The organism is Halobacteriovoraceae bacterium (assembly GCA_020635115.1).
Classification (GTDB): Bacteria; Bdellovibrionota; Bacteriovoracia; order Bacteriovoracales; family Bacteriovoracaceae; genus JACKAK01.
In genome coordinates, this window is sequence record JACKAK010000002.1 from 403,701 (window position 1) to 461,371 (window position 57,671).

General features: G+C 34.2%; 54 protein-coding genes, 1 tRNA gene and 1 pseudogene (2 of these 56 cut by a window edge). 49 read left to right on the top strand and 7 right to left on the bottom strand.

All coding sequences use genetic code 11. The annotated features are described in order from the left end of the window. From rplF to H6622_04355, 23 genes are all read left to right on the top strand, one after another. Nucleotides 1-365 carry the 3' portion of a 50S ribosomal protein L6 gene (rplF, locus tag H6622_04245; GenBank protein ID MCB9060712.1) on the top strand. The gene continues 175 nt to the left of window position 1, outside the view, so only the last 365 of its 540 coding nucleotides appear in the window; the start codon falls outside the window, past its left edge; it ends in the stop codon at nucleotides 363-365. Nucleotides 366-384: 19 nt separating this feature from the next. Further along, nucleotides 385-762 (top strand): 50S ribosomal protein L18, encoded by a 378-nt coding sequence (locus tag H6622_04250; GenBank protein ID MCB9060713.1) that lies wholly within the window; start codon nucleotides 385-387, stop codon nucleotides 760-762. A gap of 119 nt (nucleotides 763-881) precedes the next feature. After that, the gene (gene rpsE / locus H6622_04255; protein ID MCB9060714.1) at nucleotides 882-1,379 is read left to right on the top strand and encodes a 30S ribosomal protein S5; all 498 of its coding nucleotides are present in this window, start codon (nucleotides 882-884) and stop codon (nucleotides 1,377-1,379) included. A 12-nt stretch (nucleotides 1,380-1,391) separates the two neighbouring features. Beyond that, nucleotides 1,392-1,574, top strand: coding sequence for a 50S ribosomal protein L30 (rpmD, locus tag H6622_04260; protein ID MCB9060715.1), 183 nt, complete (start codon nucleotides 1,392-1,394; stop codon nucleotides 1,572-1,574). Nucleotides 1,575-1,595: 21 nt separating this feature from the next. Continuing rightward, nucleotides 1,596-2,042, top strand: coding sequence for a 50S ribosomal protein L15 (gene rplO, locus H6622_04265; GenBank protein ID MCB9060716.1), 447 nt, complete (start codon nucleotides 1,596-1,598; stop codon nucleotides 2,040-2,042). Nucleotides 2,043-2,052: 10 nt separating this feature from the next. Then, complete coding sequence (secY, locus tag H6622_04270) at nucleotides 2,053-3,363, top strand: preprotein translocase subunit SecY (protein MCB9060717.1); 1,311 nt, start codon at nucleotides 2,053-2,055, stop codon at nucleotides 3,361-3,363. 2 nt (nucleotides 3,364-3,365) lie between these two features. After that, nucleotides 3,366-4,004: a nucleoside monophosphate kinase gene (locus H6622_04275; GenBank protein ID MCB9060718.1), complete on the top strand. Its 639-nt coding sequence runs from the start codon at nucleotides 3,366-3,368 to the stop codon at nucleotides 4,002-4,004. A gap of 99 nt (nucleotides 4,005-4,103) precedes the next feature. Next, nucleotides 4,104-4,328 (top strand): translation initiation factor IF-1, encoded by a 225-nt coding sequence (infA, locus tag H6622_04280; protein ID MCB9060719.1) that lies wholly within the window; start codon nucleotides 4,104-4,106, stop codon nucleotides 4,326-4,328. Between the two features lie 8 nt (nucleotides 4,329-4,336). Continuing rightward, a complete protein-coding gene (gene rpmJ / locus H6622_04285) occupies nucleotides 4,337-4,453 on the top strand; it encodes a 50S ribosomal protein L36 (GenBank protein ID MCB9060720.1) in 117 nt (38 codons plus the stop codon). A gap of 12 nt (nucleotides 4,454-4,465) precedes the next feature. Beyond that, nucleotides 4,466-4,849 carry a 30S ribosomal protein S13 gene (gene rpsM, locus H6622_04290; protein MCB9060721.1) on the top strand — a complete coding sequence of 128 codons (384 nt, stop codon included), beginning with the start codon at nucleotides 4,466-4,468 and terminating at the stop codon, nucleotides 4,847-4,849. An 11-nt stretch (nucleotides 4,850-4,860) separates the two neighbouring features. Beyond that, the gene (gene rpsK / locus H6622_04295) at nucleotides 4,861-5,247 is read left to right on the top strand and encodes a 30S ribosomal protein S11 (protein MCB9060722.1); all 387 of its coding nucleotides are present in this window, start codon (nucleotides 4,861-4,863) and stop codon (nucleotides 5,245-5,247) included. Nucleotides 5,248-5,267: 20 nt separating this feature from the next. Next, nucleotides 5,268-5,894: a 30S ribosomal protein S4 gene (rpsD, locus tag H6622_04300; GenBank protein MCB9060723.1), complete on the top strand. Its 627-nt coding sequence runs from the start codon at nucleotides 5,268-5,270 to the stop codon at nucleotides 5,892-5,894. Nucleotides 5,895-5,915: 21 nt separating this feature from the next. Further along, the gene (locus H6622_04305; protein ID MCB9060724.1) at nucleotides 5,916-6,947 is read left to right on the top strand and encodes a DNA-directed RNA polymerase subunit alpha; all 1,032 of its coding nucleotides are present in this window, start codon (nucleotides 5,916-5,918) and stop codon (nucleotides 6,945-6,947) included. Between the two features lie 24 nt (nucleotides 6,948-6,971). Continuing rightward, nucleotides 6,972-7,325 (top strand): 50S ribosomal protein L17, encoded by a 354-nt coding sequence (gene rplQ, locus H6622_04310; protein MCB9060725.1) that lies wholly within the window; start codon nucleotides 6,972-6,974, stop codon nucleotides 7,323-7,325. Between the two features lie 73 nt (nucleotides 7,326-7,398). Next, nucleotides 7,399-7,977, top strand: coding sequence for a TlpA family protein disulfide reductase (locus H6622_04315; protein ID MCB9060726.1), 579 nt, complete (start codon nucleotides 7,399-7,401; stop codon nucleotides 7,975-7,977). 140 nt (nucleotides 7,978-8,117) lie between these two features. Further along, nucleotides 8,118-9,692 carry a sigma 54-interacting transcriptional regulator gene (locus H6622_04320; protein MCB9060727.1) on the top strand — a complete coding sequence of 525 codons (1,575 nt, stop codon included), beginning with the start codon at nucleotides 8,118-8,120 and terminating at the stop codon, nucleotides 9,690-9,692. Nucleotides 9,693-9,856: 164 nt separating this feature from the next. Further along, a complete protein-coding gene (locus tag H6622_04325; protein MCB9060728.1) occupies nucleotides 9,857-13,150 on the top strand; it encodes a hypothetical protein in 3,294 nt (1,097 codons plus the stop codon). 103 nt (nucleotides 13,151-13,253) lie between these two features. Further along, nucleotides 13,254-14,819: an acyl-CoA carboxylase subunit beta gene (locus H6622_04330; protein MCB9060729.1), complete on the top strand. Its 1,566-nt coding sequence runs from the start codon at nucleotides 13,254-13,256 to the stop codon at nucleotides 14,817-14,819. Next, a complete protein-coding gene (locus H6622_04335) occupies nucleotides 14,816-16,243 on the top strand; it encodes an ATP-grasp domain-containing protein (protein MCB9060730.1) in 1,428 nt (475 codons plus the stop codon). The genes H6622_04330 and H6622_04335 overlap by 4 nt, the downstream gene beginning before the upstream one ends. Continuing rightward, a complete protein-coding gene (locus H6622_04340; protein MCB9060731.1) occupies nucleotides 16,244-16,747 on the top strand; it encodes an acetyl-CoA carboxylase biotin carboxyl carrier protein subunit in 504 nt (167 codons plus the stop codon). Between the two features lie 2 nt (nucleotides 16,748-16,749). Further along, nucleotides 16,750-17,754, top strand: coding sequence for an FtsH protease activity modulator HflK (gene hflK, locus H6622_04345; protein ID MCB9060732.1), 1,005 nt, complete (start codon nucleotides 16,750-16,752; stop codon nucleotides 17,752-17,754). Continuing rightward, nucleotides 17,754-18,725 (top strand): protease modulator HflC, encoded by a 972-nt coding sequence (hflC, locus tag H6622_04350; protein ID MCB9060733.1) that lies wholly within the window; start codon nucleotides 17,754-17,756, stop codon nucleotides 18,723-18,725. Before hflK ends, hflC begins: the two co-directional genes overlap by 1 nt. A gap of 130 nt (nucleotides 18,726-18,855) precedes the next feature. Further along, on the top strand, nucleotides 18,856-19,404 hold the full coding sequence (locus H6622_04355) for a hypothetical protein (protein MCB9060734.1): 549 nt from the start codon (nucleotides 18,856-18,858) through the stop codon (nucleotides 19,402-19,404). On the opposite strand, the gene H6622_04360 is transcribed toward H6622_04355, so the two are convergent. Then, the gene (locus H6622_04360) at nucleotides 19,401-21,968 is read right to left on the bottom strand and encodes an insulinase family protein (protein ID MCB9060735.1); all 2,568 of its coding nucleotides are present in this window, start codon (nucleotides 21,966-21,968) and stop codon (nucleotides 19,401-19,403) included. The two genes, H6622_04355 and H6622_04360, sit on opposite strands and share 4 nt — an antisense overlap. Before the next feature lie 68 nt (nucleotides 21,969-22,036). On the opposite strand from H6622_04360, the gene H6622_04365 reads away from it, so the two are divergent. From H6622_04365 to dnaJ, 6 genes are all read left to right on the top strand, one after another. Beyond that, on the top strand, nucleotides 22,037-23,149 hold the full coding sequence (locus H6622_04365) for a coproporphyrinogen III oxidase family protein (GenBank protein ID MCB9060736.1): 1,113 nt from the start codon (nucleotides 22,037-22,039) through the stop codon (nucleotides 23,147-23,149). Between the two features lie 186 nt (nucleotides 23,150-23,335). Further along, entirely contained in the window at nucleotides 23,336-25,021 is a 1,686-nt protein-coding gene (locus H6622_04370) for a carbohydrate ABC transporter substrate-binding protein (GenBank protein ID MCB9060737.1), read from the top strand. Then, complete coding sequence (locus H6622_04375) at nucleotides 25,008-25,700, top strand: ABC transporter substrate-binding protein (protein MCB9060738.1); 693 nt, start codon at nucleotides 25,008-25,010, stop codon at nucleotides 25,698-25,700. The genes H6622_04370 and H6622_04375 overlap by 14 nt, the downstream gene beginning before the upstream one ends. A 131-nt stretch (nucleotides 25,701-25,831) precedes the next feature. Continuing rightward, nucleotides 25,832-26,392 carry a nucleotide exchange factor GrpE gene (locus H6622_04380; protein MCB9060739.1) on the top strand — a complete coding sequence of 187 codons (561 nt, stop codon included), beginning with the start codon at nucleotides 25,832-25,834 and terminating at the stop codon, nucleotides 26,390-26,392. Between the two features lie 21 nt (nucleotides 26,393-26,413). Beyond that, on the top strand, nucleotides 26,414-28,339 hold the full coding sequence (dnaK, locus tag H6622_04385; protein MCB9060740.1) for a molecular chaperone DnaK: 1,926 nt from the start codon (nucleotides 26,414-26,416) through the stop codon (nucleotides 28,337-28,339). A gap of 72 nt (nucleotides 28,340-28,411) precedes the next feature. Then, nucleotides 28,412-29,536 (top strand): molecular chaperone DnaJ, encoded by a 1,125-nt coding sequence (dnaJ, locus tag H6622_04390; protein ID MCB9060741.1) that lies wholly within the window; start codon nucleotides 28,412-28,414, stop codon nucleotides 29,534-29,536. A 3-nt stretch (nucleotides 29,537-29,539) separates the two neighbouring features. On the opposite strand, the gene H6622_04395 is transcribed toward dnaJ, so the two are convergent. Then, the gene (locus H6622_04395; GenBank protein ID MCB9060742.1) at nucleotides 29,540-30,385 is read right to left on the bottom strand and encodes a TIGR02147 family protein; all 846 of its coding nucleotides are present in this window, start codon (nucleotides 30,383-30,385) and stop codon (nucleotides 29,540-29,542) included. 155 nt (nucleotides 30,386-30,540) lie between these two features. On the opposite strand from H6622_04395, the gene H6622_04400 reads away from it, so the two are divergent. The 14 genes from H6622_04400 (at nucleotide 30,541) to H6622_04465 (ending at nucleotide 47,650) form a co-directional block, all read left to right on the top strand. Then, nucleotides 30,541-31,704 carry a hypothetical protein gene (locus H6622_04400; GenBank protein ID MCB9060743.1) on the top strand — a complete coding sequence of 388 codons (1,164 nt, stop codon included), beginning with the start codon at nucleotides 30,541-30,543 and terminating at the stop codon, nucleotides 31,702-31,704. Nucleotides 31,705-31,760: 56 nt separating this feature from the next. Continuing rightward, on the top strand, nucleotides 31,761-33,746 hold the full coding sequence (locus H6622_04405; GenBank protein MCB9060744.1) for an ABC transporter substrate-binding protein: 1,986 nt from the start codon (nucleotides 31,761-31,763) through the stop codon (nucleotides 33,744-33,746). Between the two features lie 352 nt (nucleotides 33,747-34,098). Then, the gene (locus H6622_04410; protein ID MCB9060745.1) at nucleotides 34,099-35,040 is read left to right on the top strand and encodes an AMP nucleosidase; all 942 of its coding nucleotides are present in this window, start codon (nucleotides 34,099-34,101) and stop codon (nucleotides 35,038-35,040) included. A gap of 12 nt (nucleotides 35,041-35,052) precedes the next feature. Further along, entirely contained in the window at nucleotides 35,053-36,090 is a 1,038-nt protein-coding gene (locus H6622_04415) for a rod shape-determining protein (GenBank protein MCB9060746.1), read from the top strand. 26 nt (nucleotides 36,091-36,116) lie between these two features. After that, nucleotides 36,117-36,914: a hypothetical protein gene (locus H6622_04420; GenBank protein MCB9060747.1), complete on the top strand. Its 798-nt coding sequence runs from the start codon at nucleotides 36,117-36,119 to the stop codon at nucleotides 36,912-36,914. A gap of 26 nt (nucleotides 36,915-36,940) precedes the next feature. Then, entirely contained in the window at nucleotides 36,941-37,717 is a 777-nt protein-coding gene (locus H6622_04425) for a hypothetical protein (protein MCB9060748.1), read from the top strand. A gap of 57 nt (nucleotides 37,718-37,774) precedes the next feature. Beyond that, nucleotides 37,775-38,839, top strand: coding sequence for a beta-N-acetylhexosaminidase (gene nagZ, locus H6622_04430; protein MCB9060749.1), 1,065 nt, complete (start codon nucleotides 37,775-37,777; stop codon nucleotides 38,837-38,839). Between the two features lie 75 nt (nucleotides 38,840-38,914). After that, nucleotides 38,915-39,925, top strand: coding sequence for a type II secretion system F family protein (locus H6622_04435; GenBank protein MCB9060750.1), 1,011 nt, complete (start codon nucleotides 38,915-38,917; stop codon nucleotides 39,923-39,925). Further along, the gene (locus H6622_04440; protein ID MCB9060751.1) at nucleotides 39,925-40,272 is read left to right on the top strand and encodes a DUF192 domain-containing protein; all 348 of its coding nucleotides are present in this window, start codon (nucleotides 39,925-39,927) and stop codon (nucleotides 40,270-40,272) included. The genes H6622_04435 and H6622_04440 overlap by 1 nt, the downstream gene beginning before the upstream one ends. Beyond that, nucleotides 40,260-41,822 (top strand): FHA domain-containing protein, encoded by a 1,563-nt coding sequence (locus H6622_04445; protein MCB9060752.1) that lies wholly within the window; start codon nucleotides 40,260-40,262, stop codon nucleotides 41,820-41,822. Before H6622_04440 ends, H6622_04445 begins: the two co-directional genes overlap by 13 nt. After that, complete coding sequence (locus tag H6622_04450) at nucleotides 41,812-42,888, top strand: FHA domain-containing protein (GenBank protein MCB9060753.1); 1,077 nt, start codon at nucleotides 41,812-41,814, stop codon at nucleotides 42,886-42,888. Before H6622_04445 ends, H6622_04450 begins: the two co-directional genes overlap by 11 nt. A gap of 30 nt (nucleotides 42,889-42,918) precedes the next feature. Beyond that, nucleotides 42,919-45,183 (top strand): FHA domain-containing protein, encoded by a 2,265-nt coding sequence (locus H6622_04455; GenBank protein MCB9060754.1) that lies wholly within the window; start codon nucleotides 42,919-42,921, stop codon nucleotides 45,181-45,183. A 2-nt stretch (nucleotides 45,184-45,185) separates the two neighbouring features. Further along, complete coding sequence (locus H6622_04460; GenBank protein ID MCB9060755.1) at nucleotides 45,186-45,923, top strand: protein phosphatase 2C domain-containing protein; 738 nt, start codon at nucleotides 45,186-45,188, stop codon at nucleotides 45,921-45,923. Between the two features lie 77 nt (nucleotides 45,924-46,000). Then, on the top strand, nucleotides 46,001-47,650 hold the full coding sequence (locus H6622_04465; protein ID MCB9060756.1) for a response regulator: 1,650 nt from the start codon (nucleotides 46,001-46,003) through the stop codon (nucleotides 47,648-47,650). Here H6622_04465 and H6622_04470 read toward each other — a convergent pair. Further along, nucleotides 47,636-48,331 carry a biotin--[acetyl-CoA-carboxylase] ligase gene (locus H6622_04470; protein ID MCB9060757.1) on the bottom strand — a complete coding sequence of 232 codons (696 nt, stop codon included), beginning with the start codon at nucleotides 48,329-48,331 and terminating at the stop codon, nucleotides 47,636-47,638. The genes H6622_04465 and H6622_04470 overlap by 15 nt on opposite strands. Nucleotides 48,332-48,399: 68 nt before the next feature. On the opposite strand from H6622_04470, the gene rph reads away from it, so the two are divergent. The 3 genes from rph (at nucleotide 48,400) to H6622_04485 (ending at nucleotide 49,901) form a co-directional block, all read left to right on the top strand. Further along, nucleotides 48,400-49,104 (top strand): ribonuclease PH, encoded by a 705-nt coding sequence (rph, locus tag H6622_04475; protein MCB9060758.1) that lies wholly within the window; start codon nucleotides 48,400-48,402, stop codon nucleotides 49,102-49,104. Next, entirely contained in the window at nucleotides 49,101-49,685 is a 585-nt protein-coding gene (gene rdgB / locus H6622_04480) for an RdgB/HAM1 family non-canonical purine NTP pyrophosphatase (GenBank protein MCB9060759.1), read from the top strand. Before rph ends, rdgB begins: the two co-directional genes overlap by 4 nt. 93 nt (nucleotides 49,686-49,778) lie before the next feature. Beyond that, nucleotides 49,779-49,901, top strand: a complete 123-nt coding sequence (locus H6622_04485; GenBank protein MCB9060760.1) for a transposase — start codon at nucleotides 49,779-49,781, stop codon at nucleotides 49,899-49,901. Between the two features lie 72 nt (nucleotides 49,902-49,973). Here H6622_04485 and H6622_04490 read toward each other — a convergent pair. Then, nucleotides 49,974-50,050 (bottom strand) — tRNA-Pro (locus H6622_04490). 379 nt (nucleotides 50,051-50,429) lie between these two features. On the opposite strand from H6622_04490, the gene H6622_04495 reads away from it, so the two are divergent. Both H6622_04495 and H6622_04500 read left to right on the top strand, forming a co-directional pair. Continuing rightward, a complete protein-coding gene (locus H6622_04495; protein MCB9060761.1) occupies nucleotides 50,430-50,897 on the top strand; it encodes a hypothetical protein in 468 nt (155 codons plus the stop codon). Nucleotides 50,898-50,906: 9 nt separating this feature from the next. Continuing rightward, a complete protein-coding gene (locus H6622_04500) occupies nucleotides 50,907-51,629 on the top strand; it encodes a hypothetical protein (GenBank protein ID MCB9060762.1) in 723 nt (240 codons plus the stop codon). Between the two features lie 153 nt (nucleotides 51,630-51,782). On the opposite strand, the pseudogene H6622_04505 reads toward H6622_04500, so the two are convergent. The 3 genes and pseudogenes from H6622_04505 to H6622_04515 all read right to left on the bottom strand — a co-directional run bounded on the left by H6622_04505 (nucleotide 51,783) and on the right by H6622_04515 (nucleotide 56,165). Next, a pseudogene (locus H6622_04505) lies at nucleotides 51,783-52,864 on the bottom strand (IS481 family transposase). A gap of 293 nt (nucleotides 52,865-53,157) precedes the next feature. Further along, nucleotides 53,158-54,993: a hypothetical protein gene (locus tag H6622_04510; protein ID MCB9060763.1), complete on the bottom strand. Its 1,836-nt coding sequence runs from the start codon at nucleotides 54,991-54,993 to the stop codon at nucleotides 53,158-53,160. A gap of 101 nt (nucleotides 54,994-55,094) precedes the next feature. Next, nucleotides 55,095-56,165, bottom strand: coding sequence for a hypothetical protein (locus H6622_04515; GenBank protein ID MCB9060764.1), 1,071 nt, complete (start codon nucleotides 56,163-56,165; stop codon nucleotides 55,095-55,097). Between the two features lie 192 nt (nucleotides 56,166-56,357). On the opposite strand from H6622_04515, the gene H6622_04520 reads away from it, so the two are divergent. Further along, a protein-coding gene (locus H6622_04520; protein MCB9060765.1) for an OPT/YSL family transporter crosses the window boundary here: on the top strand, nucleotides 56,358-57,671 show its 5' portion. Its footprint extends 435 nt past the window's final position; the window shows 1,314 of its 1,749 coding nt (coding positions 1-1,314); it begins with the start codon at nucleotides 56,358-56,360; the stop codon falls past the right edge of the window.

The window sequence follows — 57,671 nt, forward strand, 5'->3', positions numbered from 1 at the left end:
AAGAATCTAGGTCAATGTGGGGTACAGCACGAACAATTATTAATAATATGGTAACGGGCGTAAGTTCTGGATTTACTAAATCACTCGAATTTAATGGTGTCGGTTATAAAGCAAGTGTGAATGGAAAAGAGCTTGTTTTGAATTTAGGATATTCTCATCCAATAAATTATGAACTTCCTGAAGGTATCTCAGCAAAAGTGAATAAGAATATAATAGATATAATCGGTGCAGATAAAGAACTTGTAGGATTTGTTGCGGCAAAAGTTCGATCATTCAGACCTCCAGAGCCTTACAAGGGGAAAGGAATAAAGTACCTTAATGAAAATATTATTAGAAAGGCCGGAAAAACAGGTGCTAAAAAATAGTTAATTAGAGGATATTGTTATGAGAAAGCCTATAGGCAAAATTAAAAATGAGTCACTGGTAAAAAGGGTACGAAGAAAGCTCTCAATTCGTAAAAAAGTTAGTGGGCAAACAGATAGACCAAGAATTTGTATTAATAAAACAAATAAGCATATAATCGCTCAAGTTATTGATGATAATGAAAGCAAAACCCTATTCTCGGTTTCTACATTTGGGAAAAATTCTGTTCCAAGTGCAAAAGGAAACGTAGAGGGAGCAAAACTTCTTGGTAAAAAACTTGCCGAGGATCTAAAAAATGCCAAAATTGAAAAAGCTGTATTTGATAGAAATGGATATAAGTACACCGGGATTATTGCTGCATTGGCAAACAGCGTAAGAGAAAATGGAATTAACATTTAATTGAGGAAATCACCAAAGAGGATGAAATGACTGAGGAAAATACAAAAGCAGAAAATACTGATGTTGAGTCACAAGTGAAAGAGAAGAAAACTGCTAGAAAACCAAAGGCAAGCAAAAAAATGGCTGCGCCAGTGAATCCAGATATGGAGGAAAAGGTTGTTGCCGTTAATAGAGTTGCCAAAGTTGTCAAGGGAGGGCGTAGATTTTCATTCTCAGCTCTCATTATTGTAGGTGATCGAAAAGGTAATGTTGGATATGGACTTGGCAAGGCTAAAGAAGTTCCTGAAGCTATTAGAAAAGCAACACAATCAGCTAGAAAAAATATGATTAAGGTTCCCGTAGACAAAGGCACAATTCCTCATAGTGTTTTAGGTGAGTTTGATGCAGGTAAAATTCTCTTTAAGCCTGCCGCTGAGGGTACAGGAGTTAAAGCTGCTGGTGCTTGTAGGTCTATTTTAGAACTTGCCGGAATTAAAAACGTATTAACAAAATCTTTGCGTGGAAATAATCCACACAATATTGTAAAAGCAACGTTTCAAGGACTAAAGCACTTAAGATCCGTTGAAGATATTGCTAAAATTAGAGGAATTGATCCTGCACGCGCGAGAGTAAAATAAGCGGAGTAAACTATGACCAATAAAACAATCACAGTAAAATTAAAGAAAAGTATAATTGGATGTACAGACAAACAAGTGGCCACAGTAAAGGGTTTAGGTCTACGCAAGACAGGTAGTTCAAAAACTCTAGAAAATACTCCTGCGGTTAGAGGAATGATAAAAAAAATCATTCATATGTTAGAAGTACAAGAGTAAATATTTGAGGATATAATTATGTTGACACTGAATAATTTGAAGAGCCCTAAAGGGTCAGTGAGAAAGAATAAGAGAATTGGTCGTGGACAAGGATCTGGTCAGGGAACTCAGGCCGGTAAAGGACACAAAGGTCAAAAGGCCAGAGGTGGCGGAGGAACAAGAATTGGTTTTGAAGGTGGATCAATGCCTCTGTATATGAGACTCCCTAAAAAAGGTTTCTCAAATGCTCCTTTCAAAGAAGAATTCGCTGAAATCTCGCTTAGCAAAATTGAAAAGAAATTAGATGGAGAAGTTACGCGAGAATTACTAATAAAGTCTGGATTACTAAAAGGACAAGATAAGCATAGATCTATAAAGGTTTTAGCAAATGGAGAACTTACAAAGCCATTAAAATTTAGTGGTTCAATAAAGTTTTCTAAAAGTGCAAAAGAATTAATTGAGAAGGCTGGCGGATCAATCGAGGAATAAAAGGAATACTATGTCTAATGCTCAGGGAAAGTTTGATGAGCTCAAGAAAAAAATTGCTTTCACACTCTTGTTACTTATAGTATACAGAATGACCGCACAGGTGCCTGTCCCTGGAGTAGATCCTACGGCACTTAAAAGCTATTTTGCACAATCGGGTGGGGGATTGTTTGACTTATTCAATACTTTTGTAGGTGGTTCGCTAAAACGTTTTTCAATTCTCGCGCTAGGTATTATGCCCTATATCACGACTTCAATTATATTTAGTCTTCTTGGAGAAGCAGTTCCGCAAATTGCTGAGTTGCAAGAAGATAGTGAGGGACATAAAAAAATTCAAAAGTGGACAAGATATGCAACTGTAGTTTTATGTTGTATCCAGGGATACGGGATGGCCGCAGTGTTTGAAGGTTTTAAAAGCCCTAGCGGAGCGATGGTCGTGCCTGAACCAGGATTTATTTTCAAATTCACAGCTATGATAACACTAGCAGGAGGAACTATGTTTCTCTTATGGCTTGGTGAAAGAATAACTGAGTATGGTTTGGAAAATGGTGTGTCACTTATTATTTTCGCAGGTATTGCTGTTGCACTACCAGCTGAGTTGTATCAAAAGATTACCCTCTATCGAAATGGTGAACTTGCAGGAACTACATTATTAATTACAATTGCAGTAATCGTTGTAGGTTTTTACATCGTATCGTTTATTGAAAGCTCCTATAGGAGTATACCTGTCCAGTATGCTAAAAAAGTTGTAAATAATAGGGTATACGGAGGAACACAAAATCTTCCTGTCCGTGTTGATACAGGTGGTGTTATGCCTCCGATACTAGCTTCATCCTTACTTGCAGCTCCAGCGACATTCGCATCATTTGTTTCGAAAGAAAGTGCTATTCATCCATACTTACAGACTGTTCAGCAGTCTTTGGCGCCAGGAAATATTTTATTTAATGTATTGTTTGGTTTACTAATTGTTTATATGACTTATTTCTATGCACCAATACAATTTAAAACTAAAAAAATATCGGAAATGCTTCAGAAAAATAATGCATTTGTACCTGGTATAAGAGCTGGAGCAAAGACTCAAGAGTTTTTGGATTTTGTATTGAACAGATTATCTTTTTTTGGAGCCATTTTTTTGGTAATTATTTGTATTCTTCCTACAATTTTAACAGGAAATGCAACAAGGTTTAGTGGGACTTCCTTGCTGATTCTTGTTTCTGTCTCAATTAGAGTAATGATGAATATTCAATCATTTTCTTACTCAGACCGTTATGAAACTGCCTATAAATCAAGAGGTAAGTACAACGGCAATAACCGAAGGTTTTGACTATGCGGCCTAACTTAATTCTACTTGGTGCACCAGGCTCTGGTAAAGGAACGCAAGCTTCACTTTTGGTACAAAATGAAGGATATTCTCATGTATCTACAGGCGATCTACTCAGAAAGGAAATAACTGAAGAGTCGGAACTTGGGAAAAGAGTCAAAGACATTATGGAAAAAGGTGATCTTGTTGATGACCACACTGTCTTACAGTTGTTGACCAAAAATTGTAATTTGCAAGAAAACTCATATATCTTCGATGGATTCCCCAGAAATTTTGAACAAGCGAAACTTCTTGAAGAAAATGTATTAAATGGATCCAAAACCTATGCAATTTACTTTCATATAGATCTTGAAGTGTTAATTACCAGACTCATAAACAGAAGAACTTGCAAGGATTGTGGTGCGATTTTTAACCTACTTACTAAACCACCTTTAAAAAATGGTACATGTGATATTTGTGGTGGCGTAAATTTGGATCAGAGAAAAGATGATAACGAGGAAAGTGTTAGGAATCGCTTGGATGTATTCAAGTCGACTATAGGCCCTATGCTAGAACTCTATGAAGGAATGGGAATTTTAAAAAAGGTTGACGCTTCGGCGAATCCTGGAGAAGTAACTAAAGAAATTAATAGTATTTTGGAATAAAAATTCCAAATATACGTAAGTATTTTTGAAAATTGATATTAACTGCTTGCATATTTGAGACATTGTATATATACAAGCAAAACGTTATAGGTAGGATGAATGGCCGAAAACGACACGATTGAAGTAGAAGGTGAGGTTGTCGAATTGTTGCCAAATACGAAGTTTAAAGTAAAACTTCCAAATGGTCATCAAGTAATAGCTCACATTAGTGGGAAGATGCGCATGCATTTTATAAAAATCCTACCAGGTGATAAAGTTTTAGTAGAGATAAGTAAATATGATCTTAAGAAGGGTCGCATAGTTTATCGTAGTAAAGGTAGATAGAGGTTGTTATGAAAGTAAGATCGTCTGTAAAAAAGATGTGTAAAGATTGTAAAGTGGTAAAGAGAAGAGGCGTTTTAAGAGTTGTTTGTAAAACGAATCCAAAACATAAACAAAAGCAAGGGTAGTAGGAGTTAGAGATGGCTAGAATTCTTGGTGTTGATATCCCTAGAAATAAAGTTATGAGAATTGCACTTCAGGCGCTCTACGGTGTAGGCCCTAAAGTTGCAGAAAATGTTTTGAAAGAAACGAATGTTCCTTTAGAATCAAGTTCAAATGATCTTACAGAAGAACAAGTTCAAAGTATTCGTAAATGTCTCGAAGAACAATACACTGTCGAAGGGGATCTAAGACGTGAGGTTGGATTAAATATTAAGAGACTAAAAGATCTTGGTTGCTACAGGGGGATACGTCATAGAAAAGGACTTCCTGTTAGAGGTCAGAGAACACATACAAATGCAAGAACAAGAAAAGGTCCTGCAGTTGCGATAGCTGGTAAGAAATCAATCAAATCGATGAAGTAATGAGGTAAGAGATGGCTAAGAAAGTTGCAGTAAAAAAGAAAGTTAAAAAAAATATATCGCATGGGATTTGTCATATTCAGGCGTCTTTTAATAATACGATCGTAACATTCACTGACCCTCAAGGGAAAGCGTTATCATGGTCTAGTTCAGGGCAGCTTGGTTTCAGAGGTTCAAAAAAATCGACACCATTTGCTGCGCAACAGGCTTCTGTGGAAGCAGCTAAAGGTGCAATGGAGCATGGTTTAACATCTGTAGATGTAAGAGTGAAGGGACCTGGAGCAGGAAGAGAAAATGCAATTAGAGCACTTTTAACGGCTGGATTAAAAATAACATCTGTTGCAGATAGAAGTCCAATTCCACATAATGGATGTCGTGCTCCAAAGAGAAGAAGAGTTTAACATAAGGTAGGGTAGTAGTTATGGCCAGATATGTAGGATCAGTTTGTAAGTTATGTAGAAGAGAAGGGGAGAAACTTTTTTTAAAAGGTTCTCGATGTTATACAGATAAATGTTCTATCGAGAGAAGACCATATCCGCCAGGTCAACACGGTCAAAGAAGAGCGAAGATTTCTGACTTTGGTGTGCAATTAAGAGAAAAGCAAAAGCTTAAGAGATTATATGGTTTACAAGAGAAACCAATGAGAAACCTCTTTGATGTCGCAATTAGAATGAAAGGCGTTACAGGTGAGAATCTACTTTCTCTATTAGAAAGAAGATTTGACAACGTTATTTATAGGCTAGGTTTTGCAGCTTCTAGAAGTGAGGCAAGACAATTGGTTAAGCACTATCATTTTAGCATAAATGGCAAGAAGACTAATGTACCATCAATGAAAATTTCAAAAGGTGATACTATTCAACTTATAGAAAAATCGAAAGAATCAAAAAAGTTAACTGGTTCACTTGAAGCTAATAGCGTAAGAGAAATTCCGGCTTGGCTAGAATTGGATAAGAATTCATTTAAGGCAGTTGTCAAAGATCTTCCAAAAAGAGAAGATGTTACCTCTCAAATTGAGGAAAGACTTGTCGTAGAACTTTATAGTAAATAATTTTTTCAGGAGAAATATCCAATGGTTGATAAATTTGTATCAAAAAACTGGAGCAGCTTAATAAGACCAGTTGCTTTAGAGATTGACAGTGATACTCTAAGTGCAAATTATGGAAAGTTTGTTGCAAAGCCACTCGAAAGGGGTTACGGTCAAACTCTTGGAAACTCCCTGAGAAGAGTTTTGCTTTCTTCTTTGCAAGGTGCAGGTATTATTGCAATACGCATAGATGGTGTTGCACATGAGTTTGGAACTATTAACAATGTTAAAGAAGAAGTTTCAGAGATAATTCTTAATCTCAAAGAAGTTAAATTTAAATTAAATGATAAAGAAGATGTTGTTCTAACACTTGATAAGACAGGTGAAGGGCCAGTAACAGCAGGAGATATTACAGAGGTTTCAGGCATAGAAGTTTTAAATACGGACCATGTCATTGCCAATATTTCTTCTGGTGGTTCACTTAAAATTGAGTTAAAAGTTGCTAGAGGTAAAGGTTACCAAACAGCTGTAGATAATAAAGAGACAAATGAACTTCCAATTGGTTGGATATATCTTGATACACTCTTCTCTCCAGTACAGAGGGTTAACTATACTGTCACTAACTCAAGGGTTGGTAAAAGAACGGACTATGACAAATTAAGTCTCGAGGTTTGGACTAATGCCGGTGTGAATCCCCAAGATGCTGTTGCATATTCTGCAAAAATATTAAGAGATCAATTGTCTGTTTTCTTAAATTTTGAAGACGAGGAAGAAATTGCAAGGCTTGAAAATAAGCCTCAAAAGACTCAATCAGTTGCTAACAGTGCGCTTTTAAAACCAGTTTCAGAACTTGAGCTGTCAGTTAGATCTGCGAATTGTTTACAAAATGCAAATATAAAGTATATTTATGAATTAGTTTCAAAAACAGAAGGCGAAATGCTTAGAACTAAGAACTTTGGGCGTAAGTCTCTTAATGAGATAAAAGAAATACTTACAAATATGGGACTTGGTCTAGGTATGAAAGTTGATTCAGTGATGAAGGAAATTCAGCAGCAAAAAAAAGAAGAACAAAATTAATGTTGTAGTGATGAGGTTGTAGATATGAGACATCAGAAAAGAAAATATAGAATTGGGACGAGTCCTTCACATCGAAAAGCTATTGTTAAAAGCTTAGCAGTTGGAATTATTGAGCATGGAAATATTAAGACTACTCATGCAAAATGTAAGGCAATCCAGCCTATTATAGAAAAACTAATAACAATTGCGAAAGTTGATTCGGTAGCAAATAGACGACTTGTCTATTCAAAATTGAACAATAAAACGGCCGTTAGGAGACTATTTGACGAGGTAGCTCCTTTGTATAAAGAAAGAAATGGTGGATATACAAGAGTTTTAAAGCTGGCCGAAGCTCGAGTTGGTGATAATGCTCCACAAAGCATAATTGCATTAGTTTAATTTAACATAAAGATTTCAAAAGTAGTTTTTTAAAAGGCCTTCAAACTTATTTGAGGGCTTTTTTTTATGCAATATGAAAAAAGAACGACAAGGAATATTTTCTTTTTATAAAATAGCTATAATTGCCTTTGTAATGGCCTCAACTCTCTTGTATTCGATTTTTTCAAAAAAACTTATTACAGACATTTCAAAAGAATCAAAATCTTTTATTTTGAACACAATGCCTAATTTATATGCAGAATATGTTGATAATAATCTTACATTGAATACTACAACTATTTTAGGTGGAAAAAGGGAAGTTTATGTTATTCACTTTTGGGGATCTTGGTGTGGGCCATGTGAAGCTGAATTTCCTGAACTGATTGAATTTGCAAAAAAACTTAAGGACTCAAATGTAGATTTTATATTAATTGCTGTTAACGATGAAATTGTTTCTATTAAAAAATTTTTAAAGCGTTTTGGTGAATTACCTTCAAATATTCAAATTGCAATTGATAATTCAGGTCAAAGTATGAAAAACTTTGGAACGATTAAAGTACCTGAAACGTATTTTTTTGATAAACGTGGAAGTAGCATAAGTAAATACATTGGCCCTCAGGATTGGTCCAACCCATATTTCCTTTCACAAATTACAAAATTTACAAATATTTAAGTTTAACGGTCTTGTATTAAATTGATTAAATTCTATGCATTTTCCATATGAAAATATCACTTTTTAAGTATTTTCAACCTTAAGTTTGTTTCTTTTTTGCCGAAAAGTTAAACAGTTGGTGTCAAATCCAGGAGTAAATGATGATCAATTGGAAAGAAATTAGTGAACTTCATGTAATAGCAAAGCTGGAAGAAATACTTAATGAGTGGTTTGGTGTAGAAGTTTTGTTCGCCGATGAACATTATAAAGTAAAAAGTAAGCACTTGTCTAAAGAATACGAATATAAGAACCATTTTTTTAAAGTAATGATGGATATGAATTATGGACAAGATTTTTTAGAACAAGATGTAGAAAAAACAACAGATTCTTTGTTATCAACAGATGAGTCTACTCTGGTTTTTGAAAGCCATTTTCGAAATATTAGGGGTGTTGCTCGAAAAGTAGACAATGAAGGAGAGTTTTCAGGTACAGTTATAGCATTTCCGTTTATTATGGAATCCGTAAGTGCCGAGGAAATCGATACTATTGTCCAGAAAATGGTTGAGGCCGGTGCAGATGAAGAAGATGCTAAAACCTCTGTGAATGGGTTACAGAAACTTAGTCAAAAAGATAAGCAATATCTTGTTGAGTTAATGGATTTGGTGGGAGATGAAATTAAAACATTTCACCATGAGATATCTAAGAGAGAAGAGAGAATTCATGAACTCAATTCAGAGCTTGGTGAAAAATTTCGATATCACAACATGATAGGTAAATCTAAGAAGATGCAAGCGATTTATCATCTTCTTGAAAAAATATCTACATCTGAATCTTCCGTTTTTATACAAGGAGAAAATGGTACTGGTAAAGAATTAGTCGCTAAGGCCGTCCACTATTCCTCTCCTAGGAAAAACAATACTTTTCTAGCTGTAAACTGTTCAGCATTCAACGATAATCTATTAGATTCAGAACTTTTCGGACACGTTAAAGGCGCTTTCACTGGTGCAATCAAAGACAAAAAAGGTCTTTTTGAACAAGCAAATGGTGGAACACTTTTTTTAGATGAAATAGGGGATACGAGTTTATCCATGCAAGTAAAGCTATTACGAGTTCTTCAAGAAGGTACTTACTTACCAGTGGGTGCAACTTCACCTAAAAAATCAGATGTAAGAATTATTGCTGCAACAAATAGAGACGTAAAGGAGATGATGAAAAGAGGAGATTTTCGGGAAGATTTATTTTATAGAATTAATGTAATAAATCTTAATCTACCTTCTATTAAGGAAAGACCTGAAGACATACCACTACTCATTGAATATTTTCTTGATAAAAGATGTGCGGAATCGGGTGTACCTAAGAAAACTATTTCGAAAAAATGTATGGAATATATGCTTGATTACCATTGGCCAGGAAATGTAAGGGAGCTAGAAAATGAAGTTGAAAGACTTGTTGTTCTTGCTGGTGAAGATAAGATGATTCAAGCTGATAATCTAAGCCCTAGGATTCTTGAGTCATCTCAAGAAACTGGCCCTGCCCAAACCAGGGGAGTTAATACAAATGGCACATTGAAAAATGCTTTAGAAGAGCTTGAAACTATTATGATACGCGAAGGGTTGAAGAGATGTAACTTCAACAAATCGAAGCTTGCAAAGGAGTTAGGAATATCAAGAGCTTCACTTATCATGAAAGTTGATAAATATGGGCTTGATAAAAGAAAAAAGGCCGCAGGAGAATAGGTCATAGTTCTTATGGCCAATAAAATCTAACTTCAATAAATAATATTTATATAAACAAAATTATTATCTACCTAGAATTATAAATATATTGGAAATAAATTTTTTTTAGACATGTCAACTCCATGAAATTATACATGACTAATCACTTTTAATAAAGGTCGTGTATGAGTTTCTTCAAAATCATATTTTTTTCTTCAATATTTATTATTCAAGCTTTGTGTGTAGAAGATCATGACACTGTGTATTATTCAAGTGAAGAGATTGAGATACTACAAAATAGAAAATACGTTTCAGAGATCCGATATGGAGATTCATTTGAAAGTATGGAAAAATTAACTAAGGCGAGTGAATTTCATGAATTATTCAACAAAAGCGTACCAAATCAACAACACATAGGTTTAGCGGTTCGAAATAAACTTTTATATTATCTTGAAACATTTTCAACTAATCAGCTTTCTCCTGTACATCTTTCTCTTTTGGGTTTGCCTGACAACGGAAAAATAGCTGTATCAAGTTTACTTTCTGAATTTTTACCTGTTTACACCTATAATCTTGATAGACTTGTAAACACAAAAGATTTCAATGATTTTTATAATTTTCTAATTTCAAATAACATTATGGATGACGAATTTCCAAAAATTCTTGTACTTGAGGGGTTAGAAAAAATAAGGGAAACCCTCATTAAGGATGGTAAACGTATATCTGTCCAAAATCCATTTTTTAGCATGATAAAGTCTATATTACTTTCAGGAGGACTTCCACACGCAATTGAATTAGGAAATCCGAGTTATCGACTCTCAAATGTTTTTATAATTTCAACGATAGATTTACCAGAAGATGTGATTGTAAAAAACATGCAGGTTCAAATTGAAGATGAATTAATTTCAGATAAGAGTTATTTCGATTTTTTTAAAGATATGATTAATGATTCAAGTCTTAAACGTTCAGTTTTAAGAGATTTGTTTCAACAGGATTCAATTGGAGTTATAGAGAAAGATGTTGTTGTTTTTAATCATTATGAAAAAGAACATTTAATTGAGATGATAACTTTTTGGCTAAAAAATACAATGAAGAACTTTCCTCGTCGATATTTGCATCACTCTGGGAATCATTATGATCAGTATAGAATGACTAATATAAATGATTTTGCGCATTTCTTTTATGAGAAATATAAGACAGAAGGTGATGGATTTTCATCACTTAGAACAAAAATAATTCATTCTTTTGAACAAGTACTATTTTTTGCAGAAAAAGCAACACTTAGTTTAGCGAGAATAGAGAATACAAATTATTTATTTGATTTTTCTGGGGATGTTAAAAGAAAGATCATTTTGTCTCTTGATAACAAGAATCAGGAGATAAATATTAAAATTTCTTCAAAGGTAGATGATCAAAAAATTGAGTCAAAATTTACAATGCCTTTTTTCGAAAATATTAATATGTTTGTAATACCTGGGAATTTTTCAACTCACCCTCCTCTTGAATCGTTTAATTTCGAATCAGATACTATTATTTCTGAAGCAGATATTTTGGCAAAAAGAAAATCTAGAAGTGCGACACCGGCCAGGGGGCTTAAAAAATTTATTTCTTCACAAGTTTTTGGACAAGATGAATATCTTGAAAGTTTGGAAGAAGATTTAAATTTGTTTATGACAGAAAATCAGCATTTAACAGGCAGAGCGAGAAGTCACTTCATCTTAAAATTTCCAGGGCTAGGGATAGGTAAAATTGTAAAATTGGCAGGTCAATATTTGGAATTAAAGAAAATAGAAATAGATCTTAGCGACTATAAAAACTATGACCCAAATGAGGTCTTAGATCAATTTGCACAGGATTTGAACATTAAAATTCAGAATGTAAATCCAGAGAGCGAAAAAATATTAATTTTGTTTAAAGGCTTAGAAAAATTTGATTCTGTAAATCATTTAGGATTTGAAACAGATTGGCCTATTTTAAAGGTATTGAATGATTTGTTAGAAAAAGGATTGTTTGAAATCCATACAAGTGAATCGCAATTCAAAGCAGATTTGAGACATGCATTTATTTTTTCTGTTTTTGAACTAAACTCTTCTGAAACATTTCTTTCAAACGATCCTCGAGAGTCGTCTATTGAAAATGTACTATCTTTGTATGGAAACCTGAGTAGAGATCCAATGATCATTACAAATTTTTTACAGGAAAAATTTCAAGGGCAATTATCGCCAAGCGTTTTGCACACAACTTATTTTTTGAAACCACTTAACAAAAAAGAACATAGAAGTATTATCAAGCAACAATTAAAGAAAGTACTAAAGGATAGATTTTACGATGGTAGTGAAAATATTGCGATGATCAACGTCAAACTACAAGAGTCTTATATCTCATATTTGGAAAAGGAAAGTATAATTCCTGCTGAAAATGGTAGAAATACTAGAATCGATAGTTATAATAAAATTTCAGATCATTTAGAGTTAGCACTTAAACATATTCCAAAAGAATATTCTTTAGAGCCTCTAGAGTTGCTTTTTTCATTTAATAAATCAACAAATACATATATTGCACATGTTAAGGTAAGAAATAAGAAAATTAAAATATTAGAAAAAAAGCTAAAATTAAAATATCCTAAAATTGAATCTAAAGGTAAAATTTCAATTCAGACATTAGAGACAACATTTCATGAACTAGGTCATGCTTGGGCCATGATAAGAACAGGTCAACGCTTTATTGATCTTACTTCTATTCCACAAGGAAATTATCTTGGTGCGGTCTCATATGAATTGAAGCAACAAAGTGGAGTTGATTTAATACTCGGAATTTATTCAAGCCTAGCTTCTAGATCTTTTGAACGAATGTTATTTGGAAAGAGTCCCGGTACATCTCTGTCTCATTTAAAAAAGAAGTTAGGTGTATCTCAAGATACATATGATGCGAGTTCTGATTTGTTCCATTTATTATATACTCTTGGTTCAAATCCTTATGGTGGTTCTTTGTCAAGAAATAGCACACAAACTGGAATTAATTTTCCTCAAATCTCTAAAAGTGAAATCGAGAAAATGGAAAGAATTTTAAGAGAGATGGAAGATTACATAATTGAGGATGCTTTGGCCGCACACCCAATTGAATTTTATGTTGAAAAATCTAAACTTATTGCTAAAAAAGGTACTGTTTCGGAGCAAGAATTATATCAAATTCTTGGATACTGGCCTCCTGGAATTGATAAGGATTTATTAAAACTATCTGCTACAGATAATCAAAGGGCTTCACTGCTTCTTGATGAACAAATATTAAAACATTTCGGAGATGTTTTAGAAGATCCTAGAAGTGAAGATACGATTAAGGCATCTTTATATAAACAAGGAAATACAAAAACGACCGTGAAAGAAAATATTGATAATTATGTTTCACATTTTTTAAAAATTTTAGAAAAACAATTTCTTACTGATCGTTGTGAAAGAAGCATGCTGTCATCAAAAGAATAAAAAATGATAAATCTTTAAAATATTAGCAAATATTCGACACTATGATCGTTTACGTAATGCAATCTCCATGGAAAAATGCCCGAAAATGATTCAGGGGGTTCACATGGCCAGAACTGTAGACGAAAGGCGACAAGAGTTGATGGAAATGCGCTTGCGTGCAGAGCTTGGTGGCGGCGAGAGTCGAATGTCCGCTCAGCATGATCAAGGTAAATTCACAGCTAGAGAAAGAATTGAAAGATTGACAGATCCAGGCTCTTTTATAGAGTTTGATAAATATGTGACTCATAGGTGTCATAATTTTCATATGGATAAAAAAGAAAAATATCTGGGAGATGGTGTAATCACTGGAATAGCAGATATTAATGGGAGGCGAGTAGCAATTTACTCCCAAGATTTTACATGTTGGGGTGGTTCTTTAGGTTCAGCACATGCCAAAAAAATATGTAAAATTATGGACTTTGCACTTGAAAATAGAATTCCTCTCATAGGGATTAATGATTCTGGAGGCGCTAGAATTCAAGAAGGAGTTGAATCCCTTGCTGGTTATGGAGAAATTTTTCAAAGAAATGTTCTTGCCTCTGGGGTAATCCCTCAAATTACCTTGATTATGGGACCCTGTGCAGGTGGTGCTGTATATTCTCCAGGTATCACTGATTTTGTTTTTATGGTTAAGGACAAGTCATATATGTTCGTTACCGGGCCAGATGTTATTAAAACTGTAACTCATGAAGATGTTTCTAAGGAAGAGCTCGGTGGAGCAAAAACTCACAACGAAATTTCCGGAGTTGCACACTTCATGACGGAAGATGAAGATGACTGTTTCGAAAGAGTAAGAGAACTCTTAAATTATCTTCCTCAATCAAATACACATCGACCAGATAAAAAATACACCACGGATACAGTTTTTAGGGATAATTTAAATTTAAAGAATATTATACCTGAAAGTTCAAAAAAACCTTATGATATGAAAGATATTATTGTTGAGGTTGTAGATGATGGTCACTTCCTTGAAGTTAGTAAGGACTATGCAAAGAATATGATCATCGGTTTTGCGTCTATTGGCGGGATCAGAATCGGTATTGTTGCGAATCAACCACTTTGTAATGCAGGTGTTCTCGATATAAATGCATCTACAAAGTCGGCAAGATTTATTCGTTTTTGCGATTCTTTTAATATTCCTATTCTTACTTTAGTAGATGTTCCCGGTTTTTTACCAGGAGTTGGACAAGAACATGGTGGTATCATCAGACATGGGGCCAAACTTATCTATGCCTATGCTGAAGCAACTGTTCCTAAAATTACATTAATTACCAGAAAGTCTTACGGTGGAGCATACATCGTCATGTCCTCAAAACACCTTGGTTCAGATGTTAATTTGTCTTATCCAACTGGGGAAATCGCAGTCATGGGTGCAGAAGGGGCAGTTAATGTCTTATACAAAAGAGAACTTGCAACTCTGGAAGGGAAGAAAAAAGAACAAAGACATGCAGATATTTTAAATGAATATGAAGAACAGTTTTACAATCCTTACCGAGCAGCTGAATTAGGTTTTATCGATGAAATTATATTATCTGAAGAAACCAGAAAGATGATATATCGTTTTTTGAAAGTGTCACAATTTAAGAGTGTTGAAAGACCTGCTAAAAAACATGGAAATATACCCTTATGAAAAAACGAATTTTAATTGCAAATAGAGGTGAAATCGCAAAACGTATCGCTAGGGCCGTAAGGGAACTGGGTCACATTGCAATAGGTGTATGGACAGATGCAGAACCTCACGCTTTACACTTAGAATACTGTCACGAATGGATAAAGTTAGTTGGCAAGTCAAGACAGGAAACATACCTCAATATAGATCAATGGGTTGATATAATAACTAAGTATGAAATTGATTGTGTTCACCCTGGTTATGGCTTTTTATCTGAGAATGCTGATTTTGCGAGGGCCGTAATCAATACTGGCACCATCTACATTGGTCCCAACGCTGATGCAGTTGAACTCATGGGAAATAAAGCTCTTGCTAAAATGAAAGCGAAAGAAGCTGGTGTTCCAACTTTGCCCGGAACGAAAGAGCCCGTTAAAGATCTTGAAGAGGCCGTTGTATCGGCCAAAGAAATCGGTTACCCTGTCATCATGAAGGCCATTGCTGGAGGTGGTGGCCGTGGAATGAGAATATGCTACAACGAACAAGACGTTCGCAATCAATATGATCGGGCAACCACAGAAGCAGAAGCTGCTTTTAAAAATGGTGCTCTCATACTAGAACGATATGTTGTAAATCCAAGACATATAGAAGTTCAGATAATGTCCGATGGCCGAGGGAGACATTTTCATTTTTTTGAGCGCGAATGTACAGTTCAAAGAAGACATCAAAAAGTACTTGAGGAGGCACCCTCTCCCTTTATTGGTTCTGATGAAGAACTCAGAAACCGAATATGTAATACTGCCGTGGATTTAGCTCGATCAGTTAATTACGATTCAGCTGGAACAGTTGAATTTATTGTAGATGAAAATAAAGACTTTTTTTTCTTGGAGATGAATACTCGGATTCAAGTAGAACATCCTATAACAGAGGAAATCACCGGAATTGATTTGATTGTTTGTATGATCCAAATTGCCCTTGGTGAGGATTTAGGGATCAATAATCAATCAGAAATTACACGTTCAGGACATGCTATTGAATGTAGGATTTTTGCTGAAGATCCCCTGACGCTTATGCCTGCACCAGGCAAAGTAACTGGTTTTGACGCCGTTTTTCCTCAAGGGGTACGATTTGATAATTCTCTTTTTAGAGGTCTAAATATCACTCCAGATTTTGATCCCATGGTGGGTAAGTTAATAGCTAAAGGAATAAACCGAAAAGTGGCCATAAGAAAGATGAGGTCTGCTCTACAAGGGTTAATTCTCAATGGGCTGAAAACTAATCTCCCCCTCCATAAGGCCATGTTAGAGAATAATGTCTTTTTGGAAGGAACTTATGCGAATGATTTTTTAGATACTCAAAATGTTCAAGAATCAATTGATACTGATATAAACTTGCATAAAATCTTTAAAGAAATCGCTTCTTTTGAAGCAAGAAAGTTAGGGATCTAAATGAGATACTACATAATTGATAAGAAAGACGAAATTAAAATAGATCTAATTAAAACAATTCGTCACTCGAGCGAACTCGTTGAGTTTGAATTCGAGGCCGTTATTGATAATAAAGTTGTGAAAAATGAAATTCTATTTTTAAGACAACTGGCCGGAAAATATTTTGTTTCTAAGGATCAAAAATATTGGGAGAAAATTGCCAAACAAGATTTAAGTGATCGTATTTTGAATGTTAATAGAGTTTTTGATCTTCATAGAGGATTCAAACCATCAAGCATTGGACAAGAATCTGGCGGAAATTTAGTTACTCAACTTCCTGGTAAAATTGTGAAAATTCTGGTCAAGGAAGGTCAGGAGGTTAAAGTTGGTAATACACTCGTTGTCCTTGAAGCTATGAAAATGGAAAATGAAATCAAAGCTCAAGCTGATGGGAAAATTATAAAAATTCACATAAATGAAGGCGATGTACTAGAGCAGGGGGTTTTACTGCTTGAAATGGAGTAAAGATGAGTTTTAATAGTAACCAACCACCTAATCCTGAACTTGAAAAACTACTGGCCGTAGTTATGGGAAATTTTGGCAAATTCATAACATTTATTATTGGGCTAAGTTTATTTCTGGGTGCTACAACTTGTTATTATACTGTTCAACCTGATGAACAGGCCATTCTAATAAGACTTGGGAAGTATATAGGTACGTATGGGCCAGGTATACATTTTAAGATGCCTTTTTTTATAGATAATATCAATAAAGTTAAAACCAAGAGTATCCATCTTGCAGAATTTGGTTTTAAAACCTCAAATTCTAAAAGTAGAGTTACTCAATATAGTGGTGAAAACTATGATGATGAGGCCCTAATGGTCACGGGCGATTTGAATATTGCTGAAGTTGAGTGGGTTGTTCAATATCAGATTTCAGATCCTTTTAAATTTTTATATCACACCAGTTCTCCTTTAAGAAATATCCGAGATGTTTCAGAATCAGTAATGAGGAGAGTCGTTGGGGACAAACTTGTAAGTGAAGTTTTAACCACAGGAAGAACTGAAATTTCAATAAACGCCAAAACTCTTATGCAAGAAATTCTTGAAGAAAAATATGATATGGGAGTGAGAATTGTTTCAGTAAAACTTCAAGATGTGAATCCTCCAGATGTTGTGAAAGCTTCTTTTAATGAAGTAAATAAGGCCAAACAAGAACAGGAAAAGGTTATTAATATGGCCGAAGAACAATACAATAGCGTAATTCCCGAAGCTCGTGGTAAGGCCGAAAAACTAGTTTCAGAGGCCGAAGGTTATGCAACGGCCATCGTCAATAGGGCACAAGGTGATGCAAATAGATTTTTATCTGTTTTAGAAGAATATAAGAAAGCACCTGAAATTACCCGAAAAAGAATTTACCTTGAAACTATGCAGACCGTTTTTAAGAATATAAAAGATGTGACCGTCGTGGATTCAAATATTAAAGGTCTTATGCCAATTTTTTCTAAAGACGGATTAAAAAGAGAGGACTAATGAAATTAGTAGTGACAATTTTTGTTCTTTTGGTAACACCAATAATTTTAATGTCTTCGCTTTTCATTCTAGATGAGGGAAGACAGGCCATCATTACTGAATTTGGTAAGCCTGTCTCTGGGCCTATCGTAAAAGCAGGAGTACATATCAAAAGGCCTTTTTTGCAAGAAGTTCGTTACGTAGATAAGAGAATTCTTTCTTGGGATGGATATCCTAATCAGATTGTGACAAAAGACAAAAAATATATCTTTGTTGATACAACTGCGAGATGGAAAATTGTAGATGTTTTAAAGTTTATTCAAACCGTAAAAAATGAAAATGGTGCAAAAGGTAAACTCGATGCTATCTTAGATGCTGCGACAAGAGATGTGATCACGGCCCACATTCTTGTTGAAGCTGTTAGAGATAGTAATAAAATTTTAGAAGTCGTCGCAGCTAAGAAAAAAGAAATTCAAAATCAAATTGCAAAAGGAGTGACGGCCAACGAGGAGGAAATCACTGGAGAGATTGAAAAAATAACAGTTGGAAGAGAACAATTATCTGAAATGATTAAAAAAAATGCTGAAAAAGAGCTTGTCGAATTTGGAATAGAGCTTATAGACGTACAACTGAGAAGGATAAGTTATGAGAAGTCAGTTGAGAAAAAAGTTTATGAGAGAATGATTTCAGAAAGAGGCAGAATTGCTGAAAAAATTCGTTCTATAGGTCAAGGCGAAAAGGCAAAAATTGAAGGGCGTCTTGGGAGAGATTTGGAAAAAATTCAGTCCGAAGCTTATAAAAGGGCAGAGGAAATTAAGGGGATAGCAGAGGCCAAGGCAATAGCTATATTTGCAAAAAGTCTTTCAAAGGGCCCCGAATTTTATGAATTTAATAAAACATTAGAATCATATAAAGAAGTCTTAAATGAAAATGTGAAGTTCATTATGTCTTCTGATTCTGATTACTTAAAACTTATCAAAAAAATTAAGTAAAAATGTGAGAAGAAAAGTGGGCATGATTTGATCAAGTGATATCAAGAAATTATGGAAAATTTCGCCTTGCTTCCCTAAAAATCAAACTAATGATATTCTATCCCTTAGAAGGCTCTAATTAGGGATAGCGATGATTAATTCAAAGAAAGACAATAAGATAATTCTTGAAACAAATTTGCAGCCTTTTTTTTATGATAGACTTCAAGAAATCAACCTTACTCTAAATGGGCCAATTCCAAACGAATCAATATATTATACTAGTCGTGTTCTTGAAAGAATGGGACATAGTCATAAATTTTTTGAGATAGTTGAAGGTAAAGTCAAAAACAAAGTCCTAGGAATAAAACTTTTAGAAGCAACTCAGCTATCAAAATCAAAACAAAAACAAACATACCAAGAGGTGGGAGATACAGCATTATTAATTTGTGGTTTATTTTCTGAATCTCTAAGGAAAAAACTAATAGATACTTCGTACTATTTAGATTTAGGAAGAACTGCCTATTTAAAACTTCATCACCATGTTCCTAGTCTTTATGATGTTGATAATTTTTTTAAACAATATTCTTATTCAATGGAAGGAATTGTATCTTTAATTTCGTACGTATTCGCAGATAATTTCATGCAAGAATACGATAATGCTTTTTTATTATTCCAAACCGAAAAGCTAAAGGCATCTTAATTATCAATTCTACCAACGATGTAAAGATTCCATTTACTTGAAAAGATTTTTTTTATTCGCATTTGAAAATCATCATATTTTAGCTTTTTTATATATTCCAAATTTTCATGGTGATAATCGAGACCTAAACCTTGTAATAGAGGTATAGAATATATTGATGCGTAGTCATCATTTGTTTGTAAATTTATTTGAGTTTGACCTTGGAGCATGGTTTTAACTCGTTCAAAATCCTTTTTTGGTATTCCAAAATTTTTAATTTTCGTGACAATTTCCTTAATGGCCATGGTGGCCGGTTCGACTTTATCATATCCACTGGCCATATAAATTCCCCAATAACCTGCTTCAAGTGCCTTGAACTGAATAGGCTGAGCTGTGTAACACAAACCTTTTTTATCTCGCACATCTACAAATAACTCAGAGCTTTGCCCTGAGAGATGGGCCGTGATGATTTTTAAAATCAAGTTGTCATTATTTTTTAAAGCTGGAGCAGGAATTCCATAAAAAATTTGTGTTTGCTCTCTGTCAAAAGGAATTTTGTATGTTTTGTCAGTAACAGGTCTTACTTTTATTGATTTAACACTCTTTTTTTCAGTTCGTTCTTTTAACGTTGTAATTGAGTTTTCAATAATTGGTATGATTTCTTCTTTATCAAGATTTCCACAGTAACAAATGACAATTTTTTTGTTCTTTAGATTTTTGAAATGCAATTTTTTTATATCATCTATTTTAATCTTTTTATTATTTGCCGCATTTCCTAAAATGTTAAGTGAATAAGGATGACCTTGGAAAAGAGTTTCATTCACTTTTCTAAAACAAATACGGGTAGGATCTTTACTTTGATTTAGTAATTGTCTTTCGGTTTGTTTTTTTTCAAAATTGATATGTTTTTGTGGAAAAGTAGGAAATATAAAAGAGTTAAAAAAATCTGCTGTTAATGATTCAAAATCTTCAGATTGGCCATGAAGAGTCATGCCGTAAGCATTTTTACCTGCAAATGAATTTAATGTAGCAGACATATTTTCTAAATCCATTTGTAACTTTTCATATTTTTTAAATTTATGCCCTTTTGAGAGATTTGTACTTATCAAATGATAGATTCCATTTGATTTAGGGGTTTCTTCTGTAAGCCCTCCTTGGGCATAGATTTGTAGAACAAAAGTAGGGGTCATTGTATTTTGTCTGTAAAAAAGAGAGATACCTTTTTTTAGTTCAAGTACTTCGACCTGTGAATCAAATTTGGATTTTTTTACTTGATATTTCTCTTTTTTAGATTTTAAGGACTTCCCAATTTTATTCAATGACTCATGTAATTTTTTAACTTTTAATTCAAGAGTTTTATTGTTTAATCCAATTGGGACTTGTAATGAGAGGTGAATTGGTTTTGAAAAGATGTCTTTTAAAGAGGAATTAACTTTTAAAATAGAGAGTTTTTTTACTCTTTCAATAAATTCATTATCACAATTGATGTCTCCATTTTGTGCAAATCCATGGCCCAGATTGAAAGAGAATGACTCTAAGGATTCCTTATCGTATATTTTTGATGAAATATACTGATTTTTAAGTTTTGATATATCTTCTTTTTTGAGGCCATTGGAAGCAGTGTTTTTTATCAAATTATATAGTTCTTTAAAAATTTTATCCTTATTTTGTGCAGGAAAGACAACTCTTAAAAAGTGAACGCCACCTTTTGACATAAACATAGTAGATGAGGATGCACTGTTAGCGAGGGTATTTTTCAAGACTAGTTCTGTATATAGAGGTGAAGTTTCTCCGTATCCTAGGCAGGCGATGGCCAGATCTTCACTTGGGGCATTATTATCAGAGAAGTCAGGGGCCTGGATTGTAAGAGTTAATTGCATCATTTCAACATCTTTTTCATGAATTGCGTACTGAGCGACTTTTTTTAGATTGAACTCAGGAAAAAATGTAGAAGGCCCTTGAGGCATTTCATAGCACTCAATCGATTCAATGATTTTCGATTTTTCTTTAAGATCTCCAGCTACGATGAGAAGTGCGTTTGAAAGATTATAATTCTTATTTCTATATTCTACTAATTGTCCACGGTTAAAATTTTTAATGGTATCTTCCCTTCCTAAAATTTGGTGGGAATAACCTCCTGTAAAGCTGTTGTTTTGAATTTGTGAAAATGAATATTGATTTGGGTTATCTATGGACCTTCTAAACTCTTCGAAAACGACTCCTCTTTCAGGTATGATGTCTTCGTTCTTAAATTCTGGGTTACTCACCATATCCATCAAAATATTAACTGAGTCATTTAGTCGATCGACAGGAGAGTTAATGTAATAACAAGTATAGTCAAATGAAGTGAATGCATTTATTTCACCACCAAAAGATTCTACATCGTGAGCGATCGCTGCTCCAGGCCTTGAAGGAGTACCTTTGAAAAACATATGTTCTAAGAAATGAGCAATTCCCTGGTTATCGTTGCTTTCAAGAGCAGATCCGGCCCTAAACCAAATTTGAGTACTAGCAAAGGTATTTCCTGGGGCCTCAATGAAAAGTGTTTCAAGTCCATTTTTTAATCTGATTTGTTCATGTTTCATAAAGACCCTAAATTAATTGTTGCATGTAGTAATTTAATAAAGATTATGATACCAATTACAAAAAGAGTATGAAAAGAACTATTGAACATTTGTATATTCATTATCCACACTGCCGTCATTTATGTAATTATTGCGATTTTTATAAGACTAAAAAACTGACAGGTGAAGATAATATTCAATTTGAAAGCTATATGTTGCAAAGTTTAAAAATTCATGAAGAATTTCTAAGTTTGAACGAATTCTCTTGGGGAAAATTAAAAACTTTATATATTGGTGGAGGTACACCTTCTCTTTGGGGTGAGAGCGGTTCGAAATTTATCGAAACATTTTTTAAGAATGTTGTCCAACTTTCAGAAAAAAATAATGAGTTTACATTGGAAGTTAATCCAGGATCTTGGACGGAAAAATCTATTAATGAATGGTCTAAAGTTGGAGTTAATAGATTTTCAATAGGTCTTCAATCTACAGATGACATTTATTTAAAATGCCTTGATAGAGTTCATGACTTTAGTGAGGCAAAGAGAACACTCGAGTTTTTTAAATCTTTAAAAGTTAATTTCTCTGTAGATTTCATGATAGGACTGCCTTTTTCTCAATCTCTAAAGAGAAATATTGTTGAAGAGCTCAAGAGTATATTTCAATACAATCCATCTCACTTTAGTGTTTATATATTAACTGTTGGGAAACATTATCCTCACTACAAAAATTTGCCAGATGAAAATTGGATAGAAAAAGAGTATTTCCAAGTTGTAGATACATTAAAAGAGTTTGGATATAACCAGTATGAAGTGTCAAATTTTTGTTTAGATGGTAAAGAGTCCAAGCATAATATGGCATACTGGAATCAAAAGTCTGTTGCAGCTCTTGGCCCGTCTTCAACGGGTTTACTCATAAATCAAGACAACGCAATCAGATATAAATGGAAAACCAACGAAACAAGCTTTAATGTCGAAGAATTAAATCGAGAAGAATTGTTGATTGAAAAAGTTTTTTTAAATTTGCGCTCAAATATTGGACTTGATTTATCTGTTTTAGGACAACTCAGTTCTAAGCAAGTTCAAAACATAAATGATTGGTTTCGTAGAAGACTTCTTATTAAAAATGGTGAAAAAATTCGTTTAACACCAAGAGGTCTTTTTCAAATGGATACTCTCGTCAATTATCTTATATCAGAAATCTGAATGAAGTATTTAATTCTTTCTGAGTTAAGTGATCTGAAATTAAAATAGATCAGTTAAAAAAATTTATATTGTAGTGAACAACATATTATAATTACTAATGGAGTTTATAGGATATCTCTAAATTTATGTTATGATTATCCGAATAACATAGATGTTTTAATATTTGATTTTTAAAAAAGAGAATTTATGAAGTTAATGATTCCCTTGTTATGTTGCATTTTTTCGATTGATGCTTTTGCAAAAACTATTGAAGAGTGGGTAGATTCAGAGTTCACACCCTCAACTCTGAGTAAAAAGGATCAAATAAAAGAATTAAATTGGTTTCAAACTGCTAGTAAACCATTTCGAGGAATGCATATTATTGTCATTTCTGAAAAAATTGACACACACTTATATGAAGCAAACGTTTTAGCAAAAGCATTTTATGATATAACTGGAATTAAAGTGACCCATGAAATTACTGGCGAAGATAATCTGATTAAAAAAATTCAAGTACAAATGAATATTGGCCAAAATCTTTATGATGGTTTTATTAACGATAGTGATCTAATTGGAACACATTATAGAAGTAATAAAGTGCAAAGTATAACTTCATTAATGAGTGATACCGCTAAAGACGTTACAAATCCTATGATAGATTTAAATGATTTTATTGGACTTAAATTTACAACAGGGCCTGATAAAATAGTGTATCAGTTACCAGATCAACAATTTGCAAATCTTTATTGGTATAGAGCTGATTGGTTTGCGAGGAAAGATCTGCGTGATAAATTTAAAAAAATATATGGATATAATTTAGATGTGCCAGTGAATTGGACTGCATATGAAAATATTGCTGAATTTTTTACTGTCCATGTTAAAGAGATTGATGGACAAAGAGTTTATGGACATATGGATTACGGAGCAAATGATCCATCACTTGGTTGGAGATTTTCAGATGCTTGGTTATCTATGGCCGGAGCAGGTGATAAGGGTTTGCCAAACGGATTACCTGTGGATGATTGGGGAGTGAGAATGGAAGGTTGTCATCCTGTAGGCGCTTCCATAGAAAGGGGAGGTGCAACCAATTCTCCTGCAGCAGTTTATGCCATTGAGAAGTTTTTGAAATGGTTAAAACTTTATGCACCTCCTGCAGCTTATTCAATGACATTTTCTCAAGCAGGGCCTATTCCTTCTCAGGGAAATATTGCGCAACAGATTTTTTGGTATACAGCTTTTACTGCCTCCATGAGTAAAAAAGGTCTTGCCGTTGTTAATGATGATGGGACTCCAAAATGGAAAATGGCCCCTTCTCCACATGGTGCTTACTGGGAAAAGGGAATGAAGCTAGGTTACCAAGATGTCGGAAGTTGGACGTTTCTTAAAAGTACACCTCCTGATAGGTTAAAAGCCGCATGGCTTTATGCCCAATTTGTTACATCAAAATCGGTCTCCTTAAAGAAAACAATCGTTGGTTTAACTCCTATAAGAAAAAGTGATATTTTTTCAGAGGAAATGGGAAAAAGAGCAAAAAAATTAGGTGGTTTTGTTGAATTTTATCGTTCTATGGCCAGAGAAATGTGGACGCCAACAGGTGTAAATATTGCTGATTATCCTTTGATGTCTGAAGGTTGGTGGAAGGTAATTCCACAAGCAGTCGAAGGTAAAATGACTCCAAATGAAGCAATGGATGCTTTAGCAAATTATTTAGATAAGAAGATGGAAAAGTTAAGTAAGAAAAAAATTAAATGTGCACCAATACTCAATAAAAAATCTGATCCAAAGATTTGGTTAGATAAAGTTGGAGCACCTAAAAATAAGCTAAATAATGAAATGCCACCAGGAATAACTCTTCCATGGGGAGAAGTTCTTAAAGTGTATGATGAAAAATAAGATTTTATTGGCTACAGCTATTTTTTTTAGTTTTGAAAATTTATTCGCTGGTGAGTTAATCATCTATACAGAACTTAACCCACCCTATGTTATAAAAGATCTAAAGAGCGGTAAAATAACAGGTGAGGCCGTAAAGCATGTTGAAGAAATCTTAACAGCAGCTAAAATTGATTTCAAAATTATGGCACAACCGCTTAAAAGATCTCTTAGCATTGTTGAAAAGAATGCAGATACTTGTGTTTTTCCAGTTGTAAGAAATCAAGAGCGTGAAACTAAATTTTTTTGGGTAACACCTATTGCTGTTTCCAGTTATGGAATTTATTCTCTTGAACAAATAAAATCAAAACTTCAATATATTGATGACCTAAAACAGTTCAATTCCAGAATTGGCGCCAAATTAGGAACTGCTGTTGAAGAGGATTTAATAAGGGCGGGTGTCAAAGTTTTAACTTTTGAAAATTATTCTCAAGTACAGGATTTATTTCAGGGGAAAAGGATTTCATTGCTGGCCGTTGATACAAAAGTTTCAGAAGATTTAGCAAATAAGTATAATTTAAAATTTTTTGAAGTTATGCTCTTAGGAAGATCCCTAAAGTCTTTGGCCTGTAACAAGAAAATTGGGCCAGATAAAATTGAGCTACTTAACGAAAAGTTGTTCGAGTCATTTAGAAAAAAATAACCTCTAGTATTCATGTAATTTCAATTGCTTACAATCAGTATTTAAAAAAAATAAGCTCTTTGGATTGACAAAATTTAATTCCATCTCATCTTTGTATTCGAGGATAAAAACGACAACTATTGAGAGGAATGATGTCTGAAACAAGTAGCGAAATTGATAAAGAAGTACAAGAAAATGTAGAAAATGAAATTACAGACGAAATTGTCCAAGAGTCCGTTGAAGATGATGGTAAGGAACAAGAAGTTAAAACAGAACAAAATGAAGAAGACTGGAAAGAAAAGTACTACTATCTGGCCGCAGAAATGGAAAATTCACGACGTCGTTATGAACGTGAAATGCAAAATATTAGAAAATATGGAGCTGAAAAAATATTATCATCTCTTATCGAAGTTGTAGATAATCTAGAGAGAACTGTAGATGCTATTAGGGATGATGAAGATGAAAAGATCAACAATGTATATGTTGGCGTTGATATGGTTCGTAACCAATTTGTCAAAGTCTTAAATGATAATGGCCTAGAAACAATTGAGGCCCTTGGCAAAATTTTTGACCCGAACTTTCATGAAGCAATGGCACAACATCCAGCCGAAGGAAAGGAAGATCAAGAGGTCATTAATGTATTTGAAAAGGGATATATTTTAAATGGTCGCTTATTAAGGGCCGCAAAAGTAATAGTTGCAAAAAATAGTTAAATATAGACAGAGGAGAACCAAATGGGAAAGATTATTGGAATCGATTTAGGAACAACAAACTCGTGTGTTGCTGTACTTGAAAATGGCAAGTATAAAATTGTACCAAATGCAGAAGGGCATAACACAACTCCTTCGATTGTAGGGTTTAATAATAATGATGAAAAACTTGTGGGACAAGTTGCAAAGAGACAGGCCGTAACCAATCCTAAGAAAACATTATTTGGGATAAAAAGACTGATTGGAAGAAAAGCAGATTCACCTGAAGCAAAGAAATTTGTTGAAGTTGCGCCTTTTGAAATTTTTGCCAACAAAAATGGAGATGCTTGGGTAAGAGTTGATGGTAAAGAAATGTCTCCACAAGAGATATCGGCAATTGTATTGGGAAAACTAAAAAGTGCAGCGGAAGATTATTTGGGTGAAACGGTTTCTGAGGCCGTTATTACAGTGCCTGCTTACTTTAATGATGCTCAAAGACAGGCCACTAAAGATGCAGGTAGAATTGCAGGTCTTGAAGTAAAAAGAATTATTAATGAGCCAACTGCAGCAGCTCTCGCCTATGGCTTTGAAAGTAAAACAGATAAAAATATAGCTGTTTTTGACCTTGGTGGTGGTACGTTTGATATTTCAATTCTTGAAATTACAAATGAGGGGGTTTTTGAGGTTAAGGCCACAAATGGAGATACATTTTTAGGTGGAGAGAATTTTGACGAAGAAATTATAAATTTTCTTGCAGATGAATTTAAAAAAGACAATGGAATAGATCTCAGAAAAGATGAAATGGCCCTTCAAAGATTAAAAGAAGCTGCCGAGAAAGCTAAACATGAGCTTTCAAATGTGACGACAACAGAGATTAATATTCCATATATTACTGCCGATGCTTCAGGTCCAAAGCACTTGAGATCAGTTCTTTCTCGCGCAAAATTTGAAGATCTCATTTCAAATTATTTGAAAGGTCTTGAAGTACCTTGTAATACATGTATTGAAGATTCTGGTCTTGACCGAAATGAAATTGATGAAGTTATTTTAGTTGGGGGATCAACAAGAATTCCGGCCATTCAAGAGAAAGTAAAGCAAATATTTGGTAAGGATCCTAGTAAAGGAGTTAATCCTGATGAAGTTGTTGCCGCGGGAGCAGCGATTCAGGGTGGTGTATTAGCAGGTGACGTAAAGGATGTCCTTCTTTTGGATGTTACACCACTTTCACTTGGTATTGAAACGCTTGGTAATGCGAGAGATGGAGGAGTAATGACTCCAATCATCGAAAAAAACACTGCGATTCCTACGAAGAGATCTCAGGTATTTTCTACTGCTCAAGATAATCAACCAGCAGTTAGTATTCACGTTCTACAAGGGGAAAGAGAGTTTGCTAAGGACAATAAGACTCTTGGCAGATTTGATTTGACTGGAATTGCCCCGGCCCCAAGAGGTGTTCCACAGATCGAGGTTACTTTCGATATCGATGCAAATGGTATTGTTCATGTTTCAGCAGTTGATAAAGCAACTGGAAAATCTCAAGAGATCAAAATCACAGGTGGTTCAGGTCTATCGGAAGATGAGATCGAACAAATGATTCGAGATGCTGAGCTTAATAAAGAACAGGATAAGAAGCGTCGTGAAGTCGTAGACACTAGAAACTCTTTAGATGGAATGATTGTTGCTTCAGAGAAAATGATTCGAGAGGGTGGGGATAAAATTCCTGCTGATGCAAAAGCTGAGCTAGAAGCAGCTATTTCTGAGGCAAAAAGTAAGCTTGAATCAGAGAGTATCGATGAGCTAAAGGGGGCCACAGATAAACTACAGACTGTTAGCCATAAACTTGCTGAGCAAATGTATGCTGCTGGTGCAGCGCCAGGAGCAGATACAACTGAACAACAACAGTCCAATTCATCAAAAAGTGATAGTAAGAAAGATGAGGATGTTGTAGACGCTGATTTTAAAGAAGTGTAATTTTGTAATATAATTAATTTGAGAGGCCCTAAAAGAGTTAGGGCCTCTTTGTAGATTAAGGGTGTAGATATTATGTCGAAAAGAGATTATTACGAGGTACTTGGTGTTAGTAAAAGTGCCGATAAAAATACCATCAAAAAGGCCTATCGTAAGTTAGCGATGCAGTATCACCCTGATAGAAATCCAGATAATAAAGAGGCCGAGGCAAAATTCAAAGAGGCCTCGGAAGCAGCAGAAATACTTTTAGATGATGATAAAAGAAGAAAGTATGATCAATTCGGTCATGCAGGAGTAAACGGACAGGCCGGTGGTTTCGGTCAAGGTGGATTTTCAGATTTTGGAGATATTTTCTCTGATATTTTTGGAGGTGGATTCGAAGATATTTTTGGCGGAGGTCGACGCAGGGGTGGAAGAAGTCGTGCTAGGGCCGGGTCAGATTTGCAAATGCAATTGAATGTATCGTTTAAGGATGCTGCATTTGGAATTGAGAGAAAAATTGAAATTACAAGAAACATTTCCTGTAAAACGTGTAATGGTAGTGGAGCGAAAGCAGGGAGTAGCCCGGTAAGTTGCGACATGTGCCATGGAACAGGAGAAATTAGAAGGCAACAAGGTTTTTTCACTATGGCCAGCACATGTCCTAAGTGTCATGGTGCGGGAGAGATGATTAAAGATCCTTGTGGTACTTGTCATGGACAGGGTGTAACCAAGAAAAAAGTTGAGTTGGAAGTGTCTATTCCAGCAGGTATTGATCATGGGCAGAGACTTAAGCTCTCTGGTGAAGGTGATGCTGGACAAAATGGTGGCCCTAGTGGTGATTTATATGTTGTTGTGGCCATCGAGGATGATGAATTTTTTCAAAGAGATGGGTTTGATGTTTACTGCAAAGTACCTATTAGTTTTTCACAAGCTGCTCTTGGGGCCGATATTGAGGTTCCAACTTTAGATGGTAAGGTTGAGGTGAAAATTTCAGAGGGCACACAATCTGGGCGGAAAATGCGTTTGAAAGGTAAAGGGATAACAAAGCTAGGTGGTTATGGCAAGGGAGATCAAATAATTGAAGTTCATGTCGAAACTCCTACGAAGCTTAGTTCAGAACAAAGAGAGATTTTCCAAAAACTCTCAGATATGGAACATGTTAAGAGCAATCCAATGTCTAAAGGTTTCTTTGATAAAGTGAGAGATCTTTTCCAATAACAATTATATATTTTTGTTTTTTACAACAGATATAGGAAACAACTGCATATTCAGTTGGAATATACTATCTGGACTGTTGTAAGAATGAACTTTTTCTCTGAAATTATTTTGTATATCTTTAATGTAACTTTTTAATTCACTTATTTTATCAATTGGTATTGGAAGAGTCACACTTGTAATATCTCTTTCGTCCCGGTTGATACGATCAATACTTTCTCGGCCCATATTAATCATATTTTTATGATAGTTTGCAATTGTGTGAGAAGGGACTTCTCCTCTAAAATCTATATGTTGTTGAACGGCACTAACTATTTTTCCGTCTACGCCTCTTTTAATGATACCTAATTTTGTAAGATCAAGAAGTGCCTGTACTGCTTCTGCTACTGAAATGTTTGGTATCAACGTTTTTGCAATCCATTGTGGGTCATCTTGGAAATCGTCTAATAGCGAAAGCTCCCTAATTGCGACATAATACCATTGCGAGTAGTATTTATAAACTTCTTCGACATTTGGATTGTGGAGTCTATACTTTTGATTTTTAATGAGTTTTTTGAGAGCGTTAATTTTTACATCATGTTTTTTGGAATCATTATATTTCATAAGTAAAAGTAGAATTTTAAGTTCAGCTGGATTTAAATTGAATAATTTTGCAATTTCACGAGCACCTCTTGGAGACATGTTTTTTTGGTTTGAAATAATTTTTTGATAGTGATTAGGAGTTGTGTAACCTGTTAGATTTGATAGGCGTCTAAAACTCAGCCTTTTTTCAACAGACATTTTATAGTCAATCAAATCCTTTAGGAAGGCCCTATAGTCTCGATAGTCGTAAATTTGAGGTAATTTTTCCATAAAAACTCCATGAGTGTAGTCTAAATGTATTGTATCATAATTTGATTATTTCGCTATGTATCTTTCTAATATATTGATTTTATTGAGTAAATTCAAATATTGATGTAGTCCAAAAAAATATCAAAAAACACAATTTTATCCAATTTTGACTGAAAATGAGTTTAGAACAAATGTACAGAGAGGACATTATGGATAAACTAATGAACGACAGAATTGAACTATTAAGAAACTTTGAGATTAATAAACAAAAGGTACAAAAAAGGTATTTAAATGTTGAGATTGATTTTGACAAAATTATTGATTTTGCTAGGCTTTGTCCATCTGGGGATAATAGTCAACCATGGAAATTCGAAGTTAGAGAAAATTGCTTGATTGTTACAAATGATAATCAAAGAAGTAACCATGTTTTAAATTACAAGGAAGTAGCAAGTCTATATAGTTTTGGGATGATGTCAGAAATTATTCAAATTGCAGCAAATGATCAGGGATTTTACGCAAACGTTAAATGTACAGATTTTAAAAATCCTACTTTGGAAATAATATTCACAGCAGGGGCATTGAGAGATGAGTTAGTTGATCAAATCAGTAGAAGAGAAGTTGATCGTAGAGAGTATAAGGGTGGAAGTCTGAAAGATAAAGTTTTCCAAGAAATTTTCTTAATGTCATTTCATTATCCCAACGTAGAAGTATCGTATGCAGACAATGAAAATATTGATGTAAAAAAGTATATTGAAAAAAATGACTATAAGTTTGCATATTGGAAAACAGGATTTATGCAGACTTTGAGATGGATGAAATTCTCAAAAGAAGACTTAGAGCAAAGAGATGGACTTCCTTGGAGAAATTTAGGTCTGAAGTTTATAGATATGCTGATTTTAAAAACAATGAGAAAGTTTAATCCTATTTACGATTTTATGTCTGCACTAAAAATGTGGGCCCCTGCAAAGCTTGTGGCACGTAGACAAGTAAATTCAGCTGCTGGATTTATTTTGATTTCACTTAAGGATTATAAAGATGAAACAGTTTTTAATGCAGGTAGATTCTTTATGAGAGCATGGCTTAAATTGACAGAAGTAGATTATAAAGTTCAGCCTCATACAGCAGGATCTTTGCCAATGTACTATTTAAGTAGATTTGAAGAATTCTTTGATTTTATACCTTCAAATATGGCCAAGCATTACTGGAATCAACGCGGAGTTCTAAATAAAATATTTAGAAGTAAAGGTTACCCATTTTTTCTTTTAAGAGTAGGAAAAAATAATCAATTACCACAAAATATGAAGGCCCCAAGATTGAATATTGAAGAGATTAAGGGCTAAGTAAAGTTGAACAACTTGGATATTTTTTGATATTATTCCCAGACGAAGGGGAATAAATGAAAAAAAGAACCATAATAATACTAATGATGTGCAGTGTCTTTTTCTGGCAAGGGTGTGGAAGTATTTCTGTAATCAACCGCCCTAAAGAGGAAATTTATTCGGCCGAGTTTCTAGCAAAAATAAATGAAATTAAAGAGATTTATAAGGGCGGAAATTTAGAATTAGCGAGGCAAAAATTGCTCTCTTTAAAGGAAGAAACTCTCATACCGGTTGAACGTGCAAAAAGAAGGACTCTTTTGGGGGTCATACTTTACTCTCAAAAGAATTATGAGCAAGCAATTTTTAATTTTAACTTAGCTGTACCAGACTCTATACAAGATTTGGAGCTTACAGCATCAATATATCTTAATTTGGCCAGTTCATATTACAAGATTGGCTTTGTCCAGCAAGCGTATGACTCTTTAAGTTTAGCAAACGAACAAAATCTTAAACGGCCAGAGTTAAGTAAATTCTACAAATTAGAAATAAAATTAACAGATGAATTGGGTAAAGAAAGAGAAAAAACGTTAGCGCTCATTAATTATCTTTCAGATAAAAAAAACTCAACAGAGTTAAAGTCGGAACATTTTTTTGATCAATTAATGGGAAGTTTTTTCAAATTAGAAACTTCTCAAAAATTAAATATATTCAATGATTTCGGAGATAAAAACTATTTTGTGGTTGGTTATCTTGCATTTTTGCAAGTTGAAAAATTTTATTATTCTTCCCAAAAACAGGATGCAAGAAATCTTTTAGATTGGATCGAAGATCGCTATGGATCTACTGCAGAACTTAAAAATCTTGTTTCGTCCTTTAAGTTTAAAATTGAAAATTACGCCAAGATGAATCCTTCAGCGATTGGTGTTGTTTTGCCTTTATCAGGTGATAAGCAGTTATTAGGTAAACGATCTTTAATAGGAATTGATAGCAAAATTAAACAACTTGGGGCCAAAGGGCAACGATACAGTCTTTATATCGAAGACAGTCGTGGAGAACCGTCTGTAGGGGCACATATCGTAAAAAAACTTATTGATGCTTATCAGGTTTCAGTTATCGTAGGCGGGTTGTTTTCAGACGAGGCAACAGATGAGTACCTGGAGGCCAAAAAGCATGGAGTATTATTTGTTTCACTTTCACAAATCTATTTGCCCAAAGAGCAGAAGGATCACCTTTTGATTGAAATACCAGGATCTGTTGAGTCACAAATTAAGCGTTTGTTTACAGATGATGTTCTCAATACTTTTGGTAGGAGGGCCGCCATTGTTTATCCAAAGGGAAACAGGGGAAAGGCCTACATTGATGAATTTTGGCGAGTCGCCAAAGAGAAGGGAGTAGCGGTTAATGGTGTATTAGAGTATTCTAAAGAGTTAACTGACTACCGAGAGCCAATAAAAGGTTTACTAGGCCTAAAGTATCCACGGGAAAGACAAGAAGAGGAAGATCTTCTAAAGGAGATTTATGAGCTTGAAGGCCATCGCTCTACAAGAAGACTGCAAATATTGAGACCTGATATTAGTTTTGATTGGGTCTTTGTTCCAGCGTTTCCAAATGAGGCCTTACAAATATTGCCTTCTTTTAATTATCTTGATGCCTTTAACATGAATCTTATTGGAGGCCCTAGTTGGAGATCGCAATCACTAGCGAAAGAAAGTTTCAAACTTGGAAAGCTTTATATGATTGGTGATAGTGTCGAAAAAATTAACTCGGAGTTTTTTGATAGTTTCTATAATTTGTATAAATTAAAACCCAAATTGATTGAAGTGAGAGCGTTTAATTCCTTAGAAATAGTTCACAGTATTTTGAATAAGAATTCATTTGTTTCAAGAGATGATCTAGATATATATCTTAAAAGTAAAAAAGAATTATCAGGTATCACTGGTAAGTGGTTCTTGAGTGATGGTGTATGGATGAAAGAGTTAGTACCCTTAAAACTTAGGGCCGGACGCATCGAAAATGTTGATCTTAGTTTATATTCAGAGGGTGGAATTAAGGAAAAACCGTGATGGACACGGTTTTATTTTTTAGCAGCTTCGATTCTTTTTTTGATTCTAGCTTTTAATTTTGCCTGACTTTTGCGACGTCTCATTTTCAGCTCAGTTTTTTTTCTGCCTCTACCCATTAGATTTCCTTTGTTAGTCAATTTGATTCGTGCATCATATAGGTGAGGATCTTTATTGACAAGTATTTGGTAAAGATGACATTGAAATAATGCTATGTGTTTATTTGCCTAGAATGAGCTCTTTTATTCAGCCAGTTTTTTTAATGCAAATCCTTGTCAAGAAAAGCGGCCAAGTGATAGATTCTATGGGGATAAATTAATTTATAAGCAATCGTATATGTTTAAAGGTGCGGAAATTGCCTGAAATAATGGATAAGACAACTAAAAAAAAGAATGTTTCAACTAAGAAGCTATCTAAGAGTAAAGCTGCGAAGCGTACATCAGCAAAAGAAGATTTATTGTATGAGTTTGGCGACATACACCCCTTGAAAGCAAAACTTAAGGGCCAGAGAATTCATGGCAATGAAGAAAAAAAACGAATAGCGATTGACATGCTTGAGCGGTATACGGGACACGATTTAAAAGACTTCCAAAAGCAGGTTATACTTACAAATTTTCATTATTATGTAGAAAGATTCAACGAACTTTTAAAGGACTCGCATTATACAGAAGGTTCGGCGTTTAAGGCCTCCAGTTCACAAAAGGCCAGAGTTACAATAATTGAGTTTGGAGTTGGTTCTGCGATGGCAGCACTCATTATTGAACTTCTTGCTGTTGTTGAACCCAAAGCGGTTTTATTTCTAGGTCTTTGTGGTTCGGTGCACCACTCTTTAAAAGTTGGTGATTTTATTTTACCAATTGCTTCAATAAGGGCAGAAAGTGTTTCTGAGCATTTTTTACCCAGGCAGGTACCTGCCCTTCCTACTTTTAAAATTCAAAAATTTGTTTCTCAAATACTAGTGGAAAATGGCCACGAGTATCGAACAGGAACGATACACTCTACAGATTACAGATTTTGGGAGTTTGATGAAACTTTTAAAGAAAATCTCATTTTGGAAAGAGTTTTGGCGGTAGAGATGGAAACTGCAGCGTTGTTTACTACAGGTTTTGTTTCCAAAGTGAATGTTGGGGCTTTACTTTTAGTTTCTGATTGTCCTTTTAAAAAGGATGGAATTAAGACAAAGGCCTCTGCAAAAAAAGTTTTTCAACAATACACAGATATACACATTGAGCTAGGTATTGAGGCCATGGCCGACATAGCGGAACGTGGTGAGAGAATAAGACATTACACATGGTAAAAAGGATTAAATATGTTTAAGAAGTTTCTTGATTGGTTTTCAAATGACTTGGCCATAGATTTAGGAACTGCAAATACTTTAGTTTATGCTAAGGACAGAGGAATAGTTGTAAATGAACCATCGGTTGTAGCTGTTCATCAAGGCCCTAAAGGTGTTAATCAAGTTTTGGCCGTAGGATTGGAGGCCAAGCAAATGCTAGGTAGAACTCCTGGTTCAATTAAGGCCATTAGGCCTATGAAAGATGGGGTTATTGCTGATTTTGAAGTTACGCAAAGAATGATTCGATATTTTATAAAAAAATCAATTGGAGAATCAAAATTAGTAAAGCCTAGAATTATCATCTGTATTCCTTTTGGTATAACTCAAGTTGAAAAAAGAGCAGTAAAAGAATCTGCAGAACAGGCAGGAGCAAGAGAAGTTTATCTGATTGAAGAACCCATGGCCGCTGCAATTGGTGCTGGTTTGCCTATAACTGAGCCCTCTGGAAATATGATTGTCGATATCGGTGGAGGGACGACTGAGGTTGCAGTAATTTCACTGGGAGGGATAGTCTTTTCTATGTCTGAGAGAGTTGCTGGGGATAAATTTGATGATGCAATTACTTCATATATTAAGAAAAAATATTCTCTTTTGATTGGAGAAAGAACAGCAGAGGCGATTAAAATCAACATAGGAAATGCATATCCATTTGATGATGAAGTAAAAGTTCACGAAGTCAAAGGAAGAGATTTGATTGCAGGTGCTCCAAAAATTATTGAAGTAACTTCAGATGAAATTAGGGATGCATTGTCTGATCCGGTGAATGAAGTTGTAGAAGCGATTAAAATAGCACTTGAAAAAACACCTCCTGAGTTGGCAGCAGATATAGTAGACAACGGAATAATTTTAGCAGGTGGAGGATCGTTACTTGCAAATTTAGATGTTTTGATTAAAGAAAAAACAGGACTACCGGTTGCTCTTGCTGAAGATCCATTAACATGTGTAGTGAAAGGTTGTGGAAAAGCACTTGAGAACATTTCACTATTAAGACAAGTAACAACTCTTTCTTAATAGGAACTCTTTTTCAAGGAAGTGAATTGGATAGTTCTTGGGCAAAAAAGAATTTTGTAAAACAGAATGAGAATGAAATTCGCAGTAAGTTTAATATTGCCATAAGTCAAAAAATTCAGATTACATTTTGGAGTGATATTTTTAAACCTATAGTAGATACGGTTAAAGTATCTGACTTTAATAAAAAAGATTTAACTTTAGAAATGGACAGTTTTGAAGAAGATGAAGAACTTAAGTTTATTTTCAAAATAAATTCACTTGCTTTTTTTGGAATATTGAAGAGAGTAAAAGACTCGAGGAAGTTCAAAATTGAGAAATTTTTCAAATATGAACAAAGATTAGGACAACGCGCTTTGCTTTACCCTCATCAAAAAATATATATAAGTCTAAAAAAGACAGAAGAAAAGTTAAGTAATGTTATTCCTTTGAAAAAAGGAGATGATCAAGAAACACAGTTTTTATTAAAGTACTTAAAAGAAAATAATCTCAATGAACAACTAGAAAGAGTAGTGGATGCAAATTTTAATGGGATTTCATTTTTTTTGGGAAAAACGAGGTCTGTCAGTTTAGAAGTCGGAGAGAATATTGCTTTTGATCTCATCGAAAATAGGCAAGTAGTAAATACTTTTACTGGTGAGATTATTTATAAAGAAGTTATCGAAAAATTTAGTCCTTCAAATCTTGATATTATAAAAGTTGGTGTGAAATTATCGGGCCAAGATTCCTTAAAAGAGTATATTGAAAAATATATAGATGAAAAACAAGAAGAGTTTGAACTCAAAGATATTTTTCAAAGGCATGTTTTGTCAAACACCTCTTCTTAGAGGACGTAGTCTCATGGAGGTACAGGATGAAATTTAGTATTCTGATTTTTTCAATTTTCTTTACGAGTTGTTCCTTGTTTGCACCTTCCATTGAGGTCGAAATAAAAAAAGAATCAGAAATTTACAAATTAATTGATAATGACGGAGAATTTTATATTAACAGAAACTCTGGGTTTATTAAAAAAGATCAATTTGTTGTAAAACGTTTGGTTAGGGGTTCTTTACAAAAGAGCGAGGATAATATCCTCGAAAAAAGTGTTTCAATCTCTAAAAAATCAAAACTAAATAATAGTGTTCCAATACTTATGCCACTAAAATCGCAGTTTACTGTTTGGTTTGAACAAAAACAGTACACCACCTCAATGAACTTTGATAATGAAAAAAGGGTTTTAGAACTTGAATTACAGAGTCCAGAAAAGCATTGGCAGGGGAAAAGAATAATTGATTTTCCCAAAGACAAGACAGTCTATTGTTTTTTTTCACAGTTGGTTGAGTGTGTAAAATACTCAACATTTATACACCGCTCATTGAAGGAAAAAACAGGGAGCATGAATTTTTATGTTATCTGGGATGGTTTTCCTTATTTTCAAGAACAGTATCTCAATATTCCCGACGAAGTATTTTCAAGGGGGCAATTTATATTTGATGGAACAAATTCTGTAGGACAATACAGATTTACATTGGAAGTCGCTGGCCAATCGATATTTTATCTATTCGATAAGGAACTAAACATCGAAAAAGTATTTTGGATTTCACAGGGATACACTCTTTCAAAGTATCAAATTAAATCTGATATCAATTAAGTTGACTTGATATTCTACAATTTTAGGCCAAAATAGTAAGTTAGAGAGGAAGAAAAGATGAAAGATTTAGGTCAATTATTTATTTCAGGTTTATCAGGACTCCAGTTAAATGAGGAAGAGGCCAGTTTCATTAAGAATGAAAATCTTGGAGGAATAATTCTTTTTTCTCACAATTATGATTCTCCTGCTCAGCTGGCCGAACTTGTTAATAGTATTCAGTCTCTTCGAGGAGAAAATCCGTTATTTATTTGTGTTGACTACGAAGGCGGAAGAGTTCAGCGATTTAAAAATGGCTTTACTCGTATTCCAAGTATGCAAAAAATAGCAGTTTCAGGGTCTCCAAAGTTTTGCTACGAACTACATTCTTTAATGGCAAAAGAACTGAGTGCTTGCGGAATTAACGTCAATTTTGCTCCTTGCTGTGATATTCTTGTTAATCCAAAAAATCAAGTTATTGGAGACCGATCATTTTCAGATCAAGAAGAGGTCGTGACAAAATTTATTTCATCGGCCATCAGAGGGCTTCATACATATAATATACAGTCTTGTGCTAAACATTTCCCTGGACATGGAGCAACTACAAAAGATTCGCATTATGATTTGCCTTACGTGAAAACGCCACTCGAAGTGATAAAAAGCAGAGAACTAAAACCTTTTGTTAAAGCAGTTAAGTCCCGAGTAACTTTTGTCATGATGGCCCATATTGTAGTTGATGCAATTGATGAAAATCTTCCGTGTTCCCTTTCTCCAAATGCTTATGAAATTGTTAGAAAAGACCTTAGGTTTACAAAATTAACTGTTACCGATGATATGAATATGAAAGCTATAACTGATCATTTTGGACAGATAGAAGCAGCGCAAAAGGCACTTAGTGCAGGAGCAGATCTTTTAATCTATAGAGATCTCGCATCTTGTAAAAGTGTCTATTTGAATTTAAAAAAAGCAGTTGAAAATATCCCTGATAAGTCACTTTTTCTAAGTAAATTTAGTCGGATTGCAAGTATAAAGAGAGAAATTTTTAAAGACTACAAACCTTTATATATTCCCAAAATTCCTGAAAACATGAAAAAAGACGAATTTGCAGCATTGATTGAAAAGCTTGATGAAATAAATCGGACATAGTCAATAATATTAGAAGTATTTACCGTCTCTTAACTACATGAGCATTGATTTGTTATTCTATAGTGGGAGAACTGTGTGAATATAATTAAATATCTATGTCCAGCTTTGTTTCTTTTTCAATCGGTCTTTGCTCAGGAAGACAGTGGATTATTTAAAATGGATCTATCCATTTTTGATGGTCGAATTTTATTTTGGGGATCAATTATTTTAACTGGAATTGCGGTTGCAATTATCACAATTACTTTTTTCAATGAAGAGAGTGAATTTCAAGTTGCAGAAAAAATCGAAGAAGTGGGTGAAAAAGCAAAAGGTTCTAAAGAAGAATTTTTGATTAAATACACTCGTCCTTTTTTCAGAAGATACTTTACACCGATTGTTCAATCAATGAAAAAAAAGAAACAAATTCGTGAAAAGTATAAGCGACCTCTGGCCAGTGCAGGGTTAACAAATAGTATTACACCTGAAGACTTTTACGCAATGAAGTTGTTTTTGATCATTGGTTTTCCAATATTATTTCTGGGACTTCGTGCCTTTTTGGAAGAACAATGGCCATTATCTATTATTCCAATATTATCTGTTGTTGGATTTATTTTCCCTGATAAATGGTTAGAAAGTAAGGCCCTGAGAAGAAACCAAGAAATCAATAGGGCCATGCCTTTTTGTGTCGATATGATGGCCCTATCTGTAGAGGCCGGACTAGACTATATTGCAGCGATGACTAAAGTTGCCGAAAAAGCAAATCCTTCACCATTAGTAGATGAATTTGAAATTGTAATTAAAGATTTAAGAGTTGGCGCAAGTCGATCAGAGGCCTTAAGAAATATGGCATGGAGAGTAGATATGATCCAAATATCATCTTTTGTTGCAACGTTGATAGCCGCAGATAGTGTTGGTGCCTCAATTCCTGATATTTTGAAAAAGCTTTCAAAAGAAATAAGAGAAAAAAGATCTGCAGATGCAGAGAAGGCCGGAGCGACGGCAGCAACTAAAATAATTTTCCCAATGATGTTTCTGATCGCTCCTGCAGTTTTTATTGTTATTGCGGCACCAATGGCCGTTGATATGATTAATTCAGGTGCGCAATAATGGAAGAAACTCTAGTATATAATTCGAATACAATTGCAAAAAAAGTAAAAAGGGCCACAAGTGCATTTGATAGAATGATTGGACTTATGTTCTCAAGAAAAATGAACGACTTTGATTGTCTTTATCTCTCTCCTTGTACATCAATACATACTTTTTTCATGAAGTATGAAATTGATGTTATTTTTTGTGATAAAAACAATATTGTTTTGAAAGTTTATAGAAATCTCAAACCTTGGAGGATTACTCCTATTTTTTTTAGATCTAAATTTGTATTGGAGTTAATGGGGGGTACTGTTCCTTATGATCTTAAAAACGGAGAGAAGTTGGAGTTTAAATGTATAAACTAGTCGCAGTTGGTGGGAAAATTCGAGGTGAAGAGTTTATTCTCAAGGAAGGAGAAAACATTGTGGGTCGTGATCCTAGTTGTGATGTTGCAATTCCTGTCACTGGTATATCAAAAAGACATATCTCCATTACAGTAAAAGGAGAGGCCCCAATTTATATAAAAGATCTTGGTAGTTCGAATGGAACATTTGTAAATAAAAAACTAATCAGAGAGACCTCCCTTAAAAATGGAGATCGCTTGACTCTACCAGATGTGATCTTTCAAGTAGTGTTCGTTAAAGAAGAAAAAGTTATTGTTAAAAAATATAAAGAAGTTGAAGAAGATGATCTTCACGATCTTCTTGATGGGGGATTACCTCCAGATAATTTTGTAGCGAAAATAAAATACTATTTCAAATATAAGATTATGAAGCCAATTTATGGTTTTAATGAAGAGTTTGAATATAGTGCTCTCATGGGGATTTTGCTATTTATTTTTATCATTGTTACAATAACACTAACAATATTTCCGGTATTAGAAACAACTAAAAAACTACTTGAATATGAAACTTCACAGAGAGGGAAACAATATGTTCAAGAAATTTCAAGACTTAATACCAACGCCCTCGAAGCAAAAGCTCTAGATCAAGTTAACACAGCTTTCATGAAAAACGCCCCAGGGGTTGAGTCATATGAACTATTTGATTTAGAAGGAAGAATCGTTAGACCAATAGCTCAAAAAAATAAATATATTGGAGATCCCTTTTCTGTAAAATCAATGGAAATTTTTCGAAATTCTAGCAGAAAATTTTATTATGAAAAATTGGGAGATGGAATTCATGGCATTGCTCAGCGAATTGAAGCTCTCAATAGAAAAGTTAATGCCTATGAAACAGTGGGAATAATTGCAATTAAATTTGCACCAAAATCACTTGAAATTCAGGCAAAAACAAATTCGGGAGCATATTTACAAGCATTAGCTACATCAATATTAGTCGCAATGATCTTTTTTGGAATGATTTACTATATGACTGTAAGACATTTCGATGAATTCATGGTGCAACTTGAGGAATGTATGCGAGGCAAGAGGAAAGAGTTACAATCAAGTTTACTTTGGGCAGAATTTCTTCCACTCAGAAATACAATTAATTCTCTTCTTTCTAGAAATCGTGAACTTATGGCCGAACAAGGAGATGATAGTTTTGTTGAAATGGAACCGGAAGGTCCATATCTCGATATATGCTCTGAACTTATGCGAGGTTCAGGTGTTGCTACTATGGTTTTAAATTCAGAAAAATTATTATTTAAAATAAATAACCAAGGAGAGGAATTACTTTCTTTTAGACAAGATGATTCCTCAGGACAACCTATATTAGATATTTGTAGAGATAAAGGAATTGCTGCAACTTTGCTTGGTGTTGCTGAAAAATCTGAAAATGGACAAGGAACTATGGAAGTTGATCTCTATAAAATGAATGGACGAGAATATAATGTTTTTTGTAAGGCCTTTATTGGAAGAGATAGTTTTCCTAAGGCCTACTATTACACAATGATAAAAGATGATGAGTACTAAGGGTGTACAAGTATTTGATAATTTGAAAGCACCTGATGTTCCAGGTGATTATCATCGTATAGTCTGTATGACGGGAAAATTAAAAGGTCATGTCTACATATTGCATGGCAATCGTTTAATACTTGGACGAGATGAGAAATGTGATATTTATGTAGAAGATGAGAGAAGCTCCAGAGAACATGCAGAACTCGTTCTTATGAATGGAAAATATATTTTGACCGATCTAAAAAGTCAAAATGGTATTGTTGTTAACGATCTTAAAATAAATCAACATACATTGGACATTGGGGATAAAATCATTATTGGTAAAACAGTGTACAGGTATGATCATCTGCATATCGAACCTTTACCTGTTTTAGTAGAAGAAATAGATGAAGTCAAAAATCTAGAAATCAAGCAAGAAGAGGAATTAAAACGAGAAAAAAGAAGAAAAAGAAGAGCTAAATCAAAAACAAAACTTACATCATCAGGTGGTGTAGATAAGAAAAAATTAATCATTCGCTTAGGTATGCTACTTGGAATTTTGGCATTAGTTTTTGCACCTTCAGATGATCAAAATTCTCAAAAGAAAAAAATAGAGGAAGTAAAAACTAAAACTTCAAAAGATGAAGAGAAGAAAAAAGATGATACAGATAAAAAATATGAAGAATATGTAAAAAATTATAGGCCAATCGAAGATCCTGAATTAGAAGCAAGATTAGTGGCCATCATTCACAGAGGAAATAGGGATTTTAGGGAGAGGAACTTTTATCGTGCAATGAAAGAATTTTCTTTGGCCCTTATTATTTCACCAGACCACGCATATGCTTCGTTTTACCTGGCCAAGGCACAAGATGAATTACTCAGAGAAGTTGATCAATTTAAACTCAAAGCTTCAAGTGATTCTGAATCTTTACGCTATGAATCTGCAATTATATCTTATTGTGCTATAATTAAGCTGTTAGAGGATAATCCTGAGAATGAGGATTATAAACAGGCCAAAGAAAAAATAAATAAACTTGAAGTTATGCTTGGAAAGAAAAAAAATGAAACTAAATGTATTAAAAAAGAGGAAGTCAATAAGTAGAAGGCCTATTTTGAGATAAGGAAAGAGATTGTGCAATTAAGTGTTTTTAAAAACAATAGATTGATTGATCAAATAGATCTGTCCAATGAAATTAACACAGATATGGATGGAGAAGGTATCTTTTTTATTGGACGATCAAGTCAATGTCATGTGTATTTAGATGATAAAAAAATCTCCAGAGAACATGCTAAACTTATTCACAGTGGAGCTAAATGGGTTTTAGAAAATTTAACAGAGATAAATCTTTTTTCTGTTAATGGTGAAACGAGAAAAAGATACGAGTTAAAAAATGACGATATAATTTTATTAAATGAATATAAAATCAATGTTGATCTACCCCAAACGATAAAAGATGTTGTAGTAAAAGAAGAAATTGAACTAGATAGAAGTGAAGATAAGAATTCAAGCGTGCCGACCGGAACGATGACAATGGCCATCCCACGTGACTTTGATTTTAAAGATGCTTCCCCTATAGAAGAACAGCAAAAAAAGGAGGATCAGCAATCTTTGAATGATGATGGAACTTTCAATTTTGATAATTCTGGTACTCATAATTTAGAGATTGAAAATAATAATTCTAGTGAGAGTTTTGAAAATGATTATGGTGAAAATAATGGTTTTGGAGATGAATTTGCTGGAAATGAAGATTTTGTAGATGGACAGGAAAATGTAGAGTTTTCAGAAGAACAAGATGGGCTTGAAATGATTGAGTCCCCGGATGATGTATTTTCGGATGATCAAAACCAAGAAGGTTTTGATTTAGTAGATGCTGATAAAACAAATGTCATGTCGGGACTGGTGAATTTCGAGCTTGAAATCTATGGAGAGTTTTCACCATACGATAGATATGTAATTGATAAAGAGACTATAATCATTGGTCGAGATTCTTCGAAAGCAGATCTTGTGATACATGATCCAGATATTTCTGCAGTCCATGCGAAAATAATTAAAACGAATGTCATCTGTATGATTGAAGATCTGAATTCTCACAATGGGACAACTCTCAATGGTAAAAAAATAAATAAAGATATCCTGAAAGTTGGTGATGAAATTGTATTAGGTTCAACCACTTTTACGGTAAGAGTTCAATCTGAAATTCTGGATCTACGTGAAGATCAGTTAATGCCAGTTGAAAAAAACCAAGTTGTTCAAGTTGAAGAAATCATTGAAGTCGATGAAGATGATGAAATAGATGACAAATCATCAGGTAAAGCGAAGGGATCATTCATTGAAAGGATGAAAAATAATCCAGAGGAGAGGAAAAAACTACTCTTCGGGGCAGTTATCCTTCTCGCATTGCTCTTATTTTTGCCAGATGAAAAGAAAGAAGAACCTAAAGTTGTAAAAACACCGAAAGTGGAAAGGCCAAAAGAAGAAAGTAAATGGACCCAAGAAGTGAAAGCTGAATTAGATACCTTATATGAACTTGCAAAAAGAGGTATCGAGGCCAATAATTTGCTCGAGGCACAAAGAAATTTAGATGAAATGAAAAAATATGATCCAAAACTGGAATATAAGAACGCTAGAGATTTAGATTCTCAAATAGAAGATGCACTTGCATTGTTAGCAAAGAAAGAAAGAGATCGCGAAAGAGATAAACTAGAAATTGAAAAAAAGGCCAGAATTAAAGAACTTGAAAAAAAAGCTGAAGAGGCAGTTGCTAAAAAACAATCGACTTTATCGAGAGAACTATTTTCAAAAATTTTAGAAGAGGATCCGGAAAATTTACAAGTAGTTATTTTAAGAAAAGAATTGGAAGATTGGGAACGAAAAGAAAATGAGAAAAAAGTTGAAGAAGCAACTAGAATTGCTGAACGCAAAAGAAAAGTTGATCTGTTTATACCCGTAGAAAAAACATATTTAAAAAAGAATTGGTATCAAGCAGCGATCGAACTTGAAAAATTTACTGAAATTAAAGATATGGATGAAGATCTCTTAATTAAAGCTAATAAATATTTAGAACAATCTAAAAAAGAACTTGAAAACATAGTTAATCCAAGACTTGGCAAGGCCCGTTCGCTAATTGAGGGACAAGACTTAAAAGGTGCTTATGAGATTTTTAAAGAAATTCTCAATTATGAACCAACAAACGTACAGGCCATAACTGAAATGAGTGAAATACGGTCTAAGTTGCATAACCGCTCTAAAAAAGTTTATAGGCAAGCATTGATTTCAGAATCTTTAAGTTTATTTAATGATGCGAAAGAAAAGTTTCAAGAAGTGCAGCAGATTTCACCAAGTGATTCAGAATATTATAAGAAAGCAACATTAAAACTAAAAAATTATTTGGAATAATTATGAATATTGATAGCTATGCAGCGATTACAAATCAGGGTCCTTTTCTCAATTTGAACGAAGATGATATTGAAGTTGACTTGGCCAATGAACTTTATTTAATTTTTGATGGGATTGGAGGCGTTGGGATAGGAGACATATCTGTCCAAGAAGTAAAAAAATATATCTCTACTTTTTTCACAAGAGTTTCTGGTGATCCTGATAGTACTCTTCCTTTTTTTTACAATGAAAAGTTTACGATTGAGGGAAATGCCTTACTAAATGCACTTCACTGTGCTCATATAAAACTTAAAGAATCAAATATTCAAAAAACATATTCGCAAAGAGGAGCTGTGTCTTTGGGAGCGGTGGCCTTATCTGAAAATGTGATTAATGTGGCCTCTGTTGGTAATTGCTGCGTTAAGTTGTACAAAAAAGGTAAAGTAGAAACTCTAATTAGGCCAGATACTTTGAATGATATTTCAAAAGATGATCATCACCACGGAAATTTATCTTGTCCTATGAATGCGTTAGGCCTATTTGATAAACTTCATTTTGAGATGAAAGAAATTAAGGCCGACAAAGGTGATCAGTTGATATTAATGACAGATGGTGTATATAACTATATCGAAAATCAAGAGTTGGTCTTTATTTTGCAAAAAGATGGCCTAAATTTGAAAGAGAAAATAAATGAACTGATGTCTCTGGCCAATTCTCGTGGAAATTTAGACAATCAGTCGTGTATCATTCTTAAATTCTAAACTCACGTTTTTTCATCAATTATTCTTTCCCTTGCTAGGTAATTGACTTTAGGCCAAAATAAAGTACAAGGAGTTTTATGAGTACCAAAGTTCTTGTTGCAGATGATAGTTTAACTATACAAAAAGTCATAAGTATTACACTTTCCACTTTGGATTACGATGTATTAGAGTGCTATGACGATAAGGCATTATTTGATGTTCTTAAAAAAGAAAAATTTGATATAATTCTCCTTGATTTTAATCTATCAGATGAAAGGTCTGTGTATGAAATTTGTGCAGAGATTCGGAAACAGGATAATTCAGTAAAAATAATGGCCATGTTAGGTACTTTTGATTCTGTTGATAGTGATCAGGCCAGTAAGGTTTTTCTTAATGACTATATTGTTAAACCATTTGAGAGTGCAAAGTTCATAAATAAACTTCGTACTTTAACAAGTACTGATGGCCCCATTGAGCAGAATGATGATGTAGAAGAAGATTTAATTTGGGAAGAAAGCTCTCACAATTTTGAACAAAATAAGTTTGATAGTCATTTTTCTGAAGATGAAGACGAAGGTCTTGGAGAATGGCAAGTAGAGACTCCAGGGTTTGGTAAAGAAGGCCTTCATGAAAAAACAGAATCATCGATTAATGATTTAACAGCAATGGGAGTAAACCTTCTAAAACAAGAATTATCTGGCTGGGGAGTTGAAGTACCAGGGGTTATCGGTAAAAATCAAACTGAAGGGATGATTCCGCCCATAATAGATGGGATTGATCCCTTGGAGGCCGATCCTAAAGAAGAAGGCACTGGAATTACAAAATTTGTTCCGCGCACTTCGGTTGAAGATTATGAAGAAAGTGCAATAGAGTTGAAAGATAATGTTTCTCTTGAAGATGAGCTTGGTGAAGTTACAGGCAATATAGATATTTCAGAGATGGATTTAGAAAGTGAACCACAAATGGTTCCTGAAGATGATGATCTGGCCTATCCTGAGCAAAGCGATATTGAAGAAGAAATCGAATTTCAAAATGATGCGGATGATGATTTAGAAGATAGATTAACAGATGATTTAACTACAAAACTCATATCTCTAGATGATTTAAATATTGAAGAGGAAGATAAACTTGTTGAAGACCAGCTTGAAGTCACTGAAGATGAAATAAATTTATCAAGTCTTACTAGTGAATCTAGAAGTGATTTGGTTAGGGATATTGAAGATGAAATTGGCCCAGATGAGTTCTGGGCAACGGATGTGATTACTCCATTAGAAATAGAAGAAAATGATCAAATTTTGGAAGAAATGGAAGAAGAAGAGTTTCAAATTCCTAAGAAACACTTAGAAGAGAGTCTTTCCACTAATTTTTCTAAATCCATAGAAGAAGCACAGAAAGCTCTTGCTGAAATTGAGTCTTCACCGGCACAAAAAATAAGTGATTATGTAAATCCTAGTAGTGAAAGAACAAATGATGATGTCAATTTTAATATCGATAAGGAGTCTTTCAAGAAAAGCTTAAGTTCTCAACAAGGTAATGACTCTATAAATGTTCCGGTTATTGATGAAGAAAAAATAATTTCAAGCTTGAAAGGGTCGCTCAAAGCGATGATCGAAGAAACTGTAAAACAATATTGTTCGGAGAGTATTGAAAAAGTTGCTTGGGAAGTTATTCCAGATCTTGCTGAGAATATTATTAAAAAAGAACTCGATGAAATTGCTCAAAGTGTAAAGTCCTCAGCAGATTCTTAATGTAGCAGAATATATCTTTTTTTGTTCTCCTGATTTATCTTCTAGAACAAGGGCCGCACCACTTTCATCAATGCCTATGAAGGTGCCTTTGAAAGTTTTATTATCTTCGATAATCTCAACTTTTTTATTCATATGAAAGCAATTATGACTAAATAGGGGATAAATTTCATCTGGTGTAAATCTATTGGCAATAAAATATAGATACAGAAGCGCGGTTAAATTTTTTGTATCAATAGGTTCAATTTTTGTTTCAAACAGATTTCCATATTCAAAATCTTTTTTTTCTTTTGGACAAAAGAAGTTCAAACCTATTCCAATAATACATATTCCGTCTACAAAGTGGGAGATAATACCTCCAATTTTTTCACCTTTCTTATTTAGTAAATCGTTTGGCCATTTGAAATAAATTTCTATGTCATATTCTGCCTTGATAAAATCTTTGAGAATAATAGCGCACTCTATTGGTGTGAGTTCAATTTTCTCATTGGGTTGAAGAGTAAAAGAGAAGGCCAGAGAGTTTTTCAAATGTTGCCATGAGTTATTTGATCTTCCAATTCCACTCGTTTGCCTTTCCGTACTGACGAGTGTCATAAGGGAGGGCAATTTTTTAGAGTCTACAAGGTTTTTGAGATAGATCTGAGTTGATTCTACTTCGTTTAAATGTATGTGTTCAAGTTTCATGTTGATTCACCTTGAATAATTTTTTATATTGCACTCAATCAGTTAAATCTAAATCATATGGAGTACAGATGTCTCTTATCAAAAGATCAGTTCCTCGTGAAATAAAATTTACTATAGGGATAAATCCTTATGCTGCAGGAAGTGTGATGGCCGAGTTTGGAAATACAAAAGTTCATATAACGGCCACTGTGGAAGAAGAAGTTCCAAGATTTTTAAAGGGAACAGGTAAAGGATGGGTCACAGCAGAATACAATATGTTGCCAACTTCAACACATGAGAGAATTGGAAGAGAGAGATCAAAAGTTAGTGGACGTACACAGGAAATTCAAAGACTTATAGGTAGGAGTTTGCGTGCAATTGTTAATTTTGAAAAGCTAGGGGAAAGGCAAATTATTATTGATTGTGATGTGATGGTCGCTGATGGTGGAACGAGAACAACATCAATTTCTGGGGCATATATTGCTCTGGCCATTGCAATAAAAGGATTGATGAATCAAGGAAAATTGAAAGAATCACCACTTCTTGAGCCAATTGGTGCGTTGAGTGTGGGGATTGATAAGGAAGGAAAAATAATTGCTGATCTCAATTATGAAGAAGATTCAAGTTGTGAGGCCGATGTAAATATTGTGATGACAAAAAGTGGCAAGTTTGTTGAAGTCCAAGGTACTGCTGAGGGTTTGCCTTTTTCAAGAGATCAACTCAATGCGCTTATCGATTGTTCACAGTTAGCACTTCAAGAGGTTTTCAAAAAGCAAGATGAGATTTTGCGATGAAGTTTTTTTTGGCAAGTTCAAATTCTCATAAGGCGAAAGAATTTGATGATTTGTATAGTGATTCTGTTGTAGAAATAGAAAGTATAAGTGAAAAGATACATGTTGAAGAAACTGGAACGACATTTAATCAAAATGCACTTCTTAAGGCCCAAGCTTATTATGATAAATTTAAAAGGCCTATTATGTCAGATGATTCTGGACTTGTTGTTGATGCCTTACCGAATGAATTAGGAATTTATTCAGCTCGATTTGGTGGAGAAGGTTATGATGACGAAGGGAGGGCAAGGTTACTTTTAAAAAAAATGGAGGGAGTGCCAGACAGCAAAAGAAGTGCTTATTTTTTATGTGTTCTTTGCTTCTATATCAATCCACAGGAGATTTTTTTCTTTGAAGGAAGAGTAAATGGTAAAATTGCTCTTGATTATATTGGAGAAGAAGGATTTGGATATGATCCTGTTTTTATTCCAGATTTAGGACCTGAGGATAAAACGCTTGCTCAACTTCCAAATTGGAAGCTGATACACTCGCACAGGGCAGTTGCCGTGTCTAAGTCAATACAATTTTTTCAGTCGATTAGTTAATTGATATGCTTCCCATGTCTAATTGACGGCCAATCCTTGTAAAGGGCCTGTGTTGAATTAAATTGGCCAAATGAAATACTGCATTACTTTTCAATGAAGATCACAAATGCTAGAACAGAGGCCTTTAATAATCGCTGTAAGCTCGTCCAGAGGCGGGCGTACGGATTTAAGTCGTTTGGTAACTATCGATTAAAGGTTCTAAATGCTTGTTCTTAAAGGCTGAGTGCGGCGTGCTCCACCATGAAGGGATGGGAGTCGAGTCGAATCATCAAAGAGTGGGATTTTAGATGGTCGGAGCGATAGGATTTGAACCTACGACCCCTTGCTCCCAAAGCAAGTGCGCTACCAAACTGCGCTACGCTCCGATAATGTACCTTGAAATCAGATCTCCATGTATATGGGATGAAACCTTAATTGGCAAGTAAAGAATGGCGTAATTTGCTATCCTTCTCTCTTTTATCTAAGGAGTGACAATTATAGGTTTCGTTAAATTTTAGGTAATAAGCGAAGGTGCAACGTATATTTGGCGACTATAATTTGTGTCTAAAATACCCTAAGTTATTGAGACTAAAAGGTTCGAGTAATAATACTTGCTTTTATTTCAAAAAATACTCCAAATCCTGATTAAATAGTCTCAGGCAGAGGATTAAAAGATTTGTCCTGGGTCTTCTATTTGGACGTCCGCACTCTTTGTACGTATTGAAAAGGGATTTGAAAAACTAAAACTATACAAAGGGTATTAAAATGATGTCTGGCCTAGATGTAAAAAAATATTCAATCTTTTTTATTCTTGCTTTTTTTGGTTTGCTAAATTCATGTCAGGTTCAAAATGAAATAAATAGCTCAAAAAAGAAAAAGAATAATGTTTTTTTAACATCAGATGATAATACAGGGAAAAGTCAAGAAGCTGTTCCTGAAGCTCAAAGCATCGATCTTTGGTTAGAGGGCTGTCACCTTCAAATCATTAATATTGATTATGTTCAAGAGTTCAAAAGCGAAATAACTGAAGGCAACTATCCAAGTCCAATAGAACTGTGTGAAGACAGCGAATATAAAACTATGGCACTAGAAGTATATGATGAATTGATTGAAGTATTCTTAGTTGATACTAGTTTACTTTCTATTCAAGATAATGAGCTTATTGAAGATTTAATACAGGAAGCTTTACGAGAAACAGTTTGTACTTATAGACCAAATATTTGTGCTAACTAGGATGTCATGATGAAAACAAATAAGTATTTAAAAGCATTTTCCAAAATTTTTATTTCAATAATACTTATATCTTGTCAGATGCAGGTTGAAAGTAAAAAAAATACGGAATTAACTTTACCAATAAGCAATAAGGAAACTCCTAATCCTGAAGTTGAAAGAAAACTCACAGCAGTTGAGCTTGGACAGCAAGCACTTGAAGTTTGGTATGATGAATGTTTGGGTGAACTTGAACTATCTGTGGGAGACAATTTAATCCAATACTGTGAAGATAATGATTTTACGACTAAAGCTCTCTTATATTACGATGACCTTATTCATTCAGCACAAGACGCTAGTTATTTTGAAGGTCTATCTGATACAGAAATTTCAGTTGCTTTAAGAAGAATAAATGAAAGAGCTGTGGAGGATTCATATTGTTATTACAGAGGAGAGAGATGTATAAATGGTTACCCTGATGGCCCATTTGATCCTATCGAAGCGTTTAAGGATTTTGATCCAAATGATGATGGTGATAATGATGAAGTTGATCCAGATACTGGATATGATGATGAGCAAGATATTACAATAATAATTAATATAATCTTTAACTTCGATTTTGATTCATCCTATGGATCTTGTATTTATACTGATTATTTTGGAGAGACACAAATTATACCTAATGGTGGAACAACTTTGAGAATGGATGGGACAGAGTTGAATTGCATTAACGGTTATTTGATTAGCGATTTTTAGTATTCTTTTTCTCTATATATAAGAATTTATACAACAGGAATGAAAAGTGATGAATTGTATTGACTGCTATCAGATCTGACACTCGGGCATTTTTGATCATTTTACTTTTAACTGTAAGATTTTATCAAAGTGTTCGTTCTTACTTATTTCCTTCTATATTATAACTGCTTTTTCATCAAGCCCCCTTTGCAAATATGATGATAAATTTTTATCATTCCATTTTTTTATCCCCTCATTAAATGTTTCCATTGGAGTTCTTCCATTGCACATCTTACCCTGATGAGTTCTACTATTATTAAATTTATAAATAAATTCATCTAAGTCTGCTTGAAGCTGTTCAAGGGAATTATAAATTTTCTTCCTGAAGGCCACTTGGTAAAACTCATCTAATATCGTCCTATGAAAACGTTCACATATTCCATTAGTTTGTGGGTGTCTTGCTTTGGTTTTTGTGTGATCAATATCTTTTATGGCCAGATAGAGTTGATACTCATGCTCTTCTGCGCGTCCACAAAACTCTGTTCCTCGGTCAGTTAACATTCTTAGTATTGGGACATTTTTTTCATCAAAAAATGGAATTACTTTATCATTTAAAATATCTGCAGCACAAATTGCTGTCTTCATCTGATAAAGTTTTGCAAAAGAGACTTTCGAATATGTATCCACAACCGTTTGTTGATATATTCTTCCAACTCCTTTAATGGTTCCGACATAAAAAGTATCTTGAGAAACTAAATATCCAGGGTGATGAGTCTCAATTTCCCCATGTGCCTCCTTTTCAGTTTCTTTTTTCTCTAATGCTTTAAGCTGTGCCTCTGTTAAAACTTTTCCCTCCTTAGCGACGATTTTTTCAACGTTTTCAAGACGTTTTTTAAAAGTTTCCAAATTGTTTCTAATCCAAATTCCCCTCACTCCGGCACCTGAGATCGAAAGTACTTCGATTTTAGTTCATTAGATGCTCTCGTCTGTCCATACGCAGGTTCATCAAATGCTATTTGAATAACTGCTTTTTCTATCTCTGGTGCTGTACGATTTTTGAAATTCGGTGAATTTCTTGGTTTATCTAAAAGACCTTCAAGTCCACCCGTGGTTTTGGCCTCTTGGTAACGATAAAAGGTATCACGGGAAACTCCCATGATTTTGCACGCCTTACTGATATTATTTAATTCTGCAGCAAGGTTTAAAAGTCCTAGTTTGTTTTGTACTAATTTTGTTGTAACATTGACTGAAGTCATTGAGATCTCCTTTGTTTAATTTTGTTTCTGATAAAATCAAATTATAAAAGTTGATCTCAATGCTTTCAAATGTAAGGATATTTCCTACTTGATTTGTCGGAATGTCAGATATGATGCTTACTTATACAGATGAATGTCGCTCTTTCTTCCTGGTGTCAATTTTCATCTTCAAAAAAATTATAGTGGAGGCCTCTGAAACGTTGGAGTAAGAATTAAGGTAACTATTTCCATATGAATGTAACCGCTTTTATTAACTGGCCCAATTTAACATCATTTCACTGGATAAAATTCGATCAATGCGCTCCATTTTGCTTTTCATCATTCTGCCCATTTTCACCCTTATAATAGTGTAATATCGAATTAATATTCTTCCTATCAACAGTGAGACTACTTTTATTGCTGGCCTTATCTCCCTCATCTCCTGATGTTTTTTTCACGAGGTTAAAATGTTCTGGGGAAACATCTGTAGATGCGGGATCTTGTGATTTACTAGGATCATAGGCAGAGTCTTTTAATTCGCGCTGAATAGACATGTAATTTCCGGTACTATTTTCTCCTCCTCCTATGGAAAGATAGCCTGAGACGATATTATTATAGTGAGCAAGTGCTTTATAATCATCACCCTTATTTTCAATTTCATTTCTAATGATTTCAAATTGATCATTGTCAATTGAATCTCCTTCATTCAATCCTAAAGTTTTCTTTTTAATTTTATTTTTAATCTCATCAAGAATTGCTTCCTTTTCAGCTTTATAATATGATTCAACTTTTTCCATTAATACCTTTGGATCGTCTCCAAATTTTTTAAAAAGCTTTTTGATTTCATCATCAGATCGTCCATCTTTTTTGAGATATTCTACTACAGCTTCTTTATCATTTTTATCGACCTCTGCTATTTTACGTAGCTGTATCTTTGTTTTTAGCTTGGCCTCTAATTCCATCTCTTTAAGTCTATCAACCATATAATCATTGCCGAGAATTTCTTTACATTCAGGAATTTCTTTTGCGGTTTTCGCATTTTGTTCTGCAGCTGCTTTGCAAGTATCTAATAACTTGATCTGTTTTTCTTTTAACTCATCAAATTTAGCGTTTTTTGCAACTTCATTGCTAGACAGAGAGGAGAGTTCGTCAAGCCCATCCTCATTATTTTCCCTTCCATAGTTATAGGAGTGAATATTGCTGGCCCCAACTCCAACCCCTCCTCTGGCAATATTTAGCATAAAATCAACTTCTCCAGCTACATCTAGATTGGTTCGAATTTCTTTGATTGTATTCACGACAGCACATGCTTTTTGATTTGAAATGTTATCTACTCCAGAATAATTCTCTCTCTTTTGACAAATGAGTACAATATTAATCATACATTCATCCCAAATTGCAGCAGCTGTAGATTTAATATCCCCTGTTGGAGCTTTACAGCGATCAGAGGAAAATTTTGCACTCACGTTTTGTAATGTTTCATCTGAACATTCTGTTTGTAAAAGTGAAATATTAAATTTTTTGTTAGAGTCTCTTTTTTTTGGATCACTTGTATCAGCATATTTAAAATTGTTTTGAGGGTCAGCAAATAGGCAGTATGAGGAAATATTACTCAAAATCGCTTTCGTCATTGTTCCTATGTAGAGTTGATTAAAATTTTTATGGTCGGTAATCTTAACTTGTCCAGCTTTTTTAAGGGCCTCTTGGTCACCATAAAACGCCTTTGCAATTTTATCTGAAAGATACTTATTAAGTTTATCAAAGTCTGGATCAGTAACGATTTCATGTCCAGGAATTGACGTATCATGAAAAGCAATTTGATCTTTTTGTTCACCGGTAGATGATGTGTTTTTCTCTTGAGATTTTTTGTAAGAAAGATATTTTTTAATAATCGCTTCCAACTTGTCTCTTCCATTTAGATCAAGCAGCTGATAGATACAATTTTCTTGTGAATGTTCGACATTCTGCTTAGTACAAACTTCATTCCATTTTTCTTCTGTAGCGCAATCATTTTCAACGAGTTTTTTTATTTCAGGATCTTTAACAAGCATCTGTTCAAGGGTGATTTCTTTAGGAACAGGAGGGCCTTCAAGTTCTGCTGAAGCTAGAGTTGAAATGATCATTAAAATTGAGAAAAAGATTACCCTCATATGCCTATCTTATCGTATTATTGGATTAAATTGTTTAAGTATTAGTCTCTAGTTCTTAATGATGTGTGATTTTAGATAGTTGGCGTAGGAATTGGTTTTCATCACTCTGCCACATTATGAATGCCACAATTAAGTAGTGATTTTGAATACTTACCATATTTACCCTTTAATTTAAGACACTTATCCTTAGCTAAAGAGCAATCCCTTTCAATCCCTAAAATTTCCTTAATAGAATATCTGATGTTTGAAAAGTAATCTTCATCCCTATAAAGGTTACAGTTCACTCCCTCGTCCCATGCAGTATCAATATAGTCACGAATATCAAACTTTTTATTCACTTTCCATTTATAGACAAATTTTAAGTCTGAGAATTTTTCAATTTCACGACCGAAAAACTGCTTTCCAGTGAAGAGGATTGTATCGATAATATGCTTTTCACAACCAATATAAGGTTCAGCGAAAAAATTTGAAAATGAACTTTTTAATGGATCTCTCCCGGTTTTTAAGACATCATTCCAAAATCTCATTCCATTGAAATTTGCAACAAGATCAGCATGTGAATAGACTCCAGTTGTAATGAGTCCAAACTTTCCACTTTCTTTATCGATTCCCCAATTGACAGCACTTCCAAATTCCGGTGTCGACTCATTGTAGAATTCATCACTATCTAAATAGGCTATTTCAAAATAGCTTTTTCCTTCTGCAAAAAAATGACCTAGCTTGTCTAGGCCTATAACCATTCCTCCAATATTAACTACACTACTTAAACCTTTCAGGTTAAGAGACATTCCCTGGAAAAAGTTAACATTACGATACATTGAGTATTCTAGAGGAGTTTCTACTGTATAAGGATAAAGAAGATTTCTAAGTTTTGTATCTAATGAATATCCTTTCAAACCAATCGTTGTTTGAAATATTTTTTTTTCGAGAGCTTCATATAGATTTTCAGGATTGCAAAAATCACTTCTTCCTTCTAAATCTTCTTTATCTTCTTCTATTTCTGAATTTGCGAGCTCTACAGCTTGAGAAATCTTTTGATTGAAGTAATTATTGATGACATCAGTAGCGTCATCTAGTTCCATTACTTCTTCTCTGGTTGTAAAACTGTCTATTTCAGCACATATGCCGTTTAAAGTAATGGAAAGTATGATGATGAGACCCAACTTATTCATGGGAAATATTTCCCACGGCAGTGCAATAGTGGTCAAGGGAATTGTCGCTAAAAGTAAATTTTTCCAACTTATTAATGACTGCAAGACTTAGCTATGTTAACACTTCTCAAGTCAAAATTTGTTGAGTTACTAAAAATAATGAAACAAAAAAATTTTTTGATTCGTATCTTAAATAATTTACGTGAGGTCATGATGTCATCAGTTAATACCAATGAAATTAAAAAAAGTATCATCGGAGAGTATAGGGAACTTACTGTTGCTGCTGTTCTTCTTGGCTTGATACAGGGAATTATCTTAAATATAGCTTTCGTCTATGCTGCTCTAAAGCTTGGATTTTCAATTGGAGGAAGCACTGTTGCAGCAATTATGGGATATGCTCTTCTTAAAGGGATCCTTGGTAAAGGTACAAGTATTGAAAACAATATAAATCAAACCATCGCTTCAGGAATCAATACTGCTGGAACAGGTGTCGTTTTTACTTTGCCTGCCCTTTTTCTTTTAAATAAATCTTATCAAGAGGCCGGACTTGCTAGTCTTTCGTTTTCCCCATGGCCGTTTATTATTGCTGGAATTGCTGGATCATTTTTAGGTGTTGTCTTAATCATTCCTCTTAGAAAACAAATGATTGATCTTGATAGACTTCGATTTCCAAGTGGAGTGGCCGTCACTTCAATCATTAGATCTGGTTCCTCTGGACTTGGAAAAGCTAAATTACTAGGTACCGGATTTTTAATAAGTGCAATCTGGAAAGTTCTATTGGACACAGGTGTATTTCCCGAAGAATTCAATTTTAGCTTTGGACTGCTCCCCGAATACTTATCTCCTTATGTCTACCTGTCCCTTATGAACTTAGCGGCAGGTCTTCTTGCTGGAAAAGGAGGATTGCCGTTTCTTGCAGGTGGAGTCCTTGCTTGGTGGGTGATTTCTCCGATGGCCGTTAATTTTGGTTGGACTGAAGGAGTCGAAAAAAGCGCCGAAGTAGGGATGCTGTATGGAAAAATGATGAAACCACTGGGAATTGGGACATTGATCGGAGGAGCACTTATGGGTGTGATCATGACTTTTCCTGCTATTAAAAGTGCACTACGCTCATTAATGATGGCCACTCAGACAGCTAAAACAGGAGGCAAGATTGTTGGGCATGATGAGATGCCATTTAATGTTCTAATTTATGGATTAGTTTTTTCAGTGATTCTCTTTTTTTGTGCTTCTTATATGATTGATGGTGTGACCTTTTTTCAGGCCCTGTTGGTTTCTATAGTAGGACCTCTTTGGCTGGGACTGGCCTCTCTCATTGTTGCTCAGGCCACAGGAATGACTGATATTTCTCCTATGTCGGGCATGGCCCTCATAACAGTCACAATTATCATGTTTCTACTTAACAAAAACATTGCCGCGGCCATGGTTGTTGCCGTTGCTGTTTGTGTGGCCATTGGACAGGCCGCAGATATGATGCAAGACCTTAAGACTGGATTTATGATTGGAGGTCGTCCCATAAAACAAGGA

Excerpts from the sequence above, each read along its gene's own strand:
- H6622_04250 (MCB9060713.1), top strand. The coding sequence starts at position 385 with ATGAGAAAGCCTATAGGCAAAATTAAAAATGAGTCACTGGTAAAAAGG.
- rpsE (MCB9060714.1), top strand. The coding sequence starts at position 882 with ATGGCTGCGCCAGTGAATCCAGATATGGAGGAAAAGGTTGTTGCCGTT.
- rpmD (MCB9060715.1), top strand. The coding sequence starts at position 1,392 with ATGACCAATAAAACAATCACAGTAAAATTAAAGAAAAGTATAATTGGA.
- secY (MCB9060717.1), top strand. The coding sequence starts at position 2,053 with ATGTCTAATGCTCAGGGAAAGTTTGATGAGCTCAAGAAAAAAATTGCT.
- H6622_04275 (MCB9060718.1), top strand. The coding sequence starts at position 3,366 with ATGCGGCCTAACTTAATTCTACTTGGTGCACCAGGCTCTGGTAAAGGA.
- infA (MCB9060719.1), top strand. The coding sequence starts at position 4,104 with ATGGCCGAAAACGACACGATTGAAGTAGAAGGTGAGGTTGTCGAATTG.
- rpmJ (MCB9060720.1), top strand. The coding sequence starts at position 4,337 with ATGAAAGTAAGATCGTCTGTAAAAAAGATGTGTAAAGATTGTAAAGTG.
- rpsM (MCB9060721.1), top strand. The coding sequence starts at position 4,466 with ATGGCTAGAATTCTTGGTGTTGATATCCCTAGAAATAAAGTTATGAGA.
- rpsK (MCB9060722.1), top strand. The coding sequence starts at position 4,861 with ATGGCTAAGAAAGTTGCAGTAAAAAAGAAAGTTAAAAAAAATATATCG.
- rpsD (MCB9060723.1), top strand. The coding sequence starts at position 5,268 with ATGGCCAGATATGTAGGATCAGTTTGTAAGTTATGTAGAAGAGAAGGG.
- H6622_04305 (MCB9060724.1), top strand. The coding sequence starts at position 5,916 with ATGGTTGATAAATTTGTATCAAAAAACTGGAGCAGCTTAATAAGACCA.
- rplQ (MCB9060725.1), top strand. The coding sequence starts at position 6,972 with ATGAGACATCAGAAAAGAAAATATAGAATTGGGACGAGTCCTTCACAT.
- H6622_04315 (MCB9060726.1), top strand. The coding sequence starts at position 7,399 with ATGAAAAAAGAACGACAAGGAATATTTTCTTTTTATAAAATAGCTATA.
- H6622_04320 (MCB9060727.1), top strand. The coding sequence starts at position 8,118 with ATGATCAATTGGAAAGAAATTAGTGAACTTCATGTAATAGCAAAGCTG.
- H6622_04325 (MCB9060728.1), top strand. The coding sequence starts at position 9,857 with ATGAGTTTCTTCAAAATCATATTTTTTTCTTCAATATTTATTATTCAA.
- H6622_04330 (MCB9060729.1), top strand. The coding sequence starts at position 13,254 with ATGGCCAGAACTGTAGACGAAAGGCGACAAGAGTTGATGGAAATGCGC.
- H6622_04335 (MCB9060730.1), top strand. The coding sequence starts at position 14,816 with ATGAAAAAACGAATTTTAATTGCAAATAGAGGTGAAATCGCAAAACGT.
- H6622_04340 (MCB9060731.1), top strand. The coding sequence starts at position 16,244 with ATGAGATACTACATAATTGATAAGAAAGACGAAATTAAAATAGATCTA.
- hflK (MCB9060732.1), top strand. The coding sequence starts at position 16,750 with ATGAGTTTTAATAGTAACCAACCACCTAATCCTGAACTTGAAAAACTA.
- hflC (MCB9060733.1), top strand. The coding sequence starts at position 17,754 with ATGAAATTAGTAGTGACAATTTTTGTTCTTTTGGTAACACCAATAATT.
- H6622_04355 (MCB9060734.1), top strand. The coding sequence starts at position 18,856 with ATGATTAATTCAAAGAAAGACAATAAGATAATTCTTGAAACAAATTTG.
- H6622_04360 (MCB9060735.1), bottom strand. The coding sequence starts at position 21,968 with ATGAAACATGAACAAATCAGATTAAAAAATGGACTTGAAACACTTTTC.
- H6622_04365 (MCB9060736.1), top strand. The coding sequence starts at position 22,037 with ATGAAAAGAACTATTGAACATTTGTATATTCATTATCCACACTGCCGT.
- H6622_04370 (MCB9060737.1), top strand. The coding sequence starts at position 23,336 with ATGAAGTTAATGATTCCCTTGTTATGTTGCATTTTTTCGATTGATGCT.
- H6622_04375 (MCB9060738.1), top strand. The coding sequence starts at position 25,008 with ATGATGAAAAATAAGATTTTATTGGCTACAGCTATTTTTTTTAGTTTT.
- H6622_04380 (MCB9060739.1), top strand. The coding sequence starts at position 25,832 with ATGTCTGAAACAAGTAGCGAAATTGATAAAGAAGTACAAGAAAATGTA.
- dnaK (MCB9060740.1), top strand. The coding sequence starts at position 26,414 with ATGGGAAAGATTATTGGAATCGATTTAGGAACAACAAACTCGTGTGTT.
- dnaJ (MCB9060741.1), top strand. The coding sequence starts at position 28,412 with ATGTCGAAAAGAGATTATTACGAGGTACTTGGTGTTAGTAAAAGTGCC.
- H6622_04395 (MCB9060742.1), bottom strand. The coding sequence starts at position 30,385 with ATGGAAAAATTACCTCAAATTTACGACTATCGAGACTATAGGGCCTTC.
- H6622_04400 (MCB9060743.1), top strand. The coding sequence starts at position 30,541 with ATGAGTTTAGAACAAATGTACAGAGAGGACATTATGGATAAACTAATG.
- H6622_04405 (MCB9060744.1), top strand. The coding sequence starts at position 31,761 with ATGAAAAAAAGAACCATAATAATACTAATGATGTGCAGTGTCTTTTTC.
- H6622_04415 (MCB9060746.1), top strand. The coding sequence starts at position 35,053 with ATGTTTAAGAAGTTTCTTGATTGGTTTTCAAATGACTTGGCCATAGAT.
- H6622_04425 (MCB9060748.1), top strand. The coding sequence starts at position 36,941 with ATGAAATTTAGTATTCTGATTTTTTCAATTTTCTTTACGAGTTGTTCC.
- nagZ (MCB9060749.1), top strand. The coding sequence starts at position 37,775 with ATGAAAGATTTAGGTCAATTATTTATTTCAGGTTTATCAGGACTCCAG.
- H6622_04440 (MCB9060751.1), top strand. The coding sequence starts at position 39,925 with ATGGAAGAAACTCTAGTATATAATTCGAATACAATTGCAAAAAAAGTA.
- H6622_04445 (MCB9060752.1), top strand. The coding sequence starts at position 40,260 with ATGTATAAACTAGTCGCAGTTGGTGGGAAAATTCGAGGTGAAGAGTTT.
- H6622_04450 (MCB9060753.1), top strand. The coding sequence starts at position 41,812 with ATGAGTACTAAGGGTGTACAAGTATTTGATAATTTGAAAGCACCTGAT.
- H6622_04460 (MCB9060755.1), top strand. The coding sequence starts at position 45,186 with ATGAATATTGATAGCTATGCAGCGATTACAAATCAGGGTCCTTTTCTC.
- H6622_04465 (MCB9060756.1), top strand. The coding sequence starts at position 46,001 with ATGAGTACCAAAGTTCTTGTTGCAGATGATAGTTTAACTATACAAAAA.
- H6622_04470 (MCB9060757.1), bottom strand. The coding sequence starts at position 48,331 with ATGAAACTTGAACACATACATTTAAACGAAGTAGAATCAACTCAGATC.
- rph (MCB9060758.1), top strand. The coding sequence starts at position 48,400 with ATGTCTCTTATCAAAAGATCAGTTCCTCGTGAAATAAAATTTACTATA.
- rdgB (MCB9060759.1), top strand. The coding sequence starts at position 49,101 with ATGAAGTTTTTTTTGGCAAGTTCAAATTCTCATAAGGCGAAAGAATTT.
- H6622_04485 (MCB9060760.1), top strand. The coding sequence starts at position 49,779 with ATGAAGATCACAAATGCTAGAACAGAGGCCTTTAATAATCGCTGTAAG.
- H6622_04495 (MCB9060761.1), top strand. The coding sequence starts at position 50,430 with ATGATGTCTGGCCTAGATGTAAAAAAATATTCAATCTTTTTTATTCTT.
- H6622_04500 (MCB9060762.1), top strand. The coding sequence starts at position 50,907 with ATGAAAACAAATAAGTATTTAAAAGCATTTTCCAAAATTTTTATTTCA.
- H6622_04510 (MCB9060763.1), bottom strand. The coding sequence starts at position 54,993 with ATGAGGGTAATCTTTTTCTCAATTTTAATGATCATTTCAACTCTAGCT.
- H6622_04515 (MCB9060764.1), bottom strand. The coding sequence starts at position 56,165 with ATGAATAAGTTGGGTCTCATCATCATACTTTCCATTACTTTAAACGGC.